The 54,141-nt window shown below is 69.3% G+C and carries 61 protein-coding genes and 1 tRNA gene (1 of these 62 only partly in view); 36 read left to right on the forward strand and 26 right to left on the reverse strand.

Features of this window, described 5'->3' with window-relative positions; translation table 11 throughout:
* Positions 1 to 48: 48 nt before the first annotated feature.
* A complete protein-coding gene (locus tag FG385_RS03955) occupies positions 49 to 339 on the reverse strand; it encodes a hypothetical protein (protein ID WP_139095221.1) in 291 nt (96 codons plus the stop codon).
* Positions 340 to 974: 635 nt separating this feature from the next.
* Positions 975 to 1,133 (reverse strand): hypothetical protein, encoded by a 159-nt coding sequence (locus FG385_RS33770; protein WP_160148725.1) that lies wholly within the window; start codon positions 1,131 to 1,133, stop codon positions 975 to 977.
* 1,388 nt (positions 1,134 to 2,521) lie between these two features.
* On the opposite strand from FG385_RS33770, the gene FG385_RS03960 reads away from it, so the two are divergent.
* Positions 2,522 to 3,613 (forward strand): ScyD/ScyE family protein, encoded by a 1,092-nt coding sequence (locus FG385_RS03960; RefSeq protein WP_139095222.1) that lies wholly within the window; start codon positions 2,522 to 2,524, stop codon positions 3,611 to 3,613.
* Positions 3,614 to 3,654: 41 nt separating this feature from the next.
* On the opposite strand, the gene FG385_RS03965 is transcribed toward FG385_RS03960, so the two are convergent.
* Complete coding sequence (locus FG385_RS03965; protein ID WP_139095223.1) at positions 3,655 to 4,266, reverse strand: maleylpyruvate isomerase family mycothiol-dependent enzyme; 612 nt, start codon at positions 4,264 to 4,266, stop codon at positions 3,655 to 3,657.
* A 74-nt stretch (positions 4,267 to 4,340) separates the two neighbouring features.
* Here FG385_RS03965 and FG385_RS03970 point away from each other — a divergent pair, with 74 nt between their 5' ends.
* The gene (locus FG385_RS03970; RefSeq protein WP_139095224.1) at positions 4,341 to 4,760 is read left to right on the forward strand and encodes a MarR family winged helix-turn-helix transcriptional regulator; all 420 of its coding nucleotides are present in this window, start codon (positions 4,341 to 4,343) and stop codon (positions 4,758 to 4,760) included.
* Between the two features lie 39 nt (positions 4,761 to 4,799).
* Here the strand turns inward: FG385_RS03970 and FG385_RS03975 are convergent, their stop codons facing one another.
* Both FG385_RS03975 and FG385_RS03980 read right to left on the reverse strand, forming a co-directional pair.
* A complete protein-coding gene (locus FG385_RS03975; protein WP_139095225.1) occupies positions 4,800 to 5,480 on the reverse strand; it encodes a response regulator transcription factor in 681 nt (226 codons plus the stop codon).
* Entirely contained in the window at positions 5,473 to 7,563 is a 2,091-nt protein-coding gene (locus FG385_RS03980) for a GAF domain-containing sensor histidine kinase (RefSeq protein WP_139095226.1), read from the reverse strand. The genes FG385_RS03975 and FG385_RS03980 overlap by 8 nt, the downstream gene beginning before the upstream one ends.
* Before the next feature lie 108 nt (positions 7,564 to 7,671).
* Between FG385_RS03980 and FG385_RS03985 the strand changes: the two genes are divergently transcribed.
* From FG385_RS03985 to FG385_RS04010, 6 genes are all read left to right on the forward strand, one after another.
* On the forward strand, positions 7,672 to 8,136 hold the full coding sequence (locus FG385_RS03985) for a DUF6220 domain-containing protein (protein WP_139095227.1): 465 nt from the start codon (positions 7,672 to 7,674) through the stop codon (positions 8,134 to 8,136).
* Positions 8,123 to 9,532 (forward strand): multicopper oxidase family protein, encoded by a 1,410-nt coding sequence (locus FG385_RS03990; RefSeq protein ID WP_139095228.1) that lies wholly within the window; start codon positions 8,123 to 8,125, stop codon positions 9,530 to 9,532. The genes FG385_RS03985 and FG385_RS03990 overlap by 14 nt, the downstream gene beginning before the upstream one ends.
* 139 nt (positions 9,533 to 9,671) lie before the next feature.
* Positions 9,672 to 10,166 carry a hypothetical protein gene (locus tag FG385_RS03995; RefSeq protein WP_200834291.1) on the forward strand — a complete coding sequence of 165 codons (495 nt, stop codon included), beginning with the start codon at positions 9,672 to 9,674 and terminating at the stop codon, positions 10,164 to 10,166.
* A gap of 42 nt (positions 10,167 to 10,208) precedes the next feature.
* Positions 10,209 to 10,580, forward strand: coding sequence for an SAV_915 family protein (locus tag FG385_RS04000; protein ID WP_139095230.1), 372 nt, complete (start codon positions 10,209 to 10,211; stop codon positions 10,578 to 10,580).
* A 12-nt stretch (positions 10,581 to 10,592) separates the two neighbouring features.
* On the forward strand, positions 10,593 to 10,862 hold the full coding sequence (locus FG385_RS04005) for a hypothetical protein (protein ID WP_139095231.1): 270 nt from the start codon (positions 10,593 to 10,595) through the stop codon (positions 10,860 to 10,862).
* A 3-nt stretch (positions 10,863 to 10,865) separates the two neighbouring features.
* A complete protein-coding gene (locus tag FG385_RS04010) occupies positions 10,866 to 12,341 on the forward strand; it encodes a hypothetical protein (RefSeq protein ID WP_139095232.1) in 1,476 nt (491 codons plus the stop codon).
* A gap of 260 nt (positions 12,342 to 12,601) precedes the next feature.
* Here the strand turns inward: FG385_RS04010 and FG385_RS04015 are convergent, their stop codons facing one another.
* Together FG385_RS04015 and FG385_RS04020 are read right to left on the reverse strand one after the other, a co-directional pair.
* Complete coding sequence (locus tag FG385_RS04015) at positions 12,602 to 13,195, reverse strand: ImmA/IrrE family metallo-endopeptidase (protein ID WP_139095233.1); 594 nt, start codon at positions 13,193 to 13,195, stop codon at positions 12,602 to 12,604.
* Position 13,196: 1 nt separating this feature from the next.
* Positions 13,197 to 13,568, reverse strand: coding sequence for a helix-turn-helix domain-containing protein (locus FG385_RS04020; protein ID WP_139095234.1), 372 nt, complete (start codon positions 13,566 to 13,568; stop codon positions 13,197 to 13,199).
* A gap of 120 nt (positions 13,569 to 13,688) precedes the next feature.
* Between FG385_RS04020 and FG385_RS04025 the strand changes: the two genes are divergently transcribed.
* Complete coding sequence (locus FG385_RS04025) at positions 13,689 to 13,910, forward strand: DUF2188 domain-containing protein (protein ID WP_139095235.1); 222 nt, start codon at positions 13,689 to 13,691, stop codon at positions 13,908 to 13,910.
* A gap of 221 nt (positions 13,911 to 14,131) precedes the next feature.
* Here FG385_RS04025 and FG385_RS04030 read toward each other — a convergent pair whose 3' ends face one another.
* Complete coding sequence (locus tag FG385_RS04030; RefSeq protein WP_139095236.1) at positions 14,132 to 14,413, reverse strand: metal-sensitive transcriptional regulator; 282 nt, start codon at positions 14,411 to 14,413, stop codon at positions 14,132 to 14,134.
* 108 nt (positions 14,414 to 14,521) lie between these two features.
* Between FG385_RS04030 and nicT the strand changes: the two genes are divergently transcribed.
* From nicT to FG385_RS04050, 4 genes are all read left to right on the forward strand, one after another.
* Entirely contained in the window at positions 14,522 to 15,577 is a 1,056-nt protein-coding gene (nicT, locus tag FG385_RS04035; protein ID WP_235022374.1) for a Nickel transporter NicT, read from the forward strand.
* A gap of 35 nt (positions 15,578 to 15,612) precedes the next feature.
* Positions 15,613 to 15,816, forward strand: a complete 204-nt coding sequence (locus tag FG385_RS04040; protein ID WP_139095237.1) for a heavy-metal-associated domain-containing protein — start codon at positions 15,613 to 15,615, stop codon at positions 15,814 to 15,816.
* Positions 15,816 to 17,990 carry a heavy metal translocating P-type ATPase gene (locus FG385_RS04045; RefSeq protein ID WP_139095238.1) on the forward strand — a complete coding sequence of 725 codons (2,175 nt, stop codon included), beginning with the start codon at positions 15,816 to 15,818 and terminating at the stop codon, positions 17,988 to 17,990. Before FG385_RS04040 ends, FG385_RS04045 begins: the two co-directional genes overlap by 1 nt.
* A 132-nt stretch (positions 17,991 to 18,122) precedes the next feature.
* Positions 18,123 to 18,707 (forward strand): dihydrofolate reductase family protein, encoded by a 585-nt coding sequence (locus FG385_RS04050; RefSeq protein ID WP_139095239.1) that lies wholly within the window; start codon positions 18,123 to 18,125, stop codon positions 18,705 to 18,707.
* On the opposite strand, the gene FG385_RS04055 is transcribed toward FG385_RS04050, so the two are convergent.
* The 3 genes from FG385_RS04055 to FG385_RS04065 form a co-directional block, all read right to left on the reverse strand.
* Positions 18,658 to 19,467, reverse strand: a complete 810-nt coding sequence (locus FG385_RS04055; RefSeq protein WP_139095240.1) for an IclR family transcriptional regulator — start codon at positions 19,465 to 19,467, stop codon at positions 18,658 to 18,660. The two genes, FG385_RS04050 and FG385_RS04055, sit on opposite strands and share 50 nt — an antisense overlap.
* Positions 19,468 to 19,564: 97 nt before the next feature.
* Positions 19,565 to 20,845, reverse strand: coding sequence for a glucarate dehydratase family protein (locus FG385_RS04060; RefSeq protein ID WP_139095241.1), 1,281 nt, complete (start codon positions 20,843 to 20,845; stop codon positions 19,565 to 19,567).
* Entirely contained in the window at positions 20,842 to 21,024 is a 183-nt protein-coding gene (locus FG385_RS04065; RefSeq protein WP_139095242.1) for a hypothetical protein, read from the reverse strand. Before FG385_RS04065 ends, FG385_RS04060 begins: the two co-directional genes overlap by 4 nt.
* Before the next feature lie 285 nt (positions 21,025 to 21,309).
* Here FG385_RS04065 and cutA point away from each other — a divergent pair, with 285 nt between their 5' ends.
* The 3 genes from cutA to FG385_RS04080 all read left to right on the forward strand — a co-directional run bounded on the left by cutA (position 21,310) and on the right by FG385_RS04080 (position 24,130).
* Positions 21,310 to 21,630, forward strand: a complete 321-nt coding sequence (gene cutA / locus FG385_RS04070; protein ID WP_139095243.1) for a divalent-cation tolerance protein CutA — start codon at positions 21,310 to 21,312, stop codon at positions 21,628 to 21,630.
* An 82-nt stretch (positions 21,631 to 21,712) separates the two neighbouring features.
* Complete coding sequence (locus FG385_RS04075; protein WP_139095244.1) at positions 21,713 to 23,011, forward strand: glycoside hydrolase family 1 protein; 1,299 nt, start codon at positions 21,713 to 21,715, stop codon at positions 23,009 to 23,011.
* A 36-nt stretch (positions 23,012 to 23,047) separates the two neighbouring features.
* Positions 23,048 to 24,130 carry an MBL fold metallo-hydrolase gene (locus FG385_RS04080; RefSeq protein WP_139095245.1) on the forward strand — a complete coding sequence of 361 codons (1,083 nt, stop codon included), beginning with the start codon at positions 23,048 to 23,050 and terminating at the stop codon, positions 24,128 to 24,130.
* Here the strand turns inward: FG385_RS04080 and FG385_RS04085 are convergent.
* Positions 24,127 to 24,498 (reverse strand): PPOX class F420-dependent oxidoreductase, encoded by a 372-nt coding sequence (locus tag FG385_RS04085; RefSeq protein WP_327436814.1) that lies wholly within the window; start codon positions 24,496 to 24,498, stop codon positions 24,127 to 24,129. The genes FG385_RS04080 and FG385_RS04085 overlap by 4 nt on opposite strands.
* A 50-nt stretch (positions 24,499 to 24,548) precedes the next feature.
* Here FG385_RS04085 and FG385_RS04090 point away from each other — a divergent pair, with 50 nt between their 5' ends.
* The gene (locus tag FG385_RS04090) at positions 24,549 to 25,316 is read left to right on the forward strand and encodes a metal-dependent hydrolase (RefSeq protein ID WP_139095547.1); all 768 of its coding nucleotides are present in this window, start codon (positions 24,549 to 24,551) and stop codon (positions 25,314 to 25,316) included.
* On the opposite strand, the gene FG385_RS04095 is transcribed toward FG385_RS04090, so the two are convergent.
* Positions 25,309 to 26,139 carry an SDR family oxidoreductase gene (locus tag FG385_RS04095; RefSeq protein WP_139095247.1) on the reverse strand — a complete coding sequence of 277 codons (831 nt, stop codon included), beginning with the start codon at positions 26,137 to 26,139 and terminating at the stop codon, positions 25,309 to 25,311. The two genes, FG385_RS04090 and FG385_RS04095, sit on opposite strands and share 8 nt — an antisense overlap.
* A 67-nt stretch (positions 26,140 to 26,206) precedes the next feature.
* Here FG385_RS04095 and FG385_RS04100 point away from each other — a divergent pair, with 67 nt between their 5' ends.
* From FG385_RS04100 to FG385_RS04120, 5 genes are all read left to right on the forward strand, one after another.
* A complete protein-coding gene (locus FG385_RS04100; RefSeq protein ID WP_200834292.1) occupies positions 26,207 to 26,572 on the forward strand; it encodes a winged helix-turn-helix transcriptional regulator in 366 nt (121 codons plus the stop codon).
* Positions 26,573 to 26,583: 11 nt separating this feature from the next.
* The gene (locus FG385_RS04105; RefSeq protein ID WP_139095249.1) at positions 26,584 to 27,153 is read left to right on the forward strand and encodes a TetR/AcrR family transcriptional regulator; all 570 of its coding nucleotides are present in this window, start codon (positions 26,584 to 26,586) and stop codon (positions 27,151 to 27,153) included.
* Between the two features lie 26 nt (positions 27,154 to 27,179).
* A complete protein-coding gene (locus FG385_RS04110; protein ID WP_139095250.1) occupies positions 27,180 to 28,274 on the forward strand; it encodes a hypothetical protein in 1,095 nt (364 codons plus the stop codon).
* Positions 28,275 to 28,332: 58 nt separating this feature from the next.
* Positions 28,333 to 28,599 (forward strand): hypothetical protein, encoded by a 267-nt coding sequence (locus tag FG385_RS04115; protein WP_139095251.1) that lies wholly within the window; start codon positions 28,333 to 28,335, stop codon positions 28,597 to 28,599.
* A 76-nt stretch (positions 28,600 to 28,675) separates the two neighbouring features.
* Positions 28,676 to 28,984 carry a hypothetical protein gene (locus FG385_RS04120; protein ID WP_139095252.1) on the forward strand — a complete coding sequence of 103 codons (309 nt, stop codon included), beginning with the start codon at positions 28,676 to 28,678 and terminating at the stop codon, positions 28,982 to 28,984.
* On the opposite strand, the gene FG385_RS04125 is transcribed toward FG385_RS04120, so the two are convergent.
* From FG385_RS04125 to FG385_RS04155, 7 genes are all read right to left on the reverse strand, one after another.
* Positions 28,977 to 29,321 carry a hypothetical protein gene (locus FG385_RS04125; protein ID WP_139095253.1) on the reverse strand — a complete coding sequence of 115 codons (345 nt, stop codon included), beginning with the start codon at positions 29,319 to 29,321 and terminating at the stop codon, positions 28,977 to 28,979. The genes FG385_RS04120 and FG385_RS04125 overlap by 8 nt on opposite strands.
* 148 nt (positions 29,322 to 29,469) lie before the next feature.
* Positions 29,470 to 30,549, reverse strand: a complete 1,080-nt coding sequence (locus FG385_RS04130; RefSeq protein WP_139095254.1) for a hypothetical protein — start codon at positions 30,547 to 30,549, stop codon at positions 29,470 to 29,472.
* Positions 30,546 to 30,872: a type VII secretion target gene (locus tag FG385_RS04135; RefSeq protein ID WP_160148727.1), complete on the reverse strand. Its 327-nt coding sequence runs from the start codon at positions 30,870 to 30,872 to the stop codon at positions 30,546 to 30,548. Before FG385_RS04135 ends, FG385_RS04130 begins: the two co-directional genes overlap by 4 nt.
* Positions 30,872 to 31,417, reverse strand: coding sequence for a YbaB/EbfC family nucleoid-associated protein (locus tag FG385_RS35260; RefSeq protein ID WP_139095256.1), 546 nt, complete (start codon positions 31,415 to 31,417; stop codon positions 30,872 to 30,874). The genes FG385_RS04135 and FG385_RS35260 overlap by 1 nt, the downstream gene beginning before the upstream one ends.
* A gap of 160 nt (positions 31,418 to 31,577) precedes the next feature.
* Entirely contained in the window at positions 31,578 to 32,810 is a 1,233-nt protein-coding gene (locus FG385_RS04145) for an MFS transporter (RefSeq protein ID WP_139095257.1), read from the reverse strand.
* A 73-nt stretch (positions 32,811 to 32,883) separates the two neighbouring features.
* Positions 32,884 to 34,479 carry an ABC transporter permease gene (locus FG385_RS04150; protein ID WP_139095258.1) on the reverse strand — a complete coding sequence of 532 codons (1,596 nt, stop codon included), beginning with the start codon at positions 34,477 to 34,479 and terminating at the stop codon, positions 32,884 to 32,886.
* Positions 34,476 to 35,372: an ABC transporter ATP-binding protein gene (locus tag FG385_RS04155; RefSeq protein WP_139095259.1), complete on the reverse strand. Its 897-nt coding sequence runs from the start codon at positions 35,370 to 35,372 to the stop codon at positions 34,476 to 34,478. Before FG385_RS04155 ends, FG385_RS04150 begins: the two co-directional genes overlap by 4 nt.
* Before the next feature lie 92 nt (positions 35,373 to 35,464).
* Here FG385_RS04155 and FG385_RS04160 point away from each other — a divergent pair, with 92 nt between their 5' ends.
* A complete protein-coding gene (locus tag FG385_RS04160; protein WP_139095260.1) occupies positions 35,465 to 35,956 on the forward strand; it encodes a GbsR/MarR family transcriptional regulator in 492 nt (163 codons plus the stop codon).
* On the opposite strand, the gene FG385_RS04165 is transcribed toward FG385_RS04160, so the two are convergent.
* On the reverse strand, positions 35,937 to 36,503 hold the full coding sequence (locus FG385_RS04165; RefSeq protein ID WP_139095261.1) for a TetR/AcrR family transcriptional regulator: 567 nt from the start codon (positions 36,501 to 36,503) through the stop codon (positions 35,937 to 35,939). The two genes, FG385_RS04160 and FG385_RS04165, sit on opposite strands and share 20 nt — an antisense overlap.
* An 87-nt stretch (positions 36,504 to 36,590) precedes the next feature.
* Between FG385_RS04165 and FG385_RS04170 the strand changes: the two genes are divergently transcribed.
* From FG385_RS04170 to FG385_RS04195, 6 genes are all read left to right on the forward strand, one after another.
* The gene (locus FG385_RS04170) at positions 36,591 to 37,226 is read left to right on the forward strand and encodes an NAD(P)-dependent oxidoreductase (protein WP_139095262.1); all 636 of its coding nucleotides are present in this window, start codon (positions 36,591 to 36,593) and stop codon (positions 37,224 to 37,226) included.
* Positions 37,227 to 37,536: 310 nt separating this feature from the next.
* A complete protein-coding gene (locus FG385_RS04175) occupies positions 37,537 to 38,673 on the forward strand; it encodes a C1 family peptidase (RefSeq protein ID WP_139095263.1) in 1,137 nt (378 codons plus the stop codon).
* Between the two features lie 458 nt (positions 38,674 to 39,131).
* Entirely contained in the window at positions 39,132 to 39,371 is a 240-nt protein-coding gene (locus tag FG385_RS34685) for a hypothetical protein (protein ID WP_235022375.1), read from the forward strand.
* 310 nt (positions 39,372 to 39,681) lie between these two features.
* Complete coding sequence (locus FG385_RS04185) at positions 39,682 to 40,287, forward strand: RNA polymerase sigma factor (protein WP_200834293.1); 606 nt, start codon at positions 39,682 to 39,684, stop codon at positions 40,285 to 40,287.
* Positions 40,284 to 40,760 (forward strand): carboxypeptidase regulatory-like domain-containing protein, encoded by a 477-nt coding sequence (locus FG385_RS04190; protein ID WP_139095266.1) that lies wholly within the window; start codon positions 40,284 to 40,286, stop codon positions 40,758 to 40,760. Before FG385_RS04185 ends, FG385_RS04190 begins: the two co-directional genes overlap by 4 nt.
* Before the next feature lie 249 nt (positions 40,761 to 41,009).
* Positions 41,010 to 43,397, forward strand: coding sequence for a CHAT domain-containing protein (locus FG385_RS04195; protein WP_407645458.1), 2,388 nt, complete (start codon positions 41,010 to 41,012; stop codon positions 43,395 to 43,397).
* Here FG385_RS04195 and FG385_RS04200 read toward each other — a convergent pair.
* A complete protein-coding gene (locus FG385_RS04200; protein ID WP_139095268.1) occupies positions 43,394 to 43,843 on the reverse strand; it encodes an SRPBCC family protein in 450 nt (149 codons plus the stop codon). The genes FG385_RS04195 and FG385_RS04200 overlap by 4 nt on opposite strands.
* A gap of 25 nt (positions 43,844 to 43,868) precedes the next feature.
* On the opposite strand from FG385_RS04200, the gene FG385_RS04205 reads away from it, so the two are divergent.
* A complete protein-coding gene (locus FG385_RS04205; protein WP_407645451.1) occupies positions 43,869 to 44,123 on the forward strand; it encodes an antitoxin in 255 nt (84 codons plus the stop codon).
* 22 nt (positions 44,124 to 44,145) lie between these two features.
* Here the strand turns inward: FG385_RS04205 and FG385_RS04210 are convergent, their stop codons facing one another.
* Both FG385_RS04210 and FG385_RS04215 read right to left on the reverse strand, forming a co-directional pair.
* Positions 44,146 to 45,099 (reverse strand): prephenate dehydrogenase, encoded by a 954-nt coding sequence (locus tag FG385_RS04210; protein WP_139095549.1) that lies wholly within the window; start codon positions 45,097 to 45,099, stop codon positions 44,146 to 44,148.
* Positions 45,100 to 45,120: 21 nt separating this feature from the next.
* The gene (locus tag FG385_RS04215) at positions 45,121 to 46,374 is read right to left on the reverse strand and encodes a M20 metallopeptidase family protein (protein WP_139095269.1); all 1,254 of its coding nucleotides are present in this window, start codon (positions 46,372 to 46,374) and stop codon (positions 45,121 to 45,123) included.
* Positions 46,375 to 46,422: 48 nt separating this feature from the next.
* Between FG385_RS04215 and FG385_RS04220 the strand changes: the two genes are divergently transcribed.
* The 6 genes from FG385_RS04220 to metK all read left to right on the forward strand — a co-directional run bounded on the left by FG385_RS04220 (position 46,423) and on the right by metK (position 52,532).
* A complete protein-coding gene (locus FG385_RS04220; RefSeq protein ID WP_139095270.1) occupies positions 46,423 to 46,905 on the forward strand; it encodes a tRNA adenosine deaminase-associated protein in 483 nt (160 codons plus the stop codon).
* Entirely contained in the window at positions 46,905 to 47,354 is a 450-nt protein-coding gene (locus FG385_RS04225) for a nucleoside deaminase (protein ID WP_139095271.1), read from the forward strand. Before FG385_RS04220 ends, FG385_RS04225 begins: the two co-directional genes overlap by 1 nt.
* Positions 47,355 to 47,429: 75 nt before the next feature.
* A tRNA-Ser gene (locus FG385_RS04230) sits at positions 47,430 to 47,516 on the forward strand.
* Positions 47,517 to 47,682: 166 nt separating this feature from the next.
* Complete coding sequence (locus tag FG385_RS04235) at positions 47,683 to 48,726, forward strand: alcohol dehydrogenase catalytic domain-containing protein (protein ID WP_139095272.1); 1,044 nt, start codon at positions 47,683 to 47,685, stop codon at positions 48,724 to 48,726.
* 170 nt (positions 48,727 to 48,896) lie between these two features.
* A complete protein-coding gene (locus FG385_RS04240) occupies positions 48,897 to 51,272 on the forward strand; it encodes a lamin tail domain-containing protein (protein ID WP_235022377.1) in 2,376 nt (791 codons plus the stop codon).
* 84 nt (positions 51,273 to 51,356) lie between these two features.
* A complete protein-coding gene (metK, locus tag FG385_RS04245; RefSeq protein WP_139095273.1) occupies positions 51,357 to 52,532 on the forward strand; it encodes a methionine adenosyltransferase in 1,176 nt (391 codons plus the stop codon).
* Here metK and FG385_RS04250 read toward each other — a convergent pair.
* Both FG385_RS04250 and FG385_RS04255 read right to left on the reverse strand, forming a co-directional pair.
* The gene (locus tag FG385_RS04250) at positions 52,529 to 52,888 is read right to left on the reverse strand and encodes a hypothetical protein (RefSeq protein WP_139095274.1); all 360 of its coding nucleotides are present in this window, start codon (positions 52,886 to 52,888) and stop codon (positions 52,529 to 52,531) included. The two genes, metK and FG385_RS04250, sit on opposite strands and share 4 nt — an antisense overlap.
* Positions 52,888 to 54,141 carry the end of an FtsK/SpoIIIE domain-containing protein gene (locus FG385_RS04255; RefSeq protein WP_139095275.1) on the reverse strand. It continues 1,446 nt past the right edge of the window, so only the last 1,254 of its 2,700 coding nucleotides appear in the window; its start codon lies beyond the right edge, outside the window; the stop codon is at positions 52,888 to 52,890. The genes FG385_RS04250 and FG385_RS04255 overlap by 1 nt, the downstream gene beginning before the upstream one ends.

The raw sequence follows: 54,141 nt of genomic DNA on the forward strand, positions 1-54,141 counted from the left end.
ACATCGTGAAAGCCGCACTCACCCTGACCCATTTTGAACATCGAATGATCAAATGAAAGTCGTTGAGATCACGTCAATATCGTCGACGCCACGGCTTCGGCCGCGCATTACCTCTGCACCGGCGGGCGCGACCTTGGCAACGCCGAAGAACTTGCTGCCGCGATCTTCAGTTACAACCCTTCGGATGCCTATGTCCAGGCAGTGCTGGCGTGGATGCGTGTCTATTCCGCCGGGGTGGCCGTCCTTCAGATCGGCATCACACCCCTCGCCACCACTGCCCAGGAACGCCCGACGCGGTCCGCGCGACCACAGCAGCGACCGGCCGCCGCCTCCGGTCATCCTCCCCCGCCGCGACAAGCAGCCGGAAGTCCCGCCAACCCCGGCAGCCCACCAGACGGGGGCAACAACCCGCTATCGACCCCGATGTGCCTCCTGGACTCGCCGGAAATCGGCATGGCACTGGCAATACAAGAATCGCCAGCTCCGCAGGCATGCCACAAAGCCACAACCTGACGTACGGCCCAGGCAGTTGTTGAGCGTCATGGACGGGTGCGAGTGCCCGAGGACGTCCGCGATCTGCCGGGCGGTTAAGTCAGCGTTGTCGACCAGTTCCCGGCCGTCTTGGCCGCTGACCGTAGGGCATCCAGTAGCGGTTGGTCAGGTTCGAGGCGTTGACGTAGCCGCCCTCGCTGTTCGGGAAGATCGGCCTGTCCAGTCGATCACCCCGGCCTTGGTGTGCTGGGCAAGCCTTCCTCGCGAATGCGGTCCATCGGCCGCTTGGCGCCGCGCGGCACGGCGAGGTCCCGTCAGGGACCTTTGACTCTCGAATTTTCTGGGTTCCGATGGCAACGTTGTGCCGACCGCCGGGGGATGCGCATGGCACCAGTTGACTGGAGGTCCACATGCCAATGAAGTTCCTGGAATGCCGAAGCGTTATTCCAGACTCATCGTGTCGGCTAATGCTGATAGGGGAATCAGATGAGGTGCGACGGTCGCTCGAAGATCACATCGCGCGGGATCACGCTGATCGCCAAGTCGACATTGATGGAGCAATGAAGGACAACCTTCAGCGCGCAGTGTTCATCCAGGGAAGTCTGCTTGATGTGGGAGGAAGTTTCGAACAGGACGACCAAAACAGGATCCGTGTTTCCGGTCCGGGAGTTATTCTCCAGCCATTCTCCGCGGCGGCGCCAGTGAGTTTCTCGTGCTTGTGCATCGGCAATCCGGGGGGCGGCGCCTGCACCGTCCAGCTACATGGCCACGGCTTGCAGTGCCTCAATGACGTGTGCTTGACCTGTGGATGGTCCGCTGACGTCCCAACCTTGGCTGGTGGGGAGCTTAAGACGCTCAAGGAGTAGACCGGCCAGCTCCCTCCCGCGCTGATCTCGCTGCCTCGGAGCTAGGAATCTCGGGGGGCAGCGCATGGCCGACGTCCTGGGTGAGGGCTACGAGATCTTCGCGCGCCCGCGAGGGGTGTCACTGGTTCGCCAACACTTACTCCGCCGGCACGAGACGGCGGTGGGGCTATCTGCGAAACGCGGGTACCACGGGGCCAGGCGCACTTCTGCCCGCCACATCGACCGGATCAGTACCAGCCCTTCCTCTGGCCCTTGCACGCAGACGCCCGGCTGAACCCGAGGAGTCGGCAGTTCGGAGCGGCCGGCGGGTAGGCCCCATCGCCGTCCGTCTTGGCTGACAACGACGATCCGGCCGGCGACGACGCATACCGCCTCCGCGCCGCCGTGCGGCGTACCCGGCGGGTCAGGAGGTGGACACCACGCCGCGTGCCATTCCTGGGCGTTGATGGATGCGGTGAAGTCGACACCGTTCGCAGCGATGTCGTGCATGGTTTCGTTCCTACGACGGATCAAGCAGCTGATCGGCCGAGCTGACCGCATCAGCCAGCCGACAAGGTCAGGGTTCGAAGGCCCGGGCTTGCCGGGGCCGAGGTCATCGAACGGCGGTCCACGCCTGACACGGATCAACCAGCTCGGATCATCGCCGCAGCCGTCGCACCGCACGGGGCTCTTCATGCGTCCGGGCATTGTCGAGCCAGTGCACGCCCCGTCGGCGCCGGTCGACCGCTCGACGACTGCCTGCCGACCTGCCAAGATGCTCCGATCGAACGGGACCTGTCATGACGAAGGACTACGACGAGTTCCCTGATCTGGTCGGCGTTTACCTCGAAGACAGCTACGTCTGACCCGACTGCAGTTTTCGAGCGAGGAATGGCGCGACGATCCCGGGAAATCGGTGAGAGGCGCGCGGGCCTCGCGAACCGGGGTGTCACGTAGCAGAAGCCGCAGCGAGCATTGCAGACGCTCGGGACGAGCCTTGGCCGCGGATTGTTACCGATTGAAAGCGGTGCGTACCCCGCAGGGGAGTCGCGACCGGGATGCTGCCGTGGCCGGTGATTTCCCGGCCTGCCGGGAGTTTCACCCTCGTGAAAATGTGCCAGTAACGCGTTTCGCGCCTCGGTCGTCTCCGCAGAAGGGGGCAGACGGCGCGAAAGGACGGGCCTATGCGAACAACCCGACTACTGGTGACAGCCGTGACCGCGTTCGCGGCAGTTCTCGTTCCGGTCGCCGCGGAAGCGGGCGGCGCCGGGCAAGTGAAGATAGCGAGCGGCCTGAACTCGCCGCGGGGCCTGGCTTTCGCCCCGGACGGTGGGCTTTACGTCGCGGAGGCGGGGACCGGGGGCGCGGGCCCCTGCGCTCCGGGACCCGAAGGTGGACTCGTGTGCTTCGGCACCAGCGGCTCGATCATGCGGATCACCGATCAGGGCCAGAAGCGCGTGGTGACCGGACTGCCGTCGCTTGCGGCTCCGGACGGATCGAACGCGGTCGGGCCATCCGACGTTTCGTTCCAAGGCACGGGCAACATGTACGCGACGCTCGGCCTCGGTGGGAACCCGACCACGGTGCGGCCACAGCTACCGCCTGCCGGGCAGCAACTCGGCTGGTTGCTGCGCAACGGAAAACCGGTCACCGACATCTCGGGTTACGAGGTGAAGGCCAACCCCGACGGTGGCGAGGTGGACACCAACCCCAACTCGGTCGCGGCCTTGCCGGGCGGCGAAGCGGTGGCGGACGCCGGTGGTAACGACCTGCTCTGGGTCGCGGCCAACGGAAAGATCTCCACGATCGCCACGTTCCCCGACCGGCTGGTCGACGCGCCACCGTTCCTCGGCCTGCCGCCGGGGACCAAGATCCCGATGCAGTCGGTGCCCACCTCGGTCGTGCGTGGCCCGGATGGCGCGTTCTACGTCGGTGAACTGACCGGCTTCCCCTTCCCGAAGGGCGCCGCCAGGGTGTACCGCGTGGTGCCAGGGCACGCACCGCAGATCTACGCGGAAGGGTTCACCAACATCATCGACATCGGTTTCGACCACGGCAAACTGTACGTGCTGGAGATCGCGCACAACGGCCTGCTGGGTGCGGACACGGACCCGTCGGGCGCGTTGCTTCGGGTGGACCGGCATGGATCGCCGGAGATCGTTTCCCAGAGCCTGACGCTTCCGGGCGGTCTGGCGCTGAAGGACGGCAAGGCCTACGTGTCGGACTGCGGCGCCTGCCCGGGCCCGGCCGGCAGCGTGGTTCGGATCCGGTTGTAGGAACCTGAAGGTGCGGGGGCGGTTCGTCGCCCCCGCACCGCTCAGGGTGTGATCCCACTCAGCCGGGGCACCGTCGCCGTGCGCCCGGCCAGTAGCATGACCAGCGCCTCGATCGGGCCGCTGATTTCGGCACCCTCGCCCGCGCTCCACTCGGCGTCCGTCGCGATGAGACGTCGTCCCGACCACTTCCGGCGGGCATGGAAGGGAAACCCGATCTCCCACAGGTGATCCGCCGACGCGACCGCGGCCTCGACGGGCATGGGAAGGTGGCGGCCCAGCGGGATCGCGATGTCCTGGGCGTGCACGTGGACGTCCATCAGCGCGTTGTCGAGACTCTGACTCGGCGCGAGCCGGCGTGAGCCGACCGACTGCCGGATGAGGCCGACCAGTTCGGCGCGCGTCTTGGTCGCCGCCAGATCCTTCGCGGTCGCGTACACCATCCGGTTGAAGTTGCCTCGCGCCTTGACGAACGCCTTCAGCGCGGCGAGGACGGACATGTGCGGGCCGGCCGTGAGATGGGCCGCGACATCGAGCACGCGCCAGTTCTCACACAGCGACGGGTGCGTCCATTCGACCTCGGACAGGTCGTCGAGCAGGTCGGCCACGCGAGCGCGTTCCTTGTCAACCGCTGCCCATTTTTCCGTGGTATCCATGGCAACCTCGCCAAAGTTTGATACGATGGTCTGACTACTTTAATCAGAGTCTCTGACTATCGTCAAGGAGCGCGGTGAACATCGGACTGCTGCTTTTCATCCCGCACCGGCACCTGGAGAACCGCGTGCTCGACACGATCTCCGCCGCGGGCTTCGACGTCACGATCGCCCAGGCGCGGCTGCTCCAGCGGATCGCGGCGAACGGCAGCCGCCTGACCGAGCTTGCCGAGGCGGCGCAGGTCACCAAGCAGACCGCGGGGTTCCTGGTCGACCAGCTGGAGAAGTCCGGCTGGGTGGAGCGCGTGCCGGACCCGACGGACGGCCGGGCGCGGCTGGTGTGCCTGACGGACAAGGCCAAGGCGGCGGCGCCGATCGCCGACGGTGAGGTCGCGCGCGTCGAGGCGGAATGGGAGAAACACGTGGGCAAGCGAAGGATGGCGCAGCTGCGCGAGACGCTGGAAAAGCTGTGCGAGATCACGGATCCCTACCGATGAGCCGCGCGGGTCCCGTCCGCCGGACCTGCCTGAACGAGATCAAGAACTCGCTTCGGGGCGTTCGCGGAGGAACGCGAGCACGGCGGCGACGCGGCGGTGGACCGGTTCGTCGGCGATCCCGAGCTTGCCGAAGATCGAGCTGATGTGTTTCTCCAGCGTCGAAGTCGACAGGTGCAGCGCCCGCTCGATGCCGGCGTTGGTCTTGCCCTGCGCCATCTCGCGCAGCACGTCGAGTTCCCGCTGGGTGAGCGAGGCCAGCGGCGAGGTGACGGTCTTCGTGCCGCGGGCGACGAGGGCGTCGACGACCTGCGGATCGATCACCGAGCCGCCGCGGGCGACCTCCCGCAGCGCGCGGGTCAGGTCCTCCAGGTCGCCCAGCCGGTCCTTGAGCAGGTACGCCAGGCCCGCGGTTCCGTTTCGCAGCAACGCGAACGCGTAGCTTCCGTCGGTGTGCTGCGACAGCACCGCCACCCCGACGCCCGGGTGCTCGGCCTGGATCGCGTGCGCGGCCTCGATGCCTTCCATGTGGTGCCCGGGCGGCATCCGGATGTCGGTGAGCACGGCATCGGGCCGCAGTCGGCGCACGGCGTCGCGCAGCTCCTCGGCGGTGCCGACCGCGGCCAGGATCTCCACCTCTCCCGAATCTTCCAGCAACCGCCGGGTCCCTTCCCGGACAAGGTAGTTGTCCTCGGCGAGCACGACCCGCAGACGCTCACTCATCGGAGGCCCCAACCGGCAGCTCCGCCCGGATCGACGTCCCGGCGCCGGCCGCGCTGTCCACCTGGAGCGTGCCGCCGACAGCCTCGACGCGGTCACGGAGGTTGGTCAGCCCGTGCCCGCTCGCCCCGGCGAACCCGACGCCGTCGTCGCGCACGCGCACGAAGAGCGTCCCGTTGCGCCGGGACAGGTCGACGTTCGCGGTACGCGCGGCCGAGTGCTTCACGACGTTGGTCAGCGCCTCGCAGATCACGAAGTACGCGGCCCCTTCGACCTCGGGCCCCAGGCGCTGCTCGCGCAGCTCGTCCCCGGCCTGCACCGCGACCTCGAGCGGCAGCCGGTCCACCCTGGCCTCGACCGCCGGGACGAGCCCCTGGTCGCTCAGCACCGGCGGATGGATGCCGTGGGCCAGCTCGCGCAGGTCGGTGAGCAGGTCCTTGGTGTCGCGCTGCAGTTCGGTGAGCACGTCGTGGGGCGCGCGCTCGCCGCGGTCGAGCTGGTTGCGCGCCAGCCGCAGTTTCATGATCAGCGCCACCACCTGCTGCTGCGCGCCGTCGTGGATGTTGCGCTCGATCCGGCGCCGCTCGGCGTCCTCGGCTGCCACGAGCCGCGCTCGTGACCGGCCGAGTTCGGCGACCTGCTCGGCCAGCCGCGCGGTGAGGTCGAGGTTGGCGATCGCGGTCGCGGCCTGAGTGGCCACTGTGGACAGTAGCTCCCGGTCCGCCGGCTCGTACCCTCCCTCCTTCGTCCCGCATTCGATATGCCCGATCACGTCGCCGCCGTGTTCGAGCGGGACGCGCAGCGCGGGTTCGCCATCGGGTTCGCCCGCGGTCGCGGTCGCGCCGCGGCGAGTGACCCGCACCCACGGCGCCGCCAGTCCGGTCTGGACGGTCGTGGCGAGCCTCGGCAGCAGCTCGCCGAGTTCGACCGTGCGCTCCAGGGCCGCCCCGAACTCGGTGACGAGCTGGTAACGGTTGACCCGCCGGCCGAACACCAGCCGGTCGGCTATGCCCTCGAGCCGGCTGCGCAGCGGCTGGAACGCCGTCGCCGCGATGATCGTGAGCACCACCGCAAGCTCGACCGGGAGCCGATCGCCCAGCGCGAGTCCCGGCGCCGCCGCGAGTCCGAAGTAGACAACCGCGATGAGCAATGACAGGGCCGCGAACACCACGGAGCGGCGGACGACCAGTTCGATGTCGAACAACCGGTGCCGGACGATGCCGATGACGATCGCCACCGGGATCATCGCGAGCAGGACGACCCCGGCGGCCTCCAGCAGCTTCAGCCACGCCGGGTCGGGGTTGCCGAACCGCGCCGACAGGACGAAATCGAGCGGGTAGAGCGCCACCACGAGGACCGTCACCCAGACCAGCAGCCGCATCCTCGCGCGCTGCGGGCGGTCGGCTTGGAAGAACCGGACGAACAGCAGCGAGATCGAGACGAAACCCGCGTAGTAGCCGGCTACGAGAGCAGTGAGCGGTCCGGCCAGCCACGTGAGCCATGGCACCGCGAACGGGTTGGGGATCGCGGGTGCGTCGGCGAGCAGGTAACGGTCGACGACCAGGGTGGGGCTGCACAGCAGCAGCAACGGAGGCAACAGCAGATGCGCCCACGCCAGGCGCAGCAGGATCCGCTGCCACCGGCGCTCGACCACACCGTCCGGAAAGGACGCCAGCAGGAGCACTCCGCCGATCAGGCTCAGCAGCCCGGCGAGCTGCGAGACCAGGTTCGCCGCCCAGAACCAGTCGCCTGGACCATAGCGGTTGAAGGCCGCGCCGATCGGGCCTTCGATCCCGACGTTGACCGCGAGTGCGCTGCTCAGCAGCAGCATCCGCCGGGCCTGCGGATGGTCGGGCCGCTTGTGCACCAGCCAGATGCCGACGGCGAACAGCGGCACGACGCCGAACGTGATCCAGCCGAGCGTGCCGAGCGTGTTGTCCGCGCCGAGGAAGGCGTGCCCGAACGCCGCACCGAGCCCGGCGGTACCGAGCACGATGCCCGTCCACCTCGCCAATGCGGACCACCGTGGCGCCATCTCAGCATTGTCGGCCGCCGTGGCCCGCCAGTCCATGGCGGAAACCCGCATCCGCACCCCGCGGTCCACCCCGGGGGCGAAACCCCCGGCCGGCCACGTTCCGCGGACCGCCTGGCGCTCCTAACGTCTGGCTCCTGCTCAACCGGAAAGGCGGGAGTCATGAGAACCGTTTATCGCGTGCTGGCGTACTTGCTGGCGCTGGAAGTGGTGGTGCAGGCGGCGGCGATGGTGTACGCCGTGGCCGGACTCGGCCGGTGGATCGACAACGGCGGGGTGGCCGACAAGGCGACCCTGGAAAACGACGACCAGGCCTTCAGCGAAGCCGTCGGGTTCATCGCGCACGGCATCAACGGGTCGATGGTCGTGCCCGCGATCGTGCTGCTACTGCTGATCGTGTCGTTCTTCGCGCGGATACCGCGCGGTTCATGGTGGGCGCTCGGCCTCCTGCTGCTCGTCGCACTGCAGGCGGAACTGGGCTTCCTCGGCCACTCGACACCGTTGCTGGGCCTGCTGCACGGGATCAATGCGCTCGCGGTGTTCACCGTCGCGCTGGTGACGGCGCGCCGTGCGAAGACGCCGAAACCGGTGCCGGCCGAACCGGTGGCCGACCGTGCGGAGGTCTAGGCTTGCCGCGATCGCGGCGACTGTCGCCGTGCTGGCCCCTGTCGCCTGGTTCTGGCAGCACAGCCTGCTGCCGGACTCGTATTCGGCGACGGAAATGGGTTATCCCGACTGGGGCGGCGGCCATGCGGGCGCGCACGGGGCCGGGATTCCGTTGGACAGGCTGACCGCGCCCGCGGATCGTCCGGCCGACGTGTCGATGACGATGGTTGCCAGGCGCCAGAGTTTCGATCTGGCGCCTGGCATGCGGGTCGACGGGTACACCTTCAACGGACGCTCGCCCGGGCCGGAAATTCGTGCACGGCAAGGGCAACTGGTCGAAGTCCGGCTGGTCAACGAGTCGGTGCCGGAGGGGGTGACCCTGCACTGGCACGGAGTCGACGTGCCCAACGCGGCCGACGGCGTCGCGGGCGTGACACAGGATGCCGTGCCGCCCGGTGAGTCGTTCGCGTACCGGTTCGTGGCGACGCGCGCGGGCACGTACTGGTACCACTCGCACCAGTTGTCACACGAGCAGGTGCGGCAGGGGCTGTTCGGCGCGTTGGTGATCAGTGAAGCGCCGGACGTCGTGGCGCTTGTCCACGTCTACAACGGCCATCGCACGGTCAACGGGCTGCCGGGCGCGGTGCCCGTCACGGCCACGGGAACCACGCGGGTGCGGGTGATCAACACCGACAACGGCCCGATGGCCGTGTGGACCGGTGCCCCGTACCGGCTGGTCGCGATCGACGGCGGGGAAGTGCACGGCGCCGCGGTCGTGACCGGGCAGGCGGTGACGGTGACCGCGGGCGGGCGCGCGGACCTGGAGGTGGAGGTCGGGGCCGCACCCGTGCGGGTGGAACTGGGCGGCTCGGCCGCGCTCGTCCTGACCCCGTCAGGCGATCTGGGGCAGCCGGTGCCGAAGCCGGGCCGCGTACTGGATCCGCTCCACTACGGCACCCCCGCGACGCTCGGCTTCGACCCGGACACGGCGACGAGGCGGTTCGAGTACGCGATCGGGCGGCGGCCGGGTTTGCTCGACGGTATGCCCGGGATGTGGTGGACGATCAACGGGCATCAGTTCCCGGACGTCCCGATGTTCATGGTGTCCGAAGGTGACGTCGTCCGGATGCGGGTGTCGAACGGCAGCGGCGAGGTGCATCCGATGCACCTGCACGGCCACCGTGCGGTGGTGCTGTCACGCAACGGCGAGCCGGCGTCGGGAAGCCCGTGGTGGGTCGACTCGCTCAACGTGGAGGACGGGGAAACCTACGAACTCGCGTTCGTCGCGGACAACCCCGGCATCTGGATGGACCACTGTCACAACCTTCCGCATGCCGCGGAGGGTCTCGTGACCCACCTGATGTACGCCGGGGTGACCAGCCCGTACCGCATCAGCGCGGGCAACCACCCGGAATGACCCAGAAATGTCCACAATGGATGTGCGGGCACGTTCTGCTGCGGAAAGGCCTGGCGTCGGGTGGCGGCCGGTGATTAGGGTGTGATCGGCTCGGCAGGTTCGGTGATTGGCGGTCGTCCGGATGGGTACTCGATGGGGCGTGCGTCGCTCGTTGCTGGGGATCTACCTCAACGATCACCTGGCCGCCGCGATGACCTGCGCCGACGCGGCCAGACGGCTCGCGCGCGCCGAAGCTGACTGGGCGGGTAACGGCAAGCTCGAGCGGCTCGCCGAGGAGATCGAGCAGGATCGGGCGGCACTGCTGCAGATCATGGCGTCGCTCGGCGAACCGGTCCGGCGCGTGGAGATCTGGGCGGGCTGGGCGGCGGCGAAGCTCGGCAGGGCCAATCTCAACGGGCGTGTGGTGACCCGATCGCCGTTGAGCCGCGTGGTGGAACTCGAGGCGATGCGCCTCGGGATCGAGGCCAAGGTGGCCGGATGGCGCACGCTCCGGGCCCGCGCGAGCGCCGACCCCCGCCTGGACACCGGCCGGCTCGACGAGCTGATCGCCGCCGGGCGAAGCCAGATCACCCGGCTCGAACGGCTGCGTTCGCGCGCGGCGGCCGAACTGTTCGGCGCGGGGGAGCCGGGTTAGCGACGCTTTCGCCCCGACTGGTGGCAGCAAGGTGCCATCGTCATGTTCTCCCCTGGTACCGCACCTTTCGACCGGTCAAGATCGAGCCAGATCGGCCGAGGGGGTGCGAGGACGGAAGGCGAGGAGAGCGGGCGGCCCGGCGCGCCGCCGGTGGGTTACCTGCCGTGCCGCCCGCCACGGCCCGGCAGCGACCGGGTCATCGTCGAGTTGTGCGGCACGCACGACGGCCGCCGGGTCCTGACGGTCTACAGCTCGATCACGGCGCTCGTACTGTGCCGCGGCACGCGGCAGGCCTGGATCGGGATCCGGCTGGACGCGATCGCCGAGCTGCGTTCCGCCGTCTGCGCGGACGCCGTCGCGCTGGACCTCCCGATTCCCGGCCGCACGATCGAGCACGAGAGCGTTCGCTGGTGAGGGGGCAGGAGCATGGGGTTCGGGGTCGATCCGGAGGCGTTGCGCCGGGCACACGATCTGCTGCGCGGCGGGCCGGAGCTGGGGCATTCGGCGCCGGCCGCGCCCGATGGCGGCGACATGAGCGGGCGACTGGCACATCTGCTGGCCGCGCTTTCGGGGGCCGCGGCGGTGTTCGCCACCGAGGTCGGCGCGGCGGGCGACCAGGTTGCGAGCGCACGGGCCGGTTATGTCACGACAGACGACGAAACCGCGGCGGGCCTGCACGGCGCTGGAGTGGAGTGAAGCATGTCCATCGACACTCGTATCGACGGCCACCCCGGCTCGATCCGGACCGCCGGGACCTGGCTGGAAAGCACGCTGGCGAACGGGGTTTTCGACCGGACCAGCGACGTGCACCGCGCCCGTACCGAGGTCGAATCCGGCTGGTGGGGCAAGGGCGGCGAGTCGTTCCACACGCGACTTTCGCGGCACGCCCGGCAGGGCGATGACATCGCGGCCGCGGCCAAGGACGTGGGCGGCGGATTCCACCGCTATGCCGACGAACTCGCGAAGGCACAGGAACGGATGGGTCAGGCGCGGGAGACCGCGACGGCGGGCGGCCTGACCGTGACCGGCGACCAGATCGAAGCACCGGGACCGCCGCCGGAACCGGTGGCGGCGCTGCCGCCGGACGGTTCGGCCACCCCGCAGCAGGTGCGGGACCACATCGAGGCGACCCAGGCGCAACAGGCGCATGCTCGAAAGACCGTCGCCTATCTGGCCGCGAGCAAGCAGGCCTCGGAGGCGCGCACGATCGAGAAGGGAGCGAAGAACTTCCTCGATGGTCTCTACCACCGGTACCTCTCCGGCGGTGTCGGCAGTGGCCTCAACGGACTCGGTGACCTCAACGTCCTGCGCGCTTTCATTTCCGAGGCCGGAGAGTCCGTGCTGCGCACGAAGGCCGCGGAGTTCACCGATGCGGCGAAGAACGCTTTGATCGACGTCCTGTACCACGGTGCCGACACGGGCAAGGGCGTGGAGACGGGCAAGACCCTGCTGCAAGAGGCGACCACGCTGCTGCGGAAGTCCGAGCAGTGGAAGACGCTGGGGCTGGACAAGGAGTTCGGCAAGGGCCTGAGCGCTTCCGGCGGCATCCTGGCGGCCCTGACGATGGCCGACGGTTTCGCCCACCACGGCGACTTCGGCAAGACCATCATGAGCGGGATGACGGGTGTCGGGATCGATGCCGGGATCGCGGCTCTGGGGATCGAAGGCGGGCCCGCGGGTCTCGCGGCCGCCGCCGCGTACGAGACCTACCAGCATCCGGTCGGCTCGGGTGAGGTCGCGAAGGTGCTGCACGATCTTCCCGGGGACGTCGAGGACGCCGTGCTGTCCAAGGCGGGCGACTACCTCAGCACTCACGGACACGAGAAACTGGGCGCACTGGTCGACTCGGTGACCGACGTGCACCGGACCTTCAACCACGTCAGCGGCGACTTCCTGCAGGGGGCCGTCACGATCGGCGGGCACGCCGCACAGGGCGCGGTCGACCATGCGTCGGACCTGCTCGACATGGACAAGGACGTGGCTGTCGACCTCTTTCACGGGCACTTCTCCCATGCCGTCCACGACGGCCTCGACGGGATCACGAAACAGGCCGGTGACACCGTCGACGACGCGAAGACGTTGGCCCACGACGGCGAGAGCACCGCCAAGCACGTCGCGGGGGATACCGCCAAAGGCGCCGAGAGCCTGTGGCATCACGCGACGGGATGGCTGTAGCCGCGCCAAATCTCCGGACACGATCAGTGTGCTGAGTACACTCAGGAGCCGAGCGGATGCCGGACGTGACCGTGGATGCGCCGCGAGACTTCTGAAGTGAGGGGCCGTGAGCCAGCCTGACTTCCGCAGCCGGCCCAGGGGTGGCCTGGGCAGTCGTCGTCGAGTTCGCCCGCTCACAGGGCCTTCAGGGCTGGTGCTACCTGAGTACACATTCGAAATAGCGGCGCGGCCCCGATTCCCTTCGACTGTCGAGTGTGGACTCATTGCGCGAAGGCATAGCCGGGACGCGTCGCCCTGGCCCGCCAGCGGCACGCGATGCGCCGGGCACCGGTGACGTTCATCCGCCACTGCGCCATCGGGACGCTGACCCGGAAGTAGCTCGCCACCGACTGATCCGACCAGCCCTTGAACGCCGCCAGGCGCGTCGCGTCGGTGGGGACGAGGAGCTCGCCGGCCAGCTCCGCGGCCTCCTCCTCGATTTCGCGGACCGCGGAGCGGCAGCCGTGCTCGTCGGTGAGCATGGCGCCGAACTGGTGTTCCAGCAGGACATGGGCCATCTCGTGGGCGATCGTCGACCGGCGCCGTTTCGGATGGTGCACGTGGTTCTCGATGATGATCGTCCCGCTGGGATGCAGCGGGATCAGCGCCGCCGAGAACACGTGCGGCCGGAGCTCGGTCAGATACCGCACCGACTCCGGCGGCAGCCCGGGCTGGGTGAGATCGAAGATCTCGACGCCGTAGAGTTCGGCGAGCGCATACGGGTCGAGCGGCGCGAACACCTCCGTGCCCAGTTCCTCCCTAACCTCGAGTGCGAGCTGTCTGGCTTCCTTCTTGAAGCCGCGTCTGAGGACCACTTCACCCTCCCATGTTCCGGGACCTCATGTGCCGAAGCGTGATACCGACGACGTCCAGCACGTGCTGCTGGTCGGACTCGCTGAGTTCCTTCTCGGCGCGCAGCAGCGGGGCCAGCTGCGCCTCCAGTGACGGCCGGGAATGCTTCACACGCATGCCTTCCGGCCACACCATGAACGTCTCGGCCGGCATGCCGAGCCACTGCACGAGCGCGATGAACCCGTCCAGATCGGGGCGGTGCCCGTTGCCCATCCGGCTGACCAGTGAGGCGCTCACGCCTGCCTCGGCCGCCAGCTGTCGCCACGACAGGCCCCGGGCGGCGCGTTCCGCGTCGAGCGCCGCGTACAACCTGGCCGCGTCCAGGCGTCCCGTCATCCCCGCTCACCTTCCTTCTGTCTTGCAGTATTGCATCGTTGTTCCGGATGTGCAACACTGCGTTGTGACCGGGATACCTGGTTGCGGCAGTGCAACACCGTCTGGGGAAGGGGATTCACCATGATCTGCACCGTTTACTGGGTTTCGCCGCTGTACGGCAGTTGGGACGTCCGGCGCGTGGATCAGATCGTCTCGCATCACGGGCGCAAACGCGAGGCGGTGACCGCTGCCGCGCGGCTCGCGCGCCGGGACAGGCCCAGCCTGCTGAACATTCAGCGGCGGGACGGGTCGATCGAGAGCAGGCGGGTCTACGGGCATGATGCCCTGCCGCCGGCCGGCTGAGCCCGCGCTGGTGACACTTCTGTCGAACACGGGTTCGATACTAGGGGTGGGGTGTGACAGTTCGGAGGTGGTTCAGGAGGCCGTGCGCGTCTGGTCCGATGTGGACAGTTTGGTTGCCAGGACGGTTGGCGGGCGGCAGACGGCGAGATCGTATGGCCGTTGCCCCGCATAGGGCGTCAGTGTGATCGCGGAGAACGCTGGCCGTGCTACGGCACCAAGAGTCAGGACTTCACGAGACGGGCGATCGCATCGGAGGCTTCGCGCACCTTGACCTCGGCCTCGCGTCCGCCGGCCTTCGCGGCGTCGACGACGCAGCCGGAGAGGTGCTCGTCGAGCAGCTCGAGCGAGAACGACTGCAGCGCCTTGGTCGCGGCGGAAACCTGGGTCAGGATGTCGATGCAGTACTTGTCCTCTTCGACCATCCGCTGCAGGCCCCGGATCTGCCCTTCGATGCGGCGGAGGCGCTTGAGGTAGGCGTCCTTGTCGTCGCTGTAGCTTGCCATTACCTTGCCCACCTTCGTGCTCGACTTCAGGCCCATCATACCCGCTCCCCGTATTCCGAGACGAAAGCGAAACCCCCTTCGATTGCTCATCTGATTATGCTGTCAGGTATGAGCAAGCGTGACTGGGGTCCGGTGGCCGCGATGGCCGCGTTCGTGATCGTGCTCAACGTGCTGGGCTGGGGGGTGTTGACGCTGTTCGTCGTGCCTGAGCACTATTCGCTCGGGAACGCGCAGGTCTTCGGGATCGGGCTCGGGGTCACGGCGTTCACGCTGGGCATGCGGCATGCGTTCGACGTGGACCACATCGCCGCGATCGACAACACCACCCGCAAGCTCATCGGAGACGGGCAGCGGCCGCTGACCGTCGGATTCTGGTTCTCCCTGGGGCATTCGAGCGTCGTGTTCGGGTTGTGCCTGCTGCTCTCGCTCGGTGTGCGGGCGCTGGCCGGTGAGCTCCAGAGCGGCTCGTCGGCCCTGCACCAGGTCACCGGGGTCGTCGGCGTGTCCGTGTCCGGGCTGTTCCTGTGCCTGATCGGGCTGGTCAACCTGGTCGTGCTCGTCGGGATCCTCAAGGTGTTCCGCGGGATGCGCGCGGGCGAGTTCACCGAGTCGCAGCTGGAGGAGCACCTGCGCAAGCGCGGCTTCCTCAACCGGATCCTGGGCCGGGCGACGGCCGCGGTGCGCAAGCCATGGCACATCTACCCGGTCGGCCTGCTGTTCGGGCTCGGCTTCGACACGGCGACCGAGGTCGGCCTGCTCGTGCTTGCCGGCGGCGCGGCCGCGTTCGCCCTGCCGTGGTACGCCATCCTGGTGTTGCCGGTGCTGTTCGCGGCGGGGATGACCCTGTTCGACGCGGCCGACGGGGTGTTCATGAACCGAGCCTACGACTGGGCGTTCGCGCGGCCGGTGCGCCGGATCTTCTACAACATCACCGTGACCGCGCTGTCCGTCCTGGTCGCGTTGCTGATCGGGGTGATCGAGCTGGTCGGGGTGCTCACGCACCAGCTGGGCATCACCAGCGGGCCACTCGCCGCGATCGGGAACGTGAACCTGGACTATGCGGGTTTCGCCATCGTGGGCCTGTTCGCCGTCACCTGGATCGTGGCGCTGGTGGTGTGGCGGGTCGGGCGGATCGAAGAACGCTGGACGGTGCCCGCCGAGTGAGACGCCCCTTACGGGTAGGGGGTACAGTTTGAATCATGACTGAGACCACCTACACCGTTACGGGCATGACCTGCGAGCACTGTGTCAACGCGGTCAGCGAGGAAGTGGGCCAGATCGAGGGCGTCGAGTCCGTCTCGGTGGACCTGCCGACCGGCCTCGTGACCGTCGTCAGCTTGCGCGAGCTGCGCGACGAGGACGTTCGGGCGGCGGTCGATGAGGCCGGTTACCAGGTCGCCTGATGACCGCCACGGCGGACCGCGACCGTCTCGAGCTCGCGATCGGCGGGATGACCTGCGCGTCCTGCGCGATGCGGGTCGAGAAGAAGCTGAACAAGCTCGACGGCGTCACGGCCACGGTCAACTACGCCACGGAAAAGGCCAACGTGACCTTTCCCGCCGGCGTGGATCCACAGCGCCTGGTCGAAACCGTCGAGGCCGCGGGGTACACCGCGGCGCTGCCGCAGCCGGAGCGGGACGAGGACCTGACCCGCCCGCTGCGGCGCCGGCTTGTCGTGTCCGCCGTGCTCGCCGTGCCGGTCGTCGTCCTGGCGATGGTTCCGGCCTGGCAGTTCGACTACTGGCAGTGGGTTTCGCTCGCGCTGACGACCCCGGTGATCGCCTGGGCGGCGTGGCCGTTCCACAAGGCGGCCTGGACGAACCTGCGGCACGGCGCCGCGACCATGGACACGCTGATTTCGGTCGGCACGCTCGCCGCGTTCCTGTGGTCGCTCTACGCGCTCGTCCTGGGCAACGCCGGGATGATCGGGATGCGGCATCCGTTCGAGCTGACGATCGAGCGCTCGACCGGTGACGCCATCTACTTCGAGGTCGCGGCCGGGGTCATCACGTTCCTGCTGGCCGGGCGGTATTTCGAGGCACGATCGAAGCGGCGTGCCGGGGCCGCCCTGCGTGCGCTGCTCGAGCTCGGCGCGAAGGACGTCGCGGTCCTGCGGGACGGTGCCGAGGTGCGCATCCCCGCCGACCAGCTCGTGGTGGGCGACAGGTTCGTGGTGCGGCCGGGGGAGAAGATCGCCACCGACGGCGTGGTCGAGGAAGGTGCTTCGGCAGTCGACGCGAGCATGCTCACCGGCGAGTCCGTCCCGGTCGAGGTCGCGCCCGGGGATGCCGTGGCCGGGGCGACGGTCAACGCGGGCGGGCGGCTCGTCGTGCGCGCGACCCGCGTCGGCAAGGACACGCAGCTGGCGCAGATGGCCCAGCTGGTCGAGGCGGCGCAGACCGGGAAGGCACAGGTCCAGCGGCTCGCCGACCGGGTCGCCGGGGTGTTCGTGCCGATCGTGCTGGTGCTCGCGCTCGGCACCCTCGCGGTTTGGTCCATCGTGGGCGGGAGCCCCTCGGCCGCGTTCACCGCCGGGGTCGCGGTGCTGATCATCGCGTGCCCGTGTGCGCTGGGACTGGCCACGCCGACCGCGCTCCTGGTCGGCACCGGGCGCGGCGCGCAGCTCGGCATTCTCATCAAGGGCCCCGAAGTCCTGGAGAGCACCCGCCGCATCGACACGATCGTGCTCGACAAGACCGGAACCGTCACCACGGGCCGGATGTCGCTCGTCGGCGTGCGGCTCGCACCCGGCGAGGACCGGGCCGAGGTGCTGAGGCTCGCGGGCGCGCTCGAACGTGGCTCGGAACACCCGATCGCAAAGGCCATCGCCACGCCGGACGCCGGCGAGGTCACGGAGTTCGTGAACGTCGAAGGTCTCGGGGTGCGCGGTTCGGTCGACGGGCGATCGGTCGTCGTGGGCCGGGCCGCCCTGTTCGACGAGCTGCCGCCGGAGCTCGCGGAAGCCAAGGCCGACGCGGAAAAGCTCGGCCGCACGGCGATCGTGGTCGGCTGGGACGGCGCGGCGCGGGCGGTGCTCGAGGTCGCGGACACGGTCAAGCCGACCTCGGCCGAGGCGATCCGGAGGTTCACCGCGCTCGGCTTGCGGCCGGTCCTGCTGACCGGGGACAACGAGGCCGTGGCCCGGGAAGTGGCGCGTGCGGTGGGCATCGACGAGGTCGTGGCCGAGGTCCTGCCCGCGGGCAAGGTCGACGTCGTCAAGCGGCTGCAGGACGAGGGCCGGCGGGTGGCGATGGTCGGCGACGGCGTGAACGACGCGGCCGCGCTCGCGCAGGCGGACCTCGGCCTGGCGATGGGCACCGGCACCGACGTCGCCATCGAGGCCGGTGACTTGGCCCTGGTGCGTGGCGATCTGCGTGTGGCCGCGGACGCGATCCGGCTCTCGCGGCGCACGCTGGCGACGATCAAGGGGAACCTGTGGTGGGCGTTCGCCTACAACGTCGCCGCGTTGCCGCTCGCCGCGGCCGGCCTGCTCAACCCGATGATCGCCGGCGCGGCGATGGCCTTCAGCTCCGTTTTCGTCGTCAGCAATTCCCTGCGCCTGCGGCGATTCAGCTAGAGCTCCAACGGTGGATCGTGACCTTGGGCGTGGTGACGTTGCGGAGGCCAGCCGCTGCGTGATCACTGAGCGACCGATGAGTTCGAGTCTCCCGGGCGGTCTGTACGGGAGGAGAGTCCACAGGAGGTCCTCATGGCCAAGGTCTATACGCACATGACGATGTCGCTGGACGGCTACATCGCCGATCTCAACGACGGGACCGGTGAGCTGTTCGGCTGGTACGGCGCCGGCGATGTCACCGTGCCGAGTGCCGACGAGCGCTGGTCGTTCCAGGTCGACGCGAACAGCGCGGAGATGCTGCGCGAGGTTCTCGCCGGGGCTGGTGCGCTCGTCTGCGGCCGCCGGTTGTTCGACTTGACCAACGGTTGGAACGACAGCCACCCGATCGGCGCGCCAGTCGTTGTCGTGACCCACAATGCGCCCGAAGACGCCACGAAGTGGCCGCGTACGACCTTCGTCGACGGCGTCGCGGAAGGTATCGCGCGTGCCAGGGAGATCGCCGGCAACAAGCACGTCAGCGTCGCCAGCGCCGACATCGCACGGCAGGCGCTTGACCTGGGACTGGTGGATGAGGTCTACGTCAGCCTGGTACCGGTGCTGCTCGGCAAGGGAATCCCATACTTCGCCAACCTGACCAGTGCACCACAGCGCTTCGACGATCCGGTCGTCATTCAAGGCCGAGGCGCGACGCACCTGCGATACCGCGTCCGGCGCTGAGGCTGCAGACCTCGATCGCGGCCGTGGCGCTCGAGAGGGCTTCGAGGATCGCGGATTCCATCTCTGGGCTCAGCCTCGCGATGGGGACCGAGCAGCTGATCGCGTCGATGACCGGGGTTTCGTAGCGCAGCGCCATCCCGAAACAGCGCAGGCCGACCGTGCCTTCCTCGTTGTCGATCGCGTAGCCGCGCGCCCGGACCCCGGCCAGGTCCGCCAGCAGGCCGGGCCGGTCGAGGGTGTGCTCGGTGAGGGCGGGCATTTCCGGCGGCAGCAGCTTTTCGACCTCGGCGTCGGTGCGTTCGGCCAGGATCGCCTTGCCCAGGGACGTCGCGTACGCCGGCAGCCGCCGGCCGACTCTGCTGAACGGCCGAAGGTAATGCTGCGACGGCCTCGTGGCGAGGTACACCACATCCGCGTTGTCCAGACGCGCGAAGTGGACCGTCTCGCCGAGCCGCTCACCGAGATCGTCGAGATGCGGCTTGGCCGCGGCCAGCCGCGGATCGCCGTCCAGGTACGAGGTTCCGACGAGCAACGCCCGGACACCGATGGCGTACAACGAGTTCGTCGGATCGGTGCGCACCCAGCCCCGGTTGACCAAGGTCTGCAACAGGGCGTACAGGCTGCTGCGCGGCACGTCCATGCGCTCGGCGAGCTGCCGCAGGCTGATCGGTTGACCGTCGAGGTTCCCCAGGACCTCAAGAACCTCGACGGTGCGCGCTGCCGATTTCACGTCACGCACGCCTTTTCGTTGCTCCGGCATGCTCACATTCTCTCATCGCACGATCGGTGCGCCGACTTCCGAAGGGCCGCGCGCGGCACACGGGGGGCCTGCAGGAACTTCCTGACCGCGCTCTGGGTCACCAGCGGGGGAACATCGGCGCGGTGAAATCGGGCTGCACGCGGCGCATCGCGGCGGCGTCGTCCCGGCGGCGTACATCGCTGCCAAGCCAACGATCGTGCAGTTTCGCGAGCACCTCGCGGTCCAGTTCGATGCCGAGCCCAGGGGTGTCGGACACGGCGACCTTGCCGCCGGAGAACGTATGCGGCTGGGTGATCACGTCCTCGGTCTGCCATGGACGATGCGTGTCGCACGCATAACGAAGGCCGGGGATCGTCGCGGCGACGTGGGTCATCGCGGCGAGGCTGATGCCGAGATGAGTGTTGGAGTGCATGGAAATCCCGACCCCGAAGGTCCGGCACACCGCCGCCAGATCCTGCGTCGCGCGCAGGCCGCCCCAGTAGTGATGATCGGACAGCACGACCTGCACGGCGCGACTGCCGAACGCCTCGGGGACCTCGTCGAACGCGGTCACGCACATGTTGGTGGCCAGGGGAAGCGACGTTTTCCGCGCTACTTCCGCCATGTTCGCGGTGCCGGTCGTCGGGTCCTCCAGGTACTCGAGGACGCCTTCCAGCGCGGCGGCCACTTCGAGGCTGGTCGCGACCGACCACGCCCCGTTCGGATCGAGCCGCACCGGCTGGCCGGGGAACGCTTCGGCCAGCGCGCGCGTGGCGGCGATTTCCCGCGCCGGCTCGAACACCCCGCCCTTGAGCTTGAACGAGCTGAACCCGTAGTCGGACGCCATGCGTTTCGCTTGCGCGACAACGCCTTCCGGATCGAGCGCGGCGCCCCAGCCGTCGTTGGGCTCGTCCGGCTCGGGATGTTCGGCCCACCGGTAGAACAGGTATGCGCTGTACTCGACCGCGTCGCGGACCTTGCCTCCGAGCAGCGCGTGCACCGGCGCGCCGAGTTCGTGGCCCAGCGCGTCGTAGATCGCCACCTCGAACGCCGACGAGACGCTCGACGCGATCTTCGCCATCGTGCGGCTGCCTCGCAGGCCCTCGGCCTGCACGGTGTTGTCGACCCGTTCGGCACCCACCTCGGCCAGGCACTCCGTGACCGCGGGGAGCAGGCCGTTCACGGTGAGCCCGGCGCCGGCCAGGCGCGGCCCGAACGCCTCGGCGAGCCTCAGATAGTCGGTGTCCCCATAGGTTTCACCGAGACCCACGGCACCGTTCTCGGTGACCACCTCGACGATCGTGCGAGGCGTGTAGGGCTGGTGCACGCCCTGCAGGTTCAGCAGCGGCGGATCGGAGATCAGGATCGGGGTGACGCGTACTTCCGCGATTCGGGTCAACGGTGTCCTCCTCCTCGGACGTGCAGCGCGGTGAAGAACGCCTTGGAGATCTCCGGTACGAACGCGTGCACCGCCAGCGGGCTCGTCTCGGCGAGGTCAGCGGGAAGGACAGCCCGGCCGCCATCCAGCGCCGGAGCAGGGCTGCGGTCTGCAGTGGTGCGCTCGTCCGATGTCTTCATATATAGACAATGGCTCTATATGAAGACAGCCTACGAAGAGACCGCGCCCGGCGTCAACGGCCAGGGCGCGGCAGAAGTCAGGCGAGGTGGTGCAGCTCATGGGCGTGCCGCCGCAGTGCGGGCAGCGACGGCGCGCCGGATGCCGCGTCCACGATCTGGAGCTGAGCAGAGTTCGAGCCGATGTCGAGCACGCCTAGTCCCATAAAACCTCGAAATACCCCGTTTGACGGGCGCCCACACGGATCGCCGGTGCGCCTGCCGTCCGCCGGCGCTTAGGCTGGGCGCGTGCCCGACCACGTCATCGTCACGACCACCATCGACAGTGAGGAAGCGGCCCGCGGCCTGGCTGGACGGGCGGTCTCCGCCCGGCTCGGTGCGTGCGCGCAGATCATCGGGCCGGTCACGAGCGTCTACCGCTGGGAAGGCGAAGTTCACTCCGATCCCGAGTGGCGCGTGGAGATCAAGACCGCCGCGGACCGGGTGCCGCCGCTGGTGTCACTGCTGAAGTCCGCGCACGGTTACGACGTCCCGGAGATCATCGCGACCCCCATCGAGGGCGGAAGCACGGACTACCTGGACTGGCTGGTCGCCGAGACGCGGGAGTAGGGCCAGCCGCGCTCGGCACGGATGTCAACGCTCCGTAGTTGCGTATTGACGCCCCTCCCGGCCGAACGTAAATTTCTTTCATATGTTGCGCCGGAGCGTGATCTTCGTCCTGGTCGTCGTTCTGGCGATGCTCGGCTGGCAGCCCGCGAGCGCCGCCACCTGGTCGCGATCCTTCTACTGGGGCGTCGCCACGGCCGGTTTCCAGTCGGAGGGGAGCGCGCCCGACAGCAACTGGTCGCGCTATGTCGCCACGGCCGGTGGCGTCGATCCGTACGGCAACGCCGTCGATTTCCGCCACCGGTACGCCGAGGACATCGCCCTCGCCGCCGGGATGGGCGTGAACACGTTCCGCTTCAGCGTCGAGTGGGCGCAGGTCGAGCCGCGGCCCGGCGTCTGGGATGCCGGCGAACTCGCCTACTACGACGACGTCGTCCGCCATATCCGTGCGGCCGGGATGACACCCATGATCACGCTCAGCCACTGGGTGTATCCGGGCTGGGTCGCCGATCAGGGCGGCTTCTCGAATCCCCGCACCGTCGACGATTTCGTCGAGTTCGCGAGCCGGATCGTCCCGCGCTATCCCAACGCGTTGTGGGTGACCTTCAACGAACCCGTCGCGTTCCTCAGCGAAGAACTGAAGATCGGCGCGGTGAACCCGCTGCAGATCTCGGTCTGGCAGGCCGATGTCGTGCGCGCGCACCGGCAGACCTACGACCTCATCCACCGCCTCGACCCGAGCGCCAAGGTGACCAGCAACCAGTCGTTCTACGCCGGGTTCAACGCCGCGACCGATCTCGTCGTGATGGACCAGATCAGGGACAAGGTCGATTTCGTCGGCCTCGACTACTACTACGGCGTGAGCCTGGACAACCTCACCGCGCTCAATGCTGGCTCGGGCGACCTGTGGAACGTCAAGCTGCAGCCCGAAGGTATCTACGACGCGCTGCGCTACTACGCGAACCGCTATCCGAATCTGCCACTGTACATTGTGGAAAACGGCATACCGACGGACAACGGCAAGCCGCGTGCGGACGGCTACCCGCGTGAAGCCGCGTTGCGTGACTCCATCTTCTGGGTGCAGCGCGCGAAAGCCGACGGGATCGACGTGATCGGCTACAACTACTGGAGCATCACCGACAACTACGAGTGGGGCAGCTACCGGCCGCGCTTCGGGCTGTACACAGTGGACGCTCTGACCGACCCGTCGCTGACCCGCCACGCGACGGCCGCGGTGCCCGTGTACCGGGACGTCATCGCCAACGGCGGGGTGCCCGAGGGCTACCGGCTCGTGCAGGGGCCGGCGTCCTGCTCGCTCGTCGACCCGCTCGCCAGTTGCCTCGCCCCTCCCGACCCGGACGGGCCACTCGCTCACCTCGGCTGAGTGGAACTTCAGGGAGAACTCGGTAGTTTTCGGGGTATGGCGAAACTTCGGTGGACCGTGCCGGCGATGCTCGGCGCGCTGGCCTGGGCCGTGTGGGAGATCCCCCTGGCCTTCGGCGGCAGGCCCGATCTCGACGTGATGAAGCGCTCACCCCAGTTCCGGGACGGTCGGTTCCGGAACCTCGCGCCCGCCGTGCCGCTGACCTCGAGCAGCATGCGCGGGGTACTGCGCGAGATGCTGACCGGCGGCCGGCGGCACCGTCCGGCCGCCCCGGTCCCGCTCGTGCCGCGGCCGCCGGACAACCCGGCCGACGGCCTGCACATCACGTGGTATGGCCACGCGTCCTCGCTGGTCGAGATCGAGGGCACGCGGATCCTGCTCGACCCGGTGTGGGCAACGCGGGTTTCGCCGTCCCGCCTGGTCGGGCCGCGCCGCCTGCACGAGCCGCCACACCGGCTCGAGGAACTGCCGCGGCTGGACGCGATCATCATTTCCCATGACCATTACGACCACCTGGACGCGACCGCGGTCCGCACGCTGACCCGTCTCCAGGAGGCGCCGTTCATCGTGCCGCTGGGCGTCGGTGCGCACCTGCGCCGCTGGGGCGTGCCCGCCGAGCGGATCACCGAACTGGACTGGCACGACAGCACGGAGGTCGCGGGGGTGGTCCGCATCACGGCGGAGGAGGCGCAGCACTTCTCCGGCCGGGCCTTCACCCGCAACAACACGCTGTGGGCTTCGTGGATCATCGCGAACGAGAGCCGCCGCGTCTTCTACACCGCCGACTCCGGCTACTTCGACGGATACCAGCGGATCGGCGAGAAGTACGGCCCGTTCGACGCGGCGCTCGTGCAGATCGGCGCCTACCACCCGGCGTGGCCGGACATCCACATGACTCCCGAGGAAGGCGTCGCCGCGCATCTGGACGCCCGAGGTGGCGTGCTGATTCCCGTGCACTGGGCCACGTTCCGGCTCGCGCCGCACGGGTGGAGCGAACCCGCGGAACGCGTCTGGCGCGAGGCGAAGGCCCACGACGTCACGCTCACCGTGCCGCGGCCGGGCGAGCGGATCGACGTGGACAACCTCGCTCCCGTCGACCCCTGGTGGGAGGGGCTCTAGGACATCCCGAGAGTCCGCGTGATCGTGATCTCGATGACCACGCGTTCCGGGTTCGGACGGGGCCGGCGGCCGTAGCGCGCGGCGTAGCGGTCTTCCGCGTCCCGTACCGACTCCGGATCCTCGCGCACCACGGCGTGCCCTTCGAGGGTCGACCACCGGCGGCCCTCCGCCTGGCTGACGGCGACGCGGGCCTCGCCGCGGACATTGCGGGCCTTGACGCTGCCGCGCGAGCAGATCACCCGCGCCACCTCGAACTTCTCGTCCACCGTGACCCCGACCGGCACGACGTGCGGGGAGCCGTCGGGCCGTAGCGTGGTCAGCGTGCCCAGGTGCCGCTGCGCCCAGAACTCCCGCAGTTCCCCGCTCACGCGTGTCGTCCTCTCGTTCACCCGGCCGTGTTGCCAAGATCGTCACCATGATGGGCCACACCCACGCGCTCACCGGCTGGTGCGCCGGACTCGCCGTCGCCCCGCTCGTGGGCGCGAGTTCGGTGCACCAGGCCGTCGCCTTCGCCGCCACCACAGCGGGATTCGCGCTGCTGCCCGACCTCGATCATCCCGGTGCCGGCGCGTCCCGGTTACTCGGGCCCGTCACCGGCGTGCTGTCCTGGCTGCTGCGGCGGCTGTCCGCAGCCGTGTACGCGCTCACGAAGGGGCCGCGCGACGAGCGGAGCAAGGGGACGCACCGGCACCTGTCGCACACGGTGCTGTTCGCGGCGGGCCTCGGTGCGCTGACGATGTGGGGCACCCGCGCCGGCGGCTGGTACGCCGTCGCGGGGGTGGTGCTGTTCGGCGTGCTGCTGGCGGCCGACGCGCTGGGTGACTGGCTGCTGCTCGTCGCGGGCGGCGCGGTGGCGTGGTGGGCGCTGACCGCGAGCGCCGCCGGCGAGTTGCGGGAGCTCACCGGCTGGCTCGGCGCCGCGGTCGCGGTCGGCTGCGTCACGCACTGTCTCGGCGACGCGCTGACCGAGTCCGGATGCCCGTTCCTGTTCCCCGTGCCCCTCGCGGGCGAGACCTGGTACGAACTGCGGCCGCCGGGATTCCTGCGGTTCCGCACCGGCGGCCGGGTCGAACGGCTCGTCATCGCGCCGCTGTTCCTCGTCGTGGCGCTCGCGCTGCTACCGGGGGTGATCGACGCGCTTGTCGCGCTCTACGACCGGCTGTTCGCGCCATCGCCGGTCACCTGAACGCCGCACCGGTACGCGCGGCCCATTCCGCGAAGGTCCGCCCTGTCCGGCCGAGCACCCGCTCGACGTCCGGGCTGACCTGGCGTTCCTCCGCGGTCGGCCGCCCGAGGATGTCGAGGGTGCCGTCCGCGACCGGCTCCGGCATGAACTGTACGAGCTGTGCCCGCGCCTCCTCACGGCTCTGCTCGAGGAACCGCACCTCCGAGCCGATCGCGGCGCCGATCGCCGCCGCCTGCCGGCGTGGCGAGACCGGCGCGGGACCGGTGAGGACGTAAACCCGCGCCTCGTGGCCCGGCTCGCGCAGGACCGCGGCGGCGACCTCGGCGATGTCCGCCGGGTCGATCAACGGCAGGCCGACATCCCCGAACGGAGCCACGATCGTCCGCCGCGTGCGCACGGACTCCGCCCACATCAACGCGTTCGAGTCGAAACCGCCGGGCCGCAGGATCGTCCACGCCAGCCCGGACGACCTCAGCGCGCTCTCGAACCTCCGCAGTTCGCCGTGGGACGGCGCGTGCGGTCGGGTGCCCGCGCCCTGCGACGACAGCAGGACGACTTTTCGCACCCCGGCCGCCTTCGCGGTATCGAGAATGGCGCCGGGGTCCGCCGCGCCGGTCAGCAGTTGGCTGCCCACCAGCAGGAACAGGGCTTCGGCCCCGTCGAGCGCGGGCTTCAGGCTCGCCGGTTCGGCCAGGTCGGCCTGCCGATGTCCTGGGGTCTCGCTGGGACGGCGGGACACCGTCGTCACCTTTTCTCCAGCCGCCACGAGCGCTTGCACGAGCGGCGTTCCGACATTTCCGGTTGCTCCGGTAACCACGATCATGCGAACGACGCTAGCAACGCGGGTATAGTAGGTACCTAGAAGAAAGTATTGGATCGGAGGGGGATTCGTGACCGAGAACACGGCCGCTTGCCCGATCAGCCCGGTTGTGGACATCGTGTTCAGCCGGTGGACCACGCCGATCCTGTGGGCGCTGAACGAGTTCGGCCGTCAGCGCTTCGTCGAGCTGGAGCGGCGTATCGGCACCATCACGCCGAAGGTCCTCACCCAGCGCCTGCGCCAGCTCGAGCGCGACGGGCTGATCGTCCGCACCTACCACCCCGAGGTGCCGCCGCGGGTCGAGTACGAGATCAGCGAGCTGGGCCGGAGCCTCGGGCCGCTGTTCGCGACGCTCGCGACCTGGTCCGAAGCGAACCTCGCCAGGGTCGAGCTGGCGCGCGCGACGTACGACGATGCGGGCCTTCCGCGAGCCTAGAATCAACGACGATGAGCAACCCCAAGCCGACCTTGCGCGCCGACGCGCGGCGTAACCGCGCCCGGGTGCTGGCGGCCGCGCAGGAGGCGTTCGCTGACGAGGGCCCCGGCGTCCCGCTCGACGAGATCGCCCGGCGAGCCGGGGTCGGCGCCGGCACGGTGTACCGGCACTTCCCGTCGAAGGAGTCGCTGTTCGAGGCCGTGGTCCTGGACAGCATCGAGCGGCTCGCCGGGCAGGCTCGGTCGCTTTTGGACGCTCCCGATCCCGGTGCGGCGTTTTTCGCGTACTTCGATGACGTCGCCGATCAGGCGTTGCTGAACAAGGCCTTGTGCGACGCGCTCCAGGAGAGCACGGGTGCGGCCCTCGCGGAACCGTCGGGACAGAAGGAAGGTTTCCGCGCGGGTTTCGGTGAACTGCTGCGGCGCGCCCAGGCGGCGGGTGCCGTCCGGCCGGACATCGAACCGGAGGATCTGACGGCTCTGCTTTCCGGATATGTCGCGATCCGGCGCCTTTCCTCCCCGGGTCGTCCGGCGAGCCGGGCCCTGATCGACGGGCTTTCCCCGGTTTCCACGCGACGGTGACGATTTTCCACCTAGACTCCCGGACCATGACGCGTATCCGGCTCGGCTGGGAAGCACAAATCGACAAGGTCACGTACGCGACCGCTTTTCTCATCGTCGGCCTCGCGCTGGTCATCCTCGGTTCGGTGCTGGGCTGGGCCGTCTGGCTGGCGGTACCGGTGATCGTCGTCGGCGTGGTGTCGTTGCTGGTCTTCGCGCTGCGGATGCGCGGCTGGCGCTCCCTGTGGTGGCGGCGTGAGCTGGTGATCGGCGCCGACGGAATCGCCTACGAGGCCAAGAACAGCGGGTTCACCGTCGCCTGGTCGGATCTGGCCGTTTTAGGCGTGCATTCCGATAATGGGGTAATTGAACGATTCGGGTTGACGCTGGTCTTTTTTCCGCGGTCGGTGGATTTCACTCAGCGGTTGTCCAGTTTCCGGATCCTCCGGCTGCCCCGCAATGGTGCTTTCAAGGTCCGGATTCCGCGCCGCGCGGGCATCGTGGAGGCCATCAACGGCGCGGCTCCGGCAGGCTGGCAGCGGGTGCCGTCGCCCGCGTGGAATGCGCTCGTCGTCGAACCCGGTGTGGATCCGCATGCCGTGCCTGTGCCGGATCCCCGGCCGCCGGTCGTCGTGAACGTCGGCCGGAAGAGTCGCCGGCAGGCCCTGATCGGCGGAGTGCTGATGGTCGCCGCGGCCGCCGCGTTTCTCGCGGCCATCTTCGGTAACCACAACGGCGGTGTCACCGTGCGGGTCATCGCGAGCGTGCTGGGCGCACCGTTCATCATCGGGGCCGTGGCGATGGTGCTGAGCGGGCCGATGGTCGCGCGCTCGCGGTATGTCGTGATCGACGCCGACAGCTTCACCTGGGACGACCCGAGCGGGCAGCCCTTCACGTTCGCCTGGAACGAGATCGCCTCGGTCGCCGTTCAGACCAGGGTGAGCAGGTCCGCGCCGGGGACGTGGGCTTCGCAGCGGCGTATCGACAGCATTCTGGTGAGCGCGCGGCAGGAGCACCGGAAACTGCCGGTTGGCGATCAGCGTGCGGAAGTCGACCAGATCGGCCGCGCGGTGCAGCAGTTCGCCCCTCGAGCCTGGGCGGGAGCGACCACGGGGATCGCGGGGCCGTTGCAGTTAAGCTAGACGGGCTCGCTCCCGCTTCCATGCGACGACGGGATCTTTCCACATAGAATCCCGGACCATGACCCGTATCCGGCTCGGTTGGGAAGCGCAAATCGGTCAGCTTGCGCTTTTGATGGATTTCCTTGTCGCCGGCGTCGGTTTGGTGGTTTTGGGCGCATTACTCGACTGGAGCGGCTGGCTCACCACACCGATGATCGTCATCGGCGTGTTGGTGCTCCTGATCGCCGCGTTGCGCCTGCAAGGTTGGCGCTCGCTGTGGTGGCGGCGGGACTTCGTGGTCGACCCGTCGCCAATGTGGGCCTGCGGGCCAGGCGGCAGATCGTGATTGGCGGGGTGCTGGCGGTCGCCGCGACAGTGGGCGCGCTTTCGATCACCTTCGGCTCCGGTCCCCGCAGCGGAATATGTCGCGCAGCTTTGTGATCGATGCCGACAGCTTCGCCATGGACGATCCGGAGGGAAATCCGTTCGCCTTCGCGTGGCGCGAGATCACCGGGATCGAAACCGGGACCGCCTGGGCGGGGGGAGCTCCACTGATCGCCAGCCGGCGCCTCGACCACGTTCTGGTTCGCACCCGTGAGCGAGAGATGTACGTTCGCCTGGCCGGCCAGCCGCGGACCGTCCTGCAAGTCGCCGACGGCGTCCAGCAGTTCGCGCCGCAGCTCTGGGCCGGGCACAAGACCTCGAAGGCGCGCCGGTTCCAGCTCAGCTAGGCGTTCGCGCGATGTTGAGAATCCGTTTGGTGCGGGGGGTCAGGAAGGCCGTGTTGGTGCAGTTGGCTGGTGTCCGGTCGTACATGGCCTTGTCGACATCGAATTGGCGGTCACCGATCCTGACCCGGCAGGCGCGGACAGCGCCCTGGCTGTGGACCATCTGCTTACCGCATTCCGGCTGCGGTCCGTATTGCTCGCCGAAATCCTCACCGGTCCAGCCGGTGATCGCGACCACCTGCCCTCCCGTCACGTCCAGGATGCGCCGCATGGCGAGCCACAGCCCCCACGCGAGAAGGGCAATCTCGAGGAATAGGTAGGGCCAGGTCTGGGCGGTCACCGCACCCGTGGTGAACGCCAGTACCGCGACCAGGATCGCCGCGGCGATGAGGAACAGGCCGACCGGATCCCTCGCAGCACCAGGTGGCGCTGTGAAGGATGGAGCCGCCCGGCGACGTTCTCCTGATCAACCTCGTACTGGTTGACCTTCATTCCGCTTTGCCTTCGCCGTGTTCCTTTTCGTAGGACTCGGCGGCTTCCTTCGACCGGTCGGCCTGCTCGTTGTTCTGGCGCCGGTCCTCGGTTGCGACGGCGACACCGTCGGCCGCGTTGGGCTTGGGCACGTGGAAGTGACCGTCTTCGGCCCACTTGTCCAGGTTGAGCGTGCTCTTCTCGATCGGGTTTGCCCGGATGATGTCGGTGCCGACCTTCCCGACCTTGTCCAGCGCCTTGGCAGCCGCTTCGATCACGCCCTTCGACTTGTTCGCGTTCTTGGCCAGCGCCTCCAGCTTTTCCACGATCTTCGCGATCCTGCTGCTGATCCGCTCGGCGAGCACCCCGGCTTCCACTACGGAGTCCGCGATGAACGCGGCCACCGTGCCGCCGAACGAACACCAGGACGTCGCCAGCGCGGCGATGCCCTTGAGGATCAGCTGGCCGATGAACTCCGAGATCATGTCGCGGATCAGGCCGCGTTCGGTGCCCACGATCGCGGCGGCGATCGTCATGGCCGTGGACGCGCTGTTCGCGTGCCCGGCGGCGCCGCGCAGCGAGTCGGCGTAGCCCTTCGCGGTCTTCTGATAGGCCACGGGCCCGCCTTCGCCCTTGTAGGACTGGCCTGCCTTGGCGGCCGACTGCTCGTAGGTCTCGGCCGTTTCGGTGAGCTGTTTGGAGATGTTCTGCCAGGTCTGGGCCTTGGCCGTGACGGCCTCGGGGTTCCCGGCGAGTTCGTCCAAGCCCTTCTTCAGGAAGCTGATGTGCTCGATGAGCCAGCCGACCCCGGCGCTGGCCAGCGTGCCCAGCGGGTCCATCGCGGCGCCGAGCGCGTCGAGGCCGTCGGTCGCGACGTCCATCGCCGCGTTGCCCCAGTCGCCGTCCGAGAAATCCTTCACGGTGCTCGCGACGTCGTTGAAGATGCCACCACCGGCGGTCTGCACGGTCGCGTTGTCGACCGCGCTCTTGCCACCACTGCCCATGTTCGACCAGAAACCGGACGAGGACTCGGACGTTGCGACGAGCGGGTTCTCGCCACCGCCGCCTTCTCCGGTGGGGGCTTCGGTCGAGGTCATGCCTGGATCTCCTTACCGAGCGCGGCCAGCTTCGCCTTCGACGTGTCCTCGTGGTTCTGCATCGCCTCGTGCGCACTGCCGACCTTGTCGGCCAGATCGTGCCCCGCGTCGCCGAGCCCCTTGACGAAACTCGTCGCGCTGTGGATCCAGTACTCGACGCCCAGCGCAACGACCTGCCCGACGAGGCCGAACGCGTTCAGGTCACCGAGTCCCTGGGCGGCACCCGTCGCGTCGATCGCTTCGTGGACCTTGTCCGCGGTACCCCGCACCTCGGGCTCGTGCCCCTTGAGTGCCTGCAGATCGACCTGGTACTTGCCGGTCATCACCATCCCCTTTGCATGATCGAGCCGGAGCCGTCGTCACCTTCGTCGTCCGCGGGCGGCCGCGCCGGGCGCCTTGGCGGCGCGGGAGGCGCCGGCGGTCGCGGGGGAGCCGGTGGCCGCGGCGGTGCGGGCGGGCGCACCGGCGGCGGCGCGGCCTGCTCGTCGTTGAGGACCAACCGGCGGTCCGGCGCCGCGGGCGGCGGCTGTTCCTCCGGCACCTCGGGCGCGGGCAACTGCTCTTCCAGGAAATGCATCGCGTCGGTGTCGGTGCCGATCACCGGCGCCATGATCGCGGTGATCTGGCGCGCGGCCTGCGCCTGCGCCCGCTGAGCGGTGGCGACGACGGCGGCCGCCAGCTGTTCGAGTGGCATTTCCCGGGCTTTCGGCCCGAATGCGAGTTTCTGCAGCGCACCGCTGGCATTGACGGTCACCGTCGCGGCGCCGTCGTGGCTGGAGAGGGTGGCCGACAATTGCTGGAGCTGCGCCTTGGCCGCTTCCGCTTTGTGCGTGATGTCCGCTATTGCCGCGTCTCCGGGCGAATTCATGCTCACTCTGATGGAGCTAAGTCCATACCGGTTCCGCGGACAAGCGAAAACGTGAATTGTCCGAAATAGCCATTCTTCCAGGGCGAGTGCCAGGTATTTCGTGTCCGGATATTCCGCTATGATATCTTTTTCGCCATTACGTCCGAGTCGGGACCCGGCGCTATTCCGCATCTTCGGGCAGCGTGCGCATGCCCCGTAACGGCGAGCAGACCAGACGGCCCGCGGCGACGGTGAGCCCGGCCGCGGCGACCCACATGACCGTCCGCAGACCGGCGGTGCTCGCGAGCGCGCCGCCGAGCAGGCTGCCCACCGGCGCCGTGCCGAAGATGAGGAACCGCGTCGTGGCTGTCACGCGCCCGCGCAGCCGTTCCGGCGTGACCGCCTGCTCGTAGCTGACCTGCAGGATATTGGCCACGACGATGCCGAACGACGTCACGAAGTTCCCGACCGGGTAGCACGCGACGGCCCAGCCCGGCCGGGTGAGCGCCATTAGGACGTACCCGGCGGCGATCAGCACCCCGGATACCCACAGCAGCCGTGCCTCGCCGAACCATTGTCCGGCGCGGCGGCCGTAGCAGGCGCCGACGAGCGCCCCGACCAGGCCGGTCGTGTTGACCAGCCCGATTTCGCCCGGGGACAGGTGGATCTCGCGGAGCAGGAACACCACACCGAGTGCGAGTTGCATCGACTGGAACAGGCTGGTGAGCGCCGTGGCATGGGCGAACGGGCGCAGGACCGGATGCCGGAAGACGAAGCCGAGCCCCTCGCGGATCTCGCGTCGCAGCGGCTCCCGCGGCGGCTGCGGCGGCACCTGCTCGGGGCTCCGGATCCCGCGCAGCCACACCGCTGACCACAGGAACGTCACCGCGTTGGCGGCGACCGCGACCGCGCCGCCGAAGTACTGCACCAGATAGCCGCCCGCACTCGGCGCGGCGACCGCGGCCACCGAGATGTTCGCCTGCAGTTTCGCGTTGCCTTCGACCAGTTCGGCCCGCGGGAGCAGGCGCGGCAGGTAGGTCTGGTGGCCGACCTCGAAGAATACCGCCAGCACACCGGCGATCGTGACCACCGTGAACAGCTGCCACAGGGTCAGCACCCCGAACGCGGCGGCCAGCGGGATCGAGGCGTACACGGCGAACCGGCCGAGATCGGTGGCGATCAGCAGTGGGCGGTTGCGCATCCGGTCGCACCACGCGCCGACCTGCAGGCCGAGCGCGAGATACGCGAGCGTCTGCAGGGTCCGCAGCATCGAAACGCCGAAGGCCGAGGCGTGCAAGGTGGTCGCCGCGAGCAGCGGGACCGCGAGCAGGTTGATGCGGTTGCCGAACTGGCTGAGCAGGTCGGCCGTCCACAGTAGACGGAAATCGCGCAGCTTCAGCAAGCCCCCAGGCATGCTCTCCATCTATACCCGAGAAAGAGCCCAGGCACCCCGACCGGCCCGGGCTCTTCTCCCCCACGGGAACCGGCTACCCGATGTCTCGCCGTCTGAAACCTGCCAGCCCGGCGACGAGCGTGACCAGGGCGATACCGGTCAGCCACAGCACGGGCGCCGCGGTGAGCGTCGCGCTGGGCAGCTTCGGGATATGCGTGAACGGCGAGATGTCGAGCACCGCCTGCGGCAGCCGCAGCACGGGCCCGTACAGCGCGATCGCGAGCGCCAGCGAGGCGATCGACCAGCTTGCGCTCATGTACTTCGGCAGCAACCCGAACAGCAACATCGAAAGTCCCGCGATGAGCCAGATCGCCGGCAGTTGGGCCATACTCGCGCCGAGCATCGCCGGCACCTCGCCGCGCACGTCACTGATCCGCAGGCCGTGGAGCAGGCCGGCGGCGGTTCCGCCGACGGCGAGCAGCAGCGCGCTGCCCAGCAGCGAGAACGCCAGATGGCTGCCGGCCCACTGCAGCCGCCGCACGTGGGTGGCCAGCAGCGGTTCGAGCCGGACGGCCGTTTCCTCGCTGCGCATCCGCAGGTTCGCCTGGACCGCGTAGACCGCGGCGATCATGCCGAAGATGTTCGCGATCGCGGCCAGGTAGGCGTCGACGATCGCGGACGCGCCGCCCATCCGCTCGAACGCCTCCCGAACCTGCTCGCTGCCACCGACGAGCCCGCCGATCCCGCTCGCGAGGGCGCCGAACAGCGCGCCGGCGACCGCGAACCCGGCGACCCAGCCGATCAGCAGGCCACGGTGCAACCGCCAGGCCAGCCCCAGCGGCGACCGGAGACCCGGCGCGGCGACGGCGGGCCCCGGACGCGACGGGTAGATGCTCAGCCCGACGTCACGCTTCGGCAGCAACCAGTACGCGACGCCGAACAGCACCACCGTCGTCACGAGCGGGAGCAGCGCCACCCACCAGCGCTCGTGCGCGAACGGGCGCAGCTGCGCGGACCAGCCGAGCGGAGACAGCCAGGACAGCCAGCTGATGTCCTTCGCCGAATCGCCCACGCCGCGCAGCAGGAACGTCACCCCGAGCACCGCCGACGCGAGGCCGTTGGCCGTGCGCGAGTACTCGACCAGCTGGGCGGTCACGGCCGAAATCCCGCTGAACACCCAGCCGGTCAGCGCGATGCCGAGGCCGAACGCGACCGAACCGGCCGCGGGCAGCCCCACGCCGATGAGCGCGACGGTCGCGAGCAGGCCCGTGGCCAGCGCGGCCAGGCACGACACGAGCAGCGCCGCGGTGAGCGCGGTGTACCGCCCGGTCACGCCCGAGGACAGCAGCTCCTGGCGGCCTGTCTCCTCCTCCTGCCTGGTGTGCCGGGTGACGGTGAAGATGCAGGCCAGCGCGACGAACAGGGCGATGAACGTGCTGAAGCGCCAGGCGGTGAACCCGCCCGCGGTGGACAGGTCGAAGGCCGGTCCGTACAGCAGTGCCACCGACGGGTTGCCCACGGCGCTCGCGGTCAGCGACGCGCGGCTCGCCGCGTCGGGATAGAACTGGTCATAGGTACCGGCGGAAGCCGCCGGCACGACACCGATCAGCACGATCCAGATGGGCACCACGATCCGGTCGCGCCGCAGCGCGAGCCGGACCAGGTGCCAGGTGCCGACGAACGGGTTCATCGCACGCTCGCTTCGGTCTTGTAGTGCCGCAGGAACAGCTCTTCGAGCGTCGGCGGCTGGCTGGTGAGGCTGCGCACACCGACTTCGGTCAGCTGCCGGAGCACCTTGTCCAGTGAATGGGTCTCGACGTCGAACCGCACGCGGTTGCCCTCGACCTTCAGATCGTGCACGTCCGGCAGGTTCGACAGGCCGTTGGGATGCCCGGCGAGCTCGGCGGTGATCGAGGTCCGGGTGAGGTGGCGCAACTGTCCGAGCGTGCCCGTCTCGACCGTGCGGCCGTTGCGGATGATGCTCACCCGGTCGCACAGGGCCTCGACCTCGGCCAGGATGTGGCTCGACAGCAGCACCGTGCGGCCCTGCTCGCGCTCCTCCTGGATCGCGTACTGGAAGGTGGCCTCCATCAGCGGGTCGAGGCCGGCGGTGGGTTCGTCGAGCACCAGCAGGTCCACATGCGACGCGAGCGCCGCGACGATCGCGACCTTCTGCCGGTTGCCCTTCGAGTAGGTGCGGCCCTTCTTCTTGGGGTCGAGGTCGAAGCGTTCGATGAGCTCCTTGCGCCGGCGCGCGTCGAGCCCGCCGCGCAGCCGCCCCAGCAGATCGATGACCTCTCCGCCGGAGAGGTTGGGCCACAGGTTGACGTCGCCGGGCACGTAGGCCAGGCGGCGGTGCAGGTCTGCGGCGTCACGCCATGGATCGCCGCCGAGCAGCCGGACCTGGCCGGCGTCGGCGTGCAGGAGACCGAGCAGGACCCGCACCGTGGTCGACTTTCCGGCGCCGTTCGGGCCGAGGAAGCCGTGCACCTCGCCCGTGGCGACCTCGAGGTCGAGGCCGTCGAGGGCCTTGGTCGGCCCGAACGACTTGTGCAGGCCGGAGATGGAGATGGCGTTGTCCATGCGCAAGAAGATATACTTGTTTCACAAATTTGTGAAGTTAGGAAAACGTCAAGATCGAGTGAATGCCGTAAGGGATGAGGAAGGATGATCAGATGCCGACCGACCCCGCCGCGCACCTGGACGAGGCCGCGTTGCAGTTCGTCGAGAAGTTCGGGCTGGCGCTGACGGAGGCTGGCGTGCCGAGGATGCCGGCGCGCGTGTTCGCCGCGACGCTCGCGAGTCCCGAAGGTCACCTCACCGCGCGCGAGCTGACCGAGATCCTGCAGATCAGCCCGGCGGCGGTGTCGGGCGCGGTGCGGTACCTCGATCAGATCGGGCTGGTGAGGCGATCCCGGCTGCCCGGGCAGCGGCGCGACATCTTCGTCGTCCGCAGCGACTACTGGTACGAGATGGTGAGCAACCAGGACAAGCGTTACCAGGAAATGCTGCGGACGCTGATCGACGGGATCGAGGCGGTCGGTCCGGACAGCCCGGCCGGCGCGCGGTTACAGGAGACGCACGACTTCTTCGCCTTCCTGGCCGATGAGATGCCCAAGCTCGTCGACCGCTGGCGGGCGCAGCGGCTCAAGGCAGAAGGGGCCTGACGAGGCTCCTCGCCAGCGTGTCGAGGCCTGCGGGCGGCTCGCCTTCGAAGGCGATCAGGAACGCCTGCTGGAAGCAGGCCCCGAGCAGCAGCGCGGCCATCGCGTCGGGATCCGCCGTGCGCGGCAGGCGGCCGAGGCGCTGTTCCGCGCGCAGGTACTGGCCGAGCGCCAGCTGCGGGTGCCGGGGCCCGGAGCCGCGCTCCGCGACCGCGTTCCGGTGTGCGGTGAGGAGTTCGTGCGTCGAGAACAGCGATGCGGCGATCGGGAAACTCTCGGCGTAGAACTCCAGTGCGGTCCTGGCGAGCTTGACCAGGTTCCCCCGTACCGTGCCCTTGCCGGGGTTCAGGTTGCCGAGCAGGTCGTTCAGGGCGGGCAGCCGTTCGGCCAGTACCCCGAGGAAGATCTCGGTCTTGTCCGTGAAGTGCTTGTACAGCGCGGCTTCGGAGTAACCGGCCGCGCGGGCGATCTCCTTGGTGGTGGCGCGCGCGTACCCCCGCTCGCGCATGATCTCGGCCGCGGCCGCGAGGATGTCGTCGCGTGTGCCCAATCCTGAGTCCTTTCTCAGCGGTCGCTTGACCGGTGGGTGAGTACTCACTAACTATAGCTGGTGAGTGAACACTAACCAGGAGGAACCATGAAGCTCACGGTTTTCGGGGCGACGGGCGGTACCGGGGTCGAGGTCGTCCGCCAGGGATTGGCGCTGGGGCACTGGATCACCGCCGTGGTGCGCGACCCGGGGAGGCTGGATGTGCCGGAACACGAGCGGCTCGAGGTCGTCACGGCGAATGTCTTCGAACCGGCTGAGATCGTGCCCGCCATCAGCGGCCACGAGGCGGTGATCTCGGCGCTCGGCCCGCGTGGCCGGGGCCCGACGACGGTCTGCCGGGACGGTGTCACGAGCATCATGTCCGCGATGGGCACCGCCGGCGTGCGGCGGCTGGTGACGGTCAGCAACAGCGGTATGCACACCGACGGTGACGGGCTGTTCGTGCGCGTGGTCGTCAAGCCGATCCTGCAGGCGATGCTGCGCGAGGGGTACGCGGACATGCGGGAGATGGAGGCCCGGGTGGTCGCGAGCGGTCTGGAGTGGACGATCGTCCGGCCGCCCCGGCTGACGAGAGGACCGCATACGGGGCGGATCACCAGCAGCGGGGACGGGAACGTCCGCGGCAGCTTCACGATCTCGCGCGCCGACCTCGCCGACTACGTTCTGCGTGCGGTCGGTGACCGCGACCTCGTCCAGAAGCCCGTCTCGGTCGCCAAGGCCTGACCCCGCGCGAGTCGGGCTTCCGCTGCACCCGAGTTCGGCTTTCGCTGCCCGTCTATTTCCCAAGATTCTGTGGCGCCGCAACGAATCCGTAGACATCGGCCGACGGTCGCTCACCAGTGACAAGACCTATGCGGACAGTCATCGTCCTTGCGGCCGCGGGTCCACCCCGAGTAGGTGACCGCTGGGCCGAACGGGTGAATCTACGCAGGCCCGACCAGGGGATACGAAAAACTTGCTGTCCGTATGTATCTGGAATCACGGTTGATGCGTCATAGAGGCGTCGGCCCAGTCGAACCCGGATGGAGGATGCATGAGCTCCGCCCGCTCTTGCGAGGAGGAAATCGCGGCGATCCGTGATTCCCTTGCCACGCTTGGGGATCCGTGGCAAGCGGGGGAGACCGGGCTGAGCCGGCTGGGGGGCCCGTCGCGTGCGGTGCGGCTGGGGGTGCCGGCCCCGAGTGCGGCCGCGGTCGAAGCCAGGGTGGATCTGCCCGGGCGGATGGCCGAGGCCGCACTCGGGACCGCCGGGCAGCGCTGTACCGCCGAGTATGCCCCGACCGGGGAGTTGCCGAGATCGTTCGATCTGCGGCGGACGCGCGACGGGGACTACACCACGCCTGTCAAGGATCAGGGGGAGCGTGGTTCGTGCACCGCGTTCGGGGTCGTCGCCGTGCTGGAGGGCACGGCGGCGTACCTCAGGCGGGTGGCCGGGCTGGATCTCGACCTGTCCGAGGCGCACCTGTACTTCGGGCAGGCCGATCTCGGCGAGGACGGCACCTGGCCGGACGATCTGCTGGGTGACTGCGTGTCCAACGGCGTCACCTTCGAGGATTACTGGCCCTACACCGACGTCGGCGCCGGTTCGCTCAACCCGGACTGGCGCAATCGGTTCGTGCGCGCGGGAAAGGTGGTCGACCTGACCCGGGATCCGGCGGGGATCAAGCACCATATCTACGGGTACGGGCCGGTCACCACGTGCATGGTGGTCTACGAGGACTTCTTCCACTACACCGGCGGTGTCTACCGGCACACGACCGAGGAGACCAACGGCGGCCACTGCGTCGCGCTCGTCGGCTGGGACGACGACCAGGGCTGCTGGATCGCGAAGAACTCGTGGGGCACCGGCTGGGGCGAGGCCGGCTTCTTCCGGATCGCTTACGGCGAGTCCTACGTCGAGGACTACCCGGAGGAACGGCCGACCACGCTCGGCTGCACGGGGATCGCCTTGCGCGCGTGGTTGCCGGCGCAACGCGCGCTCAGCCTGTTCGCGTCGGCGCAGGATGCGGGCGGATGGGCGTATCTGGAGAACCTGGGGTGGACCCGGCTCGCTGGGGGGACGAGCGGCGCGCACCAACTCGCGCTGCTCGCCGACGCGCGGGCGGGCGGCCACCCCGTCATCCCGTTCGTCGTGAACGACGAGCTACTCATGGTTCAGACCAACTACTGATCGCGAGCAGGGGAGCTGTAGCGATGACCGCGAGCGACACCGAGAACCCGGCCACGGGCCCCGACGACCCCGAACCCACAAACACCGCCACACCGGCCGGCGCCTGGGACCCGAACAAGACTCAGCCACCGTCCGGCACTCCGGCTCCCGCGCCGACTGGTGCGTGGGACCCGAATACGCCGCCGCCGACGGGGGCGTGGGATCCGAATACGCCGCCGCCCGCGGGGGCGTGGGATCCGAATACGCCGCCGCCGACGGGGGCGTGGGATCCGAATACGCCGCCGCCCGCGGGTGCCTGGGACCCGAATACGCCGCCTCCGACAGGCGCATGGGACCCGAACACGCCGCCGCCGACGGGTGCGTGGGACCCGAATACGCCGCCCCCGACCGGCGCATGGGACCCGAACACCCCGCCGCAGCCTCAGCCGCCCGCACCGAGGCCGCCCGCTGGCGACGGAGTGGGCGCACAGCCGGTCACCGGTCTGTGGATCCGCAACCGGATGATCACGCGCCTGTGGTCCTCGAGCGCCGTCCCCGGCGTGTGGGTGTTCGTCGCGGGGCTGGGCTGGAAGCAGCTCGCCGCCGTGGAGACGGGCCGCAGCCCGCTGACCGGGCTCGCGGTGCTGGCCAAGGCGAACGGGCTCGCCGTGTCGTTCCGCGAGAACGCCTACGGCCAGATCGACCAGTTGCTGGTCTGACCTGAGCTGGTGGCGGCCGGCAGCCGAGGGGGCCGCCGGCCGTCACCGAACCGGTGGTCGTCGACAGCTTGACCGGGGGGACGGCCAACGGGGGTGTGGTGGCCGAGGGGGGAGGGCCACCGGGTGTAGGGGGGAGCCGGCCGGTGCCCCGGCAGCAGCCGGGCACCGGCCGACGTTATGTGACGGAGGCCACTAGGCCGAAAGAGTGAGGTTTGTATCTGACGGCTGCGAGGTTCCTCTCTAACGGCGAAGGCGGGATACTGCGAGCGTTCGTACGGAGGAGCCACCAGCGAGAATGGGGGCGAATGGGGTGACGGAAGTCCACACCGCCGAGGCGGACCCTCCCTGGGAGGGCCTGCGCGGCCCCGAGCTGTTCGAAGCGTGCCTGCATGCGGCTCGCGAAGGGGACAAACGCGGGCTGGACCGGTTGGTCGCCGACCTGACGCCGCTGGTGTGGAACGTCGCCCGAGGCCAGGGGCTCGACAAGCACACGGCCGAGGACGTCGTGCAGACGGTGTGGCTCGCGCTCCTGAGCCACCTGGAAACGCTGCGGGAGCCCAAGGCGCTCGCGGGCTGGCTCGTGACCACCGCCCGCCACGAGTCGCTACGGGTCAACGGCCGGAAGGCGCCACCGCTCCCGTTGACCGACGAAATGGCCGAGACCGTCCCCAGCACGCTCCCCGCGCCCGAGGCCGAGGCGCTGCGCACGGAACGGGATCGCCGGATCTGGGTGGCCTTCAGCAAGCTTTCGCAGCGGTGCCAGGAACTCCTGCGGCTCACGGTGCTCGCCGGTCGCGCGGAGTACCGGGTTGTCGCCGAGGCATTGCATATGCCGCGGGGCAGTATCGGGCCCAATCGAGGCCGCTGCCTGAAAACGATGCGCGAACTGCTGGACATCGAAGGGGGCAGCGCATGAACGAGATCCAGACGCCGGGGGGCGAGCAGGACAGCGACGCAGCGTTGCTATCCGAACTCGGCCGCGTGCTGGCCACCTACGATCCACCGCCCGGCGACCTGGTCGAACGGGTGCAGTTCGCGATGGAACTGGAAAACCTCGACGTGGAGGTCGCGCGCTGGGAACGAGCGGGTCTCGCCGGTGTCCGCAGCAGCGTCGACCAGGGCACGATCACCTTCACCGTGAGTGATCTGACGGTGATGATCAACCTGACCAGAATCGGCCGGCTGCACCGGATCGACGGCTGGCTGGTGCCCGCCGGTGAGCACGGCGTCGAGGTGCGCGTCGCGGGGCACGGTTCGTCCAGCACGGTCTCGGACGACGGTGGCCGGTTCGTGCTGGAAAGCGTGCCGCGCGGGACCACCCAGATTGTCATCTCGGTCGGCGGCGAGGGTAGCCGACGCACCGTGGTGACCCCCGCTGTCGTGCTGTGAACTCACCGGCTGTATGCCCCCGCCGCACGGTGTGTTCAGATAGTTCGTGTGGCCGGACCTCGCGAACTCCAGCGCGTTCTCGCGCGCGGCGCCCAGCTGCACACCAGGGCCGCTGACGCGTCGGGAAACCTGCACAACGTCGAGGCCGTCCGCCTCCTGAATCGCGCGCTCAGACTGCTGGACTCCCTCGGTGCCCGCACCGAACCCGACTGGGTGCTGCTGCGCGCGCGGGTCCTCGTCAGCCTGGCCATGGCGGAAGCCGAGGTCGGTTCGGCGTCCGTCGGCCTGGCCCATCTCGACGACGCCGCCACGCTGCCGGCGTTGCTACCGGAAGATTTCGCGCCCGACAGGCTCGGCGCGGTCATCGAAGCGCAGCGGGCGCTCGTGCTGTGCCGGATCGGCCGGTTCGCCGAAGCGCTCGAGGGGTTCAACGCGATGATCCCGGTACTCGAGCGTGATCCGGAGCAGAACGCGCTTCCGTTGTCGCGCAATCTGATGAACCGCGCACTGGTCCAGATGAGCCTCAACCGGCCGGATGACGCGCTTTCCGATCTGCGCCGCTGCATAGATCTGGCCGAGCGGCACGGGCTGAGGAGGATAGAAGGCAAGGCGCGGCACAACTTCGGTGACCAGTCGCAGCTCGTCGGTGACATTCCCGCGGCCCTGCGGTACTACGAGCAGGCCGCGCGCATCTACGAGGCGGAGAGCCCGGGCTGGCTGCCGCGGCTCCGCCTGGACCAGGGGCGCGCCCTGCTGGCCGCCGGGCTCGCCGAGGAAGCGGCCCGCCAGCTGGACGAGGCGTTGCCGGAGCTGCGCCGGAACCGGGTGATCCAGGATGTCGCCGAGGCCGAGGTGGCGCGTGCCGCCGCCGCGATCCTCGAGCGCGACTTCCCGCTCGCGCGGCGGCTGGCGAGTGAGGCGCGCCGGCGGTTTCTCCGCCGTGGCAACGAAAGGTGGGCCGAGGTCGCCGCGCTGGCCAAACTGCGCGCGAACGCGACCGAAGCGCTGGAGGGGCAGCGGCGACCACCGGAACGGCTGCTGACGGAGTTGGTCGGGCATGCCGCGCGCCTCGCGGAGCTCGGGCTGCGTGACGAGGCGGCGGTGGCCCGGCTGCTCGCGGTCCGGCTGCACCTGCGGCGCGGGGCGGTCGGTGCGGCCGGGGACCTGCTCGCCCGGATCCCCAGACCACGCCAGACCACCCCGATCGACCATGTGATGCTGCATCGCCTGTGCCGGGCGGAACTCGCGGCGGTCCGGCGGAATTCGCGGACGGCGCTCGCGCAGGCGCGCGCCGGGTTCGCCGAGCTGAGCCGCGTCCGGGACCGGATGGGCGGGCTGGATCTGGTGTGTGGTACGGCCGTGCACGGCCAGGAACTGGGCCGCCTCGCGGTCGGGCTGGTGCTGGACCGGGCCCGCGGAGATGCCGGGGCCAGAAGGGTTTTCGCCTGGCAGGAGCGCACGCGGGCGCAGGTGTACCGGTACGAGCCGTTGCCGGAGATCGCCGATCCGGTGCTGGCACGGCTGATCACCGAGATGCGGCATGTGCAGCGCATCGCCCAGCAGAACCGGCTCGAGGGCAAACCGGTGTCCACTTTGGAGCAACGGTATGGCCGGCTGCAGCGCGAGGCGGGCCGGCTGGGCTGGTACACGAGCCCGTGGGGCAGGCCCCGGCCGGTCGCCACCCCGGACGAGGTGGCGGCGGCCCTCGGTGACCGCGTGCTCGTGAGCCTCACCGGATACGGTGACCGGCTATCGGCGATCGTCGTGCGCGACGGCCGGTTCCGGGTGGTGACGCTCGGGCCGCTCGAAGAGACCGTCGAGATCACCAGGCAGCTGCATGCCGACCTCAACGTGCTCGCCCCCGATCACCTGCCGGCCTCGCTGGTCGACGCGGTGACCCACTCGGGCGAGAAGCGTGCGCGACTGCTCGATCGGTTGCTGGTGCACCCGCTCGCGGAGGCGATCGGGGACCGGGAGCTGGTGATCGTGCCGTTCGGCCCGCTGTATGCCTTGCCCTGGGCGGCTTTGCCGTCGCTGCGCGGGCGCCCGCTGTCCGTCGCCCCGTCGGCGACGGCGTGGCGCAGCGCGGCCGTGCGAGTCGCGCCGGAGCCGGTGGTGCTCGTCGGCGGGCCTGGCGTGCCCGGGGCGATCGGCGAGGTGCGTGAGCTGCGCTCGGTGTACCCGCAGGCCCGGCTGGTGGACGGCCCGAGCGCGACGAGCGGGGCCGTATTGTCCGCATTGGACGGTTCGGGCCTCGCGCATCTGGTGGCACACGGGGCACACGAGCCGGCGAACGCGTTGTTTTCACGGCTGGATCTCGTCGACGGCCCCCTGTTCGCGCACGAGACCGCACGGTTGCGGCAACCGCCGGAGCGGGTCGTGCTCGCGGCGTGCGAGCTGGCGATGAGCCATGTCCGGCCAGGTGAGGAGGCGCTGGGCTTCGCGGGCGCGCTGCTCGCGAGCGGCTCGCGCACGATCGTGGGCGCGATCGCCCGCGTGGGCGACCGCGCCGCCGCCGAAACGATGACCGACCTGCATCGCCGCCTGGCGAAGGGCATCTCACCGGCACTGGCACTGGCGGAGGCGACCGCGGCGGACCCGCTGCGGCGGCCGTTCCTGTGCCTGGGCGCCGGCTAGTCCCTTGTGGACCGTTCCGCGGCGCGGACCAGCTGGGCCGAGATGACCAGCAGCGCCCCTCGCAGGAACTCACGCATGAGCGGTCCGGTTCCCGGGATCCGTTCGGTGAAGGATCCCCGCCAGCGCAGGTCGGTGCCGCCCGCGGCGTTGGGGGTGAAGATCACCTCACCGCGGTAGTCGTTCACCGGCGCCCGGCGGGCGAAGGTGTAGACGTGACGCCGGTCCTGCTCGTATTCGAGGGTCTCCTCGTGCATGATCACGGGGAACAGCCCGACGCGGCGGATCGCGCCGACGCCGCCGACCGGATCGGCCCATCGCTCCCAGCCGGATCGCAGTGGTTTCGCCCAGTCGGACCAGCGGCCGCCGTCGGTCTCGAGGCGGAACAGGGCGGCCGGCGGCGCGGTACTGGCGCGGTTGATCTCGAAGGAGAACGTTCTGGGTGCCATGTGCCGCCCTTCTCGCGGTGCGCCGGTGTCCGATTCGGTGTTCGATGGTGTCATGGGCATCAACTTCGACGAGATCAAGAAAAAGGCACAGGACGCGCTGGGTCAAAACGCCGAGAAGATCGAGCACGGGATCGACAAGGCGAGCGGCTTCGCGAAGTCCAGGTTCGGCCGGCACGCCGGCAAGATCGACGACGTCAGCAGCAAGGCCAAGGACTTCCTCCGCAAGAACCAGGGCGGCGAAGAGCCAGGCCCGGACGGTCCCGGCCCCGCGCAGCAGTAGGCACCGTTCCCGGCTGGACGCCTCAGGCCACCTCGCCGATCGCGGTTTCGTCGGCGATCGCCGTGATGCGGCCGCCGCGTTCGCCCAGGGCGCGCAGGCCCTCGCGGGCGTCCGGGGCGGCAAGGTCCACGCGGACCCCCGCCGGCGTCAGCTCACGCGCCTGCGCAAGCGCTTGCGCCCCCTTGTGACCTGCGTTGATCGTGGCCGCCAGTCCGCCGGTCGACGCGAGCGAACCGCGCATCGCGCCCAGACGGCCGAGCGCGTCGTCGAGCACCGGCAGCAGCGCCTCGCGGTTGCCCTCCGTCATCGCCCGCACCAGCTCCGGGCGGGTACTCGCCACCCGGGTGCCGTCGGTGTACGAGCCGGCGGCCAGCGCCATCGGCACCGGCCCGCCCTCCGAGCCGATCGTCGCGAGCACCGCCGCCAGCAGGTGCGGCAGGTGTGAGATCCGGGCGACCGCCTCGTCATGTGTCTTCGCCGTGAGCGGTATGACGTGCGCGCCGACGTCCAGCGCGAGCCGCGCCACCTCCGCCCAGGCCGCCAGATCGGTGTCCTCCTCGACGCAGGCGACCCAGGCCGCGCCGCCGAACAGCGCGGCGTTGCCGGCCCGCCAGCCGGACTCGGCGGTGCCCGCCATCGGGTGCCCGCCGACGAACCGTGTCCCGGGCGCGATCGACCGTACCGACGCCAGTACGGAGGACTTCACGCTCGTGACATCGGTCAGCAGGCAGTTCGGCGCGCAGGACCCGACCTGGCGCAGGACCCCGTCGATCGCCGTGAGCGGCACGGCGAGCACGACGAGAGCGTCCTGGCCGGCCGCCCTCCGCAAGGCGGCTTCGACGTCCGTCGACGCGTCGAAGCCCTCGGCACCGGCCGCCGCGGCGTCGGCTTCCGAGGCCGTCGCGGCCCACACCTCACGCCCGACCGCGGAGGCCGCGCGTAGCAGTGAGCCGCCGATCAACCCCAGCCCGATCACGCATACGTCTCGCACGGGGCGTCATCCTGCCAGTGTGTGGCGCGGCGCGCGCAACGCGTCTAGGGCGTACGCCGCGTACATCGCGACACCAGCCGGGAAAGCGCTTTCGTCGTGCAGCGCGCGGTTCGAGTGGTTGGGCGCGGCCTCGTCCGGATCAGTACCGGGCGGGCACGCGCCCAGGAACGCGAAAGCGCCGGGTACCCGTTGCAGCACATAGGAAAAGTCCTCGCCGCCCATCAGCGGTGCCGGCATCGGGACGGAATGCTCGGCGCCCAGCACCTCGCGCCCGAGCGCCAGCACCCGGTTCGCCTCGACCGGATCGTTGGCGGTCACCGGGTAGCCGGGTTCGAGATCGACCTGGACACGGCAGCCGTGCGCCGCGCCGACCGCCTCGCACACCTTCGGCAGCTCCTCGCGCACGAGCGCGCGGCTGTGCTCGGACAGCGTCCGGAAGGTGCCTTCGAGCTCGGCGGTCTCGGGGATGATGTTGGTCGTCGTGCCGGCCGCGATCCGGGTCACCGAGAGCACGGCCGGGTCGAACACGCTGACCCGTCGCGTGATCATCGTCTGCAGCGCGCCGACCATCGCCGCCGCGGCCGGGATGGGATCGATCGTGTGGTGCGGCGCGGAACCGTGCCCACCCTTGCCGATCACGCGCACGAAGAAGTTGTCCGTGGACGCCATCATTGGACCGGGCCTGGTCTGCAGCTGCCCGGAGGCGATGTTCGTCGAAATGTGCAGGCCGAAGGCTCGCTGGACGCGCTCGCCAGCGGCGTCGAGCACACCCTCGTGGATCATGTGCCGCGCGCCGTGGAATCCCTCCTCACCGGGCTGGAACATGAACACGACCGAACCGGCGAGCTCCTCGACATGCGCGGTGAGGAGCCGCGCGGCCGAGGCGAGCATCGCGACATGCGTGTCGTGACCGCAGGCGTGCATCGTGCCCGGTTCGAGTGACGCGAACTCGAGGCCGGTGTCCTCCTGCAGCGGCAGGGCGTCCATGTCACCACGCAGCAGCACCGAGGGCCCCGGCTGCGCGCCGCGGAGGACCGCGGTGAGTGAGGTCGTCGACTTGCCGGGCCGCACCTCCAGCGGCAGATCGTCGAGCGCGTCGCGGATCGTCGCCTGCGTGCGGGGCAGGTCGAGGCCGCGCTCGGGGTGGCGGTGGATCTCCCGGCGGAGCTCGACGGTGGTCGGCTGCAGGGCCCGCGCTTCGGCGAGCAACCCGGCGAAGCGGGCGTCGGGCAGGGAGGGCAGCTCGGTGGGTCCGGTCATATCACGATGGTGACCCATAGTCGCGGGGAGCGGGTATACGGTGTGCGCATGTCGGTGAAGGAGCCGGTGGCCGGGTTCGCCGTGGCCGTCGTCAGGGAAGACGGCAAGTGGCGGTGCAGCGCGCTGGAAGCCGGGGCGCTGGCCAATCTGGATGCCGCGATCACGGCACTGGGGAAGCTACGTTCGACGGGAGCGGTGTTCGCGCTGCTGGCGGTCGACGACGAGTTCTTCGTGATCGTCCGGCCGAGCCCGCGCGGGCCGTCCCTGCTGCTGTCGGACGCGGCGGCGGCGCTGGACTACGACATCGCCGCGGACGTGCTCGACGTGTTGCGCGCCGACGCGCCCGACGAGGACGACGATTCGATCTACTCCGAAGGCGATCTGGAGATTCTTGCGGACGTGGGGCTGCCCGGGCCCGAGCTCGAGGTGATCGCCGGCGAGGTGGACCTGTATCCGGACGAGCAGCTCCAGATGATCGCGCAGCGCTGCGGGTTCGCCGACGAGTTCGGCTCGCTGCTCGACGACATGTGATGGACTCCGACCTGGTTCGCACCGCGATCGAGGCGGCCAGGAAGGCCGGTTCGGACGTACCGGTCGGCGCGGCCGTCTTCGGCCCGGACGGTCAGCTGCTCGCGTCGGCGCACAACGCGCGTGAGGAGCTCGGCGACCCGACGGCGCACGCGGAGATCCTCGCCCTGCGCGAGGCGGCGCGCGTACACGGCGACGGCTGGCGGCTCGAAGGCTGCACGCTGGCGGTCACTGTCGAACCGTGCACGATGTGCGCCGGAGCGCTGGTGTTGGCGCGCGTGGCGCGGGTGGTGTTCGGCGCGTGGGAGCCGCGGACGGGCGCGGTCGGATCGCTGTGGGACGTGGTGCGCGACCGGCGGCTCAACCACCGGCCAGAAGTGGTGGGCGGTGTGCTCGAAGCCGAGTGCGCCGCCCTGCTCGACGCGTTCTTCGACACTCGCCGGTCCGTGTGATCGGCTGCCCGGCGGCGCTTCGGTACGCGCTCCCCTCGATGAAGCCGGCGAAGGCCGTGCAGTACCCTAGTCGGCGGTAGCGTGTCCGAGCGGCCGAAGGAGCACGACTCGAAATCGTGTGACGGTTGATCCCGTCCGTGGGTTCAAATCCCACCGCTACCGCTGTCGATGCAGAGTGCCCGTCCCCGTAGTCGCGGGGACGGGCACTGTGTTGTTCGGCGTTTCGGTTTCTCCGATCGCGGCAACGTCTCACTTTGAGACAGCCTGCCCCTCGGTTCGTCAGTAGCGTCGACGTGGTCGGGACAGCGACGATCAAGGAGGATTGGCGATGAAAGCCCTTGTCTACCACGGTCCTGGGGAAAAGGTGTGGGAAGACGTACCCGACGCGACCGTCCAGGAACCCACGGACGTGGTGGTCCGGGTCGACACGACGACGATCTGCGGGACCGACCTGCACATCCTGCAAGGTGACGTGGCCGCGGTGACCGACGGCCGCATCCTTGGCCACGAGGCTGTCGGCACAGTCACCGAGGTCGGCGACGCGGTACGCGGGTTCCACGTCGGCGATCGCGTGCTGGTCCCGGCGATCACGAAATGCGGCCGCTGCGCCTACTGCCAGCGGGGAATGCCATCGCACTGCCAGACCGTCGGCGGGATCGGCTGGATCTTCGGGCACCTCATCGACGGCACACAAGCCGAGTTCGTCCGTGTGCCGTATGCAGATACGTCGCTGTACTCGGTGCCCGACGACGTCACCAACGAGCAGGCCATCTTCCTCGCGGACTCGCTGCCAACCGGGTATGAGGTCGGCGTGCTGGCCGGAAACGTCCGGCCAGGCGACACGGTCGCCGTCGTCGGCGCCGGCGCGGTGGGCCTGGCGGCGATCCTGACGACCGGGCTGTGGGGCGCGTCGAAGGTGATCGCCATCGACAGCAACAAGTTCCGCCTGACGAAGGCACTGGAGTTCGGCGCAACCGACGCCGTCGAGGTCGGTCCCGACGTCGTGGCTGATGTCATCGCCCTCACCGACGGGCTCGGCGTCGAGGTCGCCATCGAGGCGGTCGGCTACCCGCAGACACTGCGAACCGCGGCGTCCCTCGTGCGCCCGGGCGGGACGATCGCGAATATCGGCGTGCACGGTGCGCCCGTCGAGCTTCCGATGCAGGACATGTGGATTCAGAACATCGCGCTCACGATGGGGCTGGTCGACACCGTTTCCATTCCGACCCTGCTGAAAATGGTGGCGAGCGGGCGAATTCCGGCGGAGAAGATGGGCACGCACTCGTTCACGTTCGACCAGATCGACGATGCGTACGACGTGTTCAAGAACGCCGCCGCGAACGAGGCACTCAAGGTCGTCATTACACCTTGACCGGTGTGGTGGCACTCCGGCGTCGCGGGCGCAACCGACCAAAGTCGGGCCTTTCCGCGGCGCTGACCTGCTAGAACGCAACCGTTACCTGTTGTTACTGCCAGCTCTTCCCCGGTCTCACCGGTTCGAGGGACGATGCCTCGACTGATCGAGACTGAGGGGGACTGAGAGTGACTTCGAGACTGGGCGCGCTCGCCTTCGTGGCCGCCGCCGGGATCGTCGTCGCCGGAGCCCCCGTAGCCCTCGCCGCGCCCAGCGCCGACGCGCTCATCGGTGAGGTCTACGGCGGTGGCGGCAACTCCGGCGCCACGCTGACGAGCGATTTCGTCGAGTTGACCAACGTCGGCGGCGCCGCGGTGAGCCTCGACGGCTGGAGCGTGCAGTACCTGCCCGCCTCGCCGAGCGCCACCAGCAAGTGGCAGGTCACGCCGCTCACCGGCAGCGTCGCTCCGGGCGCGCGGTACCTCGTTGCGGAGTCCACCGGATCGGGTGGCTCTGTCGCGTTACCGACTCCCGATGCCACGGGCGGTATCGCGATGGCGGCCGGCGCCGGGACCGTCGCGCTCGTCCACTCCACCACCGCGCTGACCTGCATCACCACGGCCGACTGTGCCGCCGACCCGTCGATCCACGACCTCGTCGGCTACGGCGCCGCGACCGTCCGCGAGACGGATCCGGCCCCCGCCGCGAGCAACACCGCCTCCGTGTCGCGCACCGGCGCCGACACCGACGACAACGCCGCCGACTTCACCGCCGGTAACCCGACGCCCACCAACACCAAGGGCGAGACCGCGGGCGGCGGCACCCCGCCGGTCGCCGCGAAGGTCCACGACATCCAGGGCGCGACCCGGATCTCGCCGCTCAACGGCGAGAAGGTCACGGGCGTAACCGGGACCGTCACCGCGATCCGCTCGTTCGGCTCGCGCGGCTTCTGGTTCACCGATCCGCACCCGGACGGCGACCCGCGCACCAGCGAAGGGCTCTTCGTCTACACAGGATCCACCACCCCGGCTGTCGCGCCCGGCGACGACGTCACCGTCACCGGCACCGTCGCCGAGTACTACCCGGACAACCCGGCCACCTCGGTCTACCAGTCCACCACTGAGCTTACGAGTGCACAGTGGACCGTCGAGTCGAGTGGGAATCCAGTCCCCGCACCGACGGTGATCACGCCGAACACCGTGCCCGACAGCCTGGCCCCGCAGCCGGGCGGCGACGTCGAGAGCCTCCCGCTGGAACCGGCGAAGTATTCGCTCGACTTCTGGGAAGCGCACGAGGGCGAGACCGTCAGCGTCAGCGATGCTCGCGTCGTCGGCCCGACCACCGAGTACAGCGAGTTGTACTTGACGACGAAGCCGGGCCAGCACCCGACTCGCCGCGGCGGCACTGTCTACCCGGGATACGGCGAGCCCAATACCGGCGTGCTGAAGGTCGAATCGCTGATTCCCTTCTCACAGCGGCCTTTCCCGGTGGTGAACACCGGTGACGAGCTGACCGGCCTCACGTCCGGACCGATCGAGTACGACCGGTACGGCGGCTACACGCTGCAAGCCAACGTCCTCGGCGGTGTCCAAAGTGGCGGGATCACCAAGGAGGTCACCCGCAAGCAGTCGCCGGGTGAGCTCGCCGTGGCTACCTACAACGTCGAAAACCTGTCCGCTGTGGACGGCCAGGAGAAGTTCGACCAGCTGGCCCACGGCATCGTCGACAACCTGTCCTCTCCGGACATCGTGACCCTGGAAGAGATCCAGGACAACAACGGGGCGGACGGGAACGGTGACGGCCTCGTCGCGGCGGACCAGACGCTGAAGAGGTTCACCGACGCCATCGCCGCCGCCGGCGGACCGCGCTACCAATGGCGTGAAATCGACCCCGAGGAAGGCAAGGACGGCGGCCAGCCGGGCGGGAACATCCGGGTCGGTTTCCTGTTCAACCCGGCCAGGGTGTCCTTTGTGGATCGATCGGGCGGCGACGCGACGACCCCGGTGTCGGTGGTGAAGCAGCACCACCAGGTACACCTGTCCGTCTCGCCTGGCCGGATCGACCCGGCGAACACGGCGTGGGAGGACAGCCGGAAGCCGCTGGCGGGTGAGTTCGTCTTCCGCGGGCGCACGGTGTTCGTGATCGCGAACCACTTCAACTCGAAGGGCGGCGACCAGCCCACGCACGGCCGCTATCAGCCGCCTACGCGTAGTTCCGAACTCCAGCGGGGAGAGCAGGCGCAGGTCGTGCGTGGGTTCGTGGACCAGTTGCTGACCGGCGACCCCCACGCCAACGTGATCGTCGCCGGTGACCTCAACGACTACCAGTTCTCCCCGGCGCTGGGAACGCTCACCGCGGGCGGGAAGCTGACGGACCTGATCGGCACACTCCCGGTCAGCGAGCGGTACAGCTACGTCTACGAGGGCAGTTCGCAGGTGCTCGACCACATCCTCACCGCGCAGCGCCCGCGCGGGATGGACTACGACGTCGTGCACATCAACGCCGAATTCGCAACGCAAGCGTCCGATCACGATCCGCAGATCGTCCGCTTCCGGCCCTACTGAACCGGATGCCGCGCCGTGTTGTAACAGCTTCGCGCCTCAGCCGATCCCTGAACGAATGCACCAGCGTTTCGAGGAGACGGCACTGTGACGGCAAACCGGCGATTGTTCACCAGCGAGTCGGTGACCGAGGGGCACCCCGACAAGATGTGCGACGCGATCAGCGACACGATCCTGGACGCCCTGCTCGCGGCGGATCCGCGGGCACGCGTGGCGGTCGAGGCGTTGATCACCACCGGGCAGGTCCACGTCGCCGGTGAGGTGACGACGGAGGCATATGTGGATGTTCCGGCCCTGGTGCGGGAGAAGATCCTCGACATCGGGTACGACTCCTCGGCCAAGGGCTTCGACGGCCACTCGTGCGGTGTGAACGTCGCGATCGGCGCGCAGTCGCCCGACATCGCGCAGGGCGTCTCGCGCACGGACACCGCCGACGAGATCGACCGGCAGGGCGCGGGTGACCAGGGCCTGATGTTCGGTTACGCCTGTTCGGACACGCCCGAGCTGATGCCGTTGCCGATCGCGCTGGCCCACCGGCTTTCCCGGCGGCTGACCGAGGTGCGCAAGAACGGCACGGTGCCGTACCTGCGACCGGACGGCAAGACGCAGGTGACCATCGAGTACGCCGGTGACCGGCCGATTCGCCTCGACACGGTGGTGATCTCCAGCCAGCACGCCGAGGGTATCGATCTGGACACGATGCTTGCCCGCGATCTGCGCGAGCACGTGATCGCCCCGGAGACGGCTTCGCTGGGGCTGGCCGCCGAGGACCCGAAGGTGCTGGTCAACCCGACCGGACGGTTCGTGGTGGGCGGGCCGATGGGGGACGCGGGCCTGACCGGCCGGAAGATCATCGTGGACACCTACGGCGGGATGGCCCGCCACGGTGGCGGCGCCTTCTCGGGCAAGGATCCGTCCAAAGTAGACCGCTCGGCGGCCTACGCGATGCGGTGGGTGGCGAAGAACGTGGTCGCGGCGGGGCTCGCGGACCGGGCGGAGATCCAGGTGGCGTACGCGATCGGCAAGGCCGCTCCGGTGGGCCTGTTCGTCGAGACGTTCGGCACCGAGCACGTCGCCCCGGCCCGCATCCAGACGGCGATCTCCGAGGTGTTCGACCTGCGCCCGGCCGCGATCATCCGTGACCTGGACCTGCTGCGCCCCATCTACGCGCAAACGGCTTCATACGGGCATTTCGGCCGCAGCGATCTGGCTCTGCCCTGGGAGCGCACGGATCGGGCGGGCGCGCTGAAGGATGTGGCCTAGCGGCGGGCACGCCAGCCCAGCGACAGCACCGAATCGACCAGTTCCTGGTAGATCGGCTTGAGCTCGTTGAGGTACCGGTCCAGCCACGCGCCGCGCGCGTTGGCGGCCGGTGCCGGGCCGTCGGCGACTTCGAGCCACGGCAGGCGCGAGACGTTGTCCTCCGCCATGCGCCACCAGTTGTGCGCGACCTGCGCCGTGCGCTGCTCGCGGTGGGCCGCCTCGGCGACGGCTTGCTCGGCGGCCGCGATCTCGGTCTCCAGTTCCTGCGCGCGCCGCACCTCCCAGGCGCGCAGTTCCTCGGCCGCCTGCCCGGCGAGCCCGACGATCTCCTTGTAGTGCATGGCCGCGGATTCCATCAGTACTCCGGACGGTCGAACGGGATCATCACTTCCGGCGAGACATGCGTGCTGCGGTCGAAGAACAAGGCGCGTCCCGGCCGCGGCGACCAGTGCACGACCTGCCCGGCCGCGAACTGGCTCAGCTCGCTGCCCTGCACGTCGAGCGCGGCCCACGCGCCGATGTCGTCGGTGCCGCCGAAGCCGAGGGTGTCCTTGAGCCGTGCCGTGCTGCGCCACCAGCCGAGCGTGTGCACGTTCTTCGTCGGCCCCTGCTTGAGGACGGCGCGAAAATGATCCAGCCCGCTCTTGAGTTCGCCAGGCTTCTTCGCTTCCAGCAACGGCAACGCCGCGTCGACGCCGTAGAGCAGCAGGATCCGTGTCCGCTCGGACGGTTCCTCGACGAGCTTGAGCATGCGCGCACCAAGCTCTTCTTCGTGCAACGGTTCGACGAGGTGTCCCTCGGCCTTCAGCGTCTGCACGAGATGCTCCACCGGCGGCCGGCACCGGTCGATCAGGCACGACACCAGGAACTCGACCTCATGGGGCTGGTACTGCCGGGCGAGCGACTTCGCCGCGGTGTCCATGATGGACAGTGCCTCGGCGGCCGCGGTGCCCAGTACGGCGAGGTTCCGGCCCGGCGCGTTGAGCAGGTCCACCGCGCAGGCCTTCTCCTCGACGTCGATCGACTGGCCGAGTAGCGCGCGCGGCCGCCCGCCTGGTGCGAGCGTCGTGAACGCGGGGACGTGCTCGAGTGTCGGTGAGTGCGCGCCGTCGAACAGGCGCGGGCGCTGATGCTCCTCGGCGTAGAGTTCCCACAGTTTCCGTTGCAGAGACGAGAAAATGTCCCGGCTACTCGCGTCCGGCACGTGCGCCAGCTGGTTCCCGTGCGCGACGCCCGAATCGTGGTTGACCACTGCGTGCCACTTCGGCGCGGCCACCGCGGCGTTGTTCGTCTCGGCCAGCACGCGCCGCGCCTTCGGCATCGCGATCCGCAGCGTGCACTGCTCGAATACCGCGGGTTTGCCCCAGAACGCGTCGATCCCGGCGATGTCCTGGCTCGCCAGGATCAGGTGGATGCCCTGCGCGCGGCCGCGGCGGGCGATGTCCTCCAGCAGCGCGGTCGCCTGGTTGGTGACCGTGTCGCGGCCGGCGAACAAGTACTGGAACTCGTCGATCACGGCGACGATCCGCGGCCAGCTCCCGCCGGGATCCTGCCGGCGCAACTCGGCCAGGTCCGTGACCTCGTGCTCCTTCGCCGCGGCCGAACGCCG

It is taken from the genome of Amycolatopsis alkalitolerans, assembly GCF_006152065.1.
Classification (GTDB): Bacteria; Actinomycetota; Actinomycetes; order Mycobacteriales; family Pseudonocardiaceae; genus Amycolatopsis_E; species Amycolatopsis_E alkalitolerans.

Coding starts and splice junctions, on each gene's coding strand:
- FG385_RS03955 (WP_139095221.1), bottom strand. CDS start 339: ATGACCGGAGGCGGCGGCCGGTCGCTGCTGTGGTCGCGCGGACCGCGT.
- FG385_RS03960 (WP_139095222.1), top strand. CDS start 2,522: ATGCGAACAACCCGACTACTGGTGACAGCCGTGACCGCGTTCGCGGCA.
- FG385_RS03965 (WP_139095223.1), bottom strand. CDS start 4,266: ATGGATACCACGGAAAAATGGGCAGCGGTTGACAAGGAACGCGCTCGC.
- FG385_RS03975 (WP_139095225.1), bottom strand. CDS start 5,480: ATGAGTGAGCGTCTGCGGGTCGTGCTCGCCGAGGACAACTACCTTGTC.
- FG385_RS03980 (WP_139095226.1), bottom strand. CDS start 7,563: ATGCGGGTTTCCGCCATGGACTGGCGGGCCACGGCGGCCGACAATGCT.
- FG385_RS03985 (WP_139095227.1), top strand. CDS start 7,672: ATGAGAACCGTTTATCGCGTGCTGGCGTACTTGCTGGCGCTGGAAGTG.
- FG385_RS04000 (WP_139095230.1), top strand. CDS start 10,209: ATGTTCTCCCCTGGTACCGCACCTTTCGACCGGTCAAGATCGAGCCAG.
- FG385_RS04005 (WP_139095231.1), top strand. CDS start 10,593: ATGGGGTTCGGGGTCGATCCGGAGGCGTTGCGCCGGGCACACGATCTG.
- FG385_RS04010 (WP_139095232.1), top strand. CDS start 10,866: ATGTCCATCGACACTCGTATCGACGGCCACCCCGGCTCGATCCGGACC.
- FG385_RS04020 (WP_139095234.1), bottom strand. CDS start 13,568: ATGACGGGACGCCTGGACGCGGCCAGGTTGTACGCGGCGCTCGACGCG.
- FG385_RS04025 (WP_139095235.1), top strand. CDS start 13,689: ATGATCTGCACCGTTTACTGGGTTTCGCCGCTGTACGGCAGTTGGGAC.
- FG385_RS04030 (WP_139095236.1), bottom strand. CDS start 14,413: ATGGCAAGCTACAGCGACGACAAGGACGCCTACCTCAAGCGCCTCCGC.
- nicT (WP_235022374.1), top strand. CDS start 14,522: ATGAGCAAGCGTGACTGGGGTCCGGTGGCCGCGATGGCCGCGTTCGTG.
- FG385_RS04040 (WP_139095237.1), top strand. CDS start 15,613: ATGACTGAGACCACCTACACCGTTACGGGCATGACCTGCGAGCACTGT.
- FG385_RS04045 (WP_139095238.1), top strand. CDS start 15,816: ATGACCGCCACGGCGGACCGCGACCGTCTCGAGCTCGCGATCGGCGGG.
- FG385_RS04050 (WP_139095239.1), top strand. CDS start 18,123: ATGGCCAAGGTCTATACGCACATGACGATGTCGCTGGACGGCTACATC.
- FG385_RS04055 (WP_139095240.1), bottom strand. CDS start 19,467: ATGCCGGAGCAACGAAAAGGCGTGCGTGACGTGAAATCGGCAGCGCGC.
- FG385_RS04065 (WP_139095242.1), bottom strand. CDS start 21,024: ATGAAGACATCGGACGAGCGCACCACTGCAGACCGCAGCCCTGCTCCG.
- FG385_RS04075 (WP_139095244.1), top strand. CDS start 21,713: ATGTTGCGCCGGAGCGTGATCTTCGTCCTGGTCGTCGTTCTGGCGATG.
- FG385_RS04080 (WP_139095245.1), top strand. CDS start 23,048: ATGGCGAAACTTCGGTGGACCGTGCCGGCGATGCTCGGCGCGCTGGCC.
- FG385_RS04090 (WP_139095547.1), top strand. CDS start 24,549: ATGGGCCACACCCACGCGCTCACCGGCTGGTGCGCCGGACTCGCCGTC.
- FG385_RS04095 (WP_139095247.1), bottom strand. CDS start 26,139: ATGATCGTGGTTACCGGAGCAACCGGAAATGTCGGAACGCCGCTCGTG.
- FG385_RS04105 (WP_139095249.1), top strand. CDS start 26,584: ATGAGCAACCCCAAGCCGACCTTGCGCGCCGACGCGCGGCGTAACCGC.
- FG385_RS04110 (WP_139095250.1), top strand. CDS start 27,180: ATGACGCGTATCCGGCTCGGCTGGGAAGCACAAATCGACAAGGTCACG.
- FG385_RS04115 (WP_139095251.1), top strand. CDS start 28,333: ATGACCCGTATCCGGCTCGGTTGGGAAGCGCAAATCGGTCAGCTTGCG.
- FG385_RS04120 (WP_139095252.1), top strand. CDS start 28,676: ATGTCGCGCAGCTTTGTGATCGATGCCGACAGCTTCGCCATGGACGAT.
- FG385_RS04130 (WP_139095254.1), bottom strand. CDS start 30,549: ATGACCTCGACCGAAGCCCCCACCGGAGAAGGCGGCGGTGGCGAGAAC.
- FG385_RS04135 (WP_160148727.1), bottom strand. CDS start 30,872: ATGACCGGCAAGTACCAGGTCGATCTGCAGGCACTCAAGGGGCACGAG.
- FG385_RS35260 (WP_139095256.1), bottom strand. CDS start 31,417: ATGAATTCGCCCGGAGACGCGGCAATAGCGGACATCACGCACAAAGCG.
- FG385_RS04145 (WP_139095257.1), bottom strand. CDS start 32,810: ATGCCTGGGGGCTTGCTGAAGCTGCGCGATTTCCGTCTACTGTGGACG.
- FG385_RS04150 (WP_139095258.1), bottom strand. CDS start 34,479: ATGAACCCGTTCGTCGGCACCTGGCACCTGGTCCGGCTCGCGCTGCGG.
- FG385_RS04155 (WP_139095259.1), bottom strand. CDS start 35,372: ATGGACAACGCCATCTCCATCTCCGGCCTGCACAAGTCGTTCGGGCCG.
- FG385_RS04160 (WP_139095260.1), top strand. CDS start 35,465: ATGCCGACCGACCCCGCCGCGCACCTGGACGAGGCCGCGTTGCAGTTC.
- FG385_RS04170 (WP_139095262.1), top strand. CDS start 36,591: ATGAAGCTCACGGTTTTCGGGGCGACGGGCGGTACCGGGGTCGAGGTC.
- FG385_RS04175 (WP_139095263.1), top strand. CDS start 37,537: ATGAGCTCCGCCCGCTCTTGCGAGGAGGAAATCGCGGCGATCCGTGAT.
- FG385_RS04190 (WP_139095266.1), top strand. CDS start 40,284: ATGAACGAGATCCAGACGCCGGGGGGCGAGCAGGACAGCGACGCAGCG.
- FG385_RS04195 (WP_407645458.1), top strand. CDS start 41,010: ATGGCGGAAGCCGAGGTCGGTTCGGCGTCCGTCGGCCTGGCCCATCTC.
- FG385_RS04200 (WP_139095268.1), bottom strand. CDS start 43,843: ATGGCACCCAGAACGTTCTCCTTCGAGATCAACCGCGCCAGTACCGCG.
- FG385_RS04215 (WP_139095269.1), bottom strand. CDS start 46,374: ATGACCGGACCCACCGAGCTGCCCTCCCTGCCCGACGCCCGCTTCGCC.
- FG385_RS04220 (WP_139095270.1), top strand. CDS start 46,423: ATGTCGGTGAAGGAGCCGGTGGCCGGGTTCGCCGTGGCCGTCGTCAGG.
- FG385_RS04225 (WP_139095271.1), top strand. CDS start 46,905: ATGGACTCCGACCTGGTTCGCACCGCGATCGAGGCGGCCAGGAAGGCC.
- FG385_RS04235 (WP_139095272.1), top strand. CDS start 47,683: ATGAAAGCCCTTGTCTACCACGGTCCTGGGGAAAAGGTGTGGGAAGAC.
- FG385_RS04250 (WP_139095274.1), bottom strand. CDS start 52,888: ATGGAATCCGCGGCCATGCACTACAAGGAGATCGTCGGGCTCGCCGGG.